The following is a 57,671-nucleotide window of genomic DNA, read 5'->3' on the forward strand; positions in this document are numbered from 1 at the left end:
GAATAATTTCCTTGGAGCAACATCATCCGATAAGCTGGATAAAGCCGTTGAAAAAATAATGAATGGCGATAAGTCATTAGCCACGGCGAATGAGCTTATTAAGCTGGAAAACGCCGACAAGCGCAGTGATGCACTGGTTTCTAAGTTTATTAAAGATCCTGCGCAACTGACCCGCAGTGAACGGGCTGAACTGGCGGGGTATTTGCGTATTTATGCGTCTGAAATGGAGAAGGAGTACGGCCCGGCAGTTTCTCAGGAATTAGTGAACGGTCTGCTCTCGGGACAGGATTACATGAAACGTAACCCAGACTCTGAGGCCATGGCTAAAGCTCAGAGTATTATGAATACCTGGGGCTACCATAAATCAAATGCCAGCATAGGCGATGCACCGCTGATGTTTGGGAGCAGCGTGCTGGGCACTACCATAAAAGAAGGTATGGCGCTTAATGCGGCAATCGGTGTGGTCGTAAATACGGGCGTACAATTTGGCGGGGATGATCCTTTCAGTTACGTTGATGCCATTATGGCTGGAGTAACAGCGGCAGCCACAACAGGTAAAGGCTGGCAGGCATCAGCAGCTATCAATATGGGAGGTGCTGCGATTAGTAGTGCGATTAAAGGGGAGGATCTAACTAATGCTGCAATTGGTGCTGGTGTAGGCTCTGTTTCTGGTGGTATTGGTGGAACAGTTATAAAAGGAGCGGTGTCGACAGTTGCTAAAGATAGTTTGTCTGATTTAATTGGCGCAACTAGTGGAGCCTATCTAAATGAAAAGGCAGGAGATTTTGTAAAGGATACACTTAATGAAAAAGATAAGAAAAATGTTAGAAAATAGTTTTTATCGGCTTCTGTATCTTATAGTTTCTTGTATAATTTTATTTTTATTTCTTGATATTATTGCGATGCTTGTTGCATCATTAATAGTTTTCTTTAAAACTGGTGCTTTTATATTTAGGTGGGAGGGTGTTTTTGCATCATTTCTCAGTTCTGGATATGTAGGAGGGATTATTTTAGGTGTGGGGTTATGGGTAAAAATTTGGTTGCAAGAGAGAAGAAATAAGTGAGACTTTTATAAAGTTAGCTGGGATTGTTGTTGAGAATAATGCGCTCAGCTTGCCATAAGGAATGATGAGTTATGGTCAACTGGTTGCTTCCTGGAATCAGTATGCTGATGCCAAGAATCTCACTCCGGAACAGAAGCTCCGCACTGTAAGGCGCTGTTCGTGGCGCTGGATGGTGTGGAGGGAGTGGGGCCAAACGGCATCACCAGTACGGTCAGCCACTGGATGAAAGCCTCCGGGGTGGTTGCACACGGGAGTTGCCACCTGTTCCGCCATGCGATGGCGACCCAGATGCTGGAGAACGGAGCCGACCTGCGGTGGATACAGGCGATGCTGGGGCACCGTAGCATGGAGAGCACGCAGATATATACTCAGGTGTCGGTGCGGGCGTTGCAGGCGGTTCATGCCACGACCCACCCGGCAGAGCGTGAAGTACACATCCGGGATGACAATACAGAGGATGAGCATCATAATGACAACACAAATGACACCACGTGAGGTTATGACAATGAGCAGTACTATCCACTTCCGTATCGACGAAGAAACCAAACGGCTGGCAATGCAGGCGGCAAAGCGCCAGCAGATGAGCCTGACGGAGCTGATGCGCCAGCGTGCCGAAGAACTGGCAGCCGAAGAGCGCCGGCATCAGAACAGCGAGCATGAAGGCTGGCTGGAAGCGCAGATAGCGCAGGCGTTCAGCCGTTATGAAGCTGGCGAAGGTGAGTACATCAGCAACGACGAAATGGAAAACCGGATGAAGGCGCTGAAACAACGGGCCGCGCGAGGTACACTGTGAAGGTCAGTGTTGAATGGGAAAAACGCGCACAGCATGACAGGGAGAATATCTTCCTGTACCTGAATCGGGAAGCCAGCGCACTGGTCGCCATCGCAGCCGATGAGCGGCTGGCAGGCATGGCGGCCATCCTTGCAGAAAACCCGCTTGCCGGAGTAAAAGCCGGACGTACAGAGCGTCAGCGCAAGCTTGTGGTGCCTCACTTCCCGTTCATCATCGTCTATGCTACCGAAAATAATAACGTGCGCATCCTGCGCGTGCTTCACACCGCCCGCAAGATAGCCAGCCGCTACAGCCAGAGCTGAGCCTGAACAGCATATTATCCCGCTGACTCCCGCATAATCCCTTAATAACCTGAACAGCCACTTACAGACGCCGCTGAAGTGTGTGTCGTGGCATCACGTCTTCATACTGATATGATGGTGGGGTAGCAGACCTAGTGTTACCGGCCGGGCGGTAGCGTCTGCGGGGCCAAAAACGCTTAACAGCGCAAAAAGTTGCCGCGCCGGAAGTACAGCAGGGAAAACGGTTGTAACTCACGGAAAGCACAGGGAAAAACTGGTTTTATCACAGCAACCTGCGTTGGAAAGAGTTGTTGTGGAGAATAATCCGCTCAGCCTGCCATAAGGAATGATGAGTTATGGTCAGCTGGTTGCTTCCTGGAATCAGTCTGCTGATGCCAAGAATCTCACTCCGGAATAGAAGCAGGCGGGGCTGGATAAGCTGGCAAAAGGTGAGTTACCTGAAAGATTTAATATAAGCAAAGTGATCGTTGATGGTTATAAGGAAGTCACCTGGAGCAACACCCAGGTCAGCGCCGGTGAGCACCTGGCCCTAGCGTCCGGCGACGACACCCACCCGTAGCGGCATCAGTGGGGGCGTCATCGAAATCCGCGACCCCACCGCTCAACAAGCCTCGACGGGTAAGCGCGTGGACGAAACCGTTGCCAGCCTCAACCGCGACGTGTTCACCGGTCGGGCGGGCGCCAACGCGCTCAAGCCCATCTTCAATGAGCAGGAAATCAAGGCGGGCTTCGAGATTGTCGGTGCCCTACAGCGGGAAACGGGCACTTTCCTCAACAACCGTGCCAGGGAGGCCACGGCCGCCAGGCTGGCGCTGGAACAGGAACTCGCCAGGCCCGAAGGTGAACGCGACCCGGCGCGTCTTGCCGCACTTCAGAGATATTCTCCTTAGAAGCGCTATACCAATGATTGCGCAAATTTGTACCACGCCAGAATGATATATTCCCCATTCTTCTGGTTAAAAACGAGAGCGAGGTTGGGGAGAGAATACACCCATTTTTCGATCAGTTACTCACTACATAGGCTGTGAGTGTTAAGCTGTATTCTCCCGGTCGCATGGGAGCGTTGTCCGCCTTCACTAGATCGTATGTTTTCGTACCGTTACCAGGTAATATGGTAGGCTCTATAAAACCATTACATCCATTGACGTCCAATACAGCGATATTTCCACTCGTCGAGCGTGGGAAGACAAGCAATTCTGAGCTATCAGATTTGAACGTCGCAGCCCAGTAGCCAACCCTATTGTATGCCTTGCTTGGAGCACATACTTTATACTGAAACCCCGCAGTATTCATCGATGTAACAGTGAAAGATGTTAATTTTGTACCTACACTTGCAGTTGCTGTAGTGAGATTAGTTGCTGCTGGCCCAGCGGTTATTTGTATTGATGCCACATCTTTTACCGTCCAAGTGGCTTCGGCCTGGCTTTCCAGCGCAGCGATGCAGTTTGTGCCCATACTTATTAGTATAGCCAGACCGATTACCATTTTTTTTATTAGCATGGTTAGTTTTGCCATTTTATGTTTTATCCGATAAAACTGGAGTGAGATAGTCCCGAGCGCTAACCTCACAATGCGAACGGGACCGGTGGATAGTTTACTTTTTAATTAGCTAGTGATCACAGTAGCGTTGAGGGTGATCCTATGAGTCTTGAAAAGAATTGGGTTAGTTAAGGACGTCAAAGGAGTAGCCATTACAATCTCTAGAGTATCGCTCGAATTGGGGAGCATTTCAGTATTTCTTGTATATCCTTTGTGTCCTGCAATGGTAGTCATCGTTGTAGGAAATGAAGAGTTGGCTTTTAGATCAAAGATTAAACCAGCCGTATAGTGATCTAAATTAGAATCATCTAGAAACCATTGATTACCACTGCCTGAAGATTTATTAGCCCATAAATGGTACTTCAGATTTGAACCACTAGTATTTCTTACGGTAAATGTTGCGACTGTCGTCCCTGCTTTTACGACACTCGCAGGCATCGTCTTCGCAGGTCCCGCGGTCATGGTGATACCCACATCGTTAGTGAGCGTGAACTCTGCCGTTGCGCTCGCGGTATCTGCTGCATAGCTGCTGGCCATTGGCAGTGCTGCCAGTAATCCCAATCCGATCAGCCCGTTCTTTGTCAACATAATTAACCTCATTGCTCTTTGTTTTCTCGGACAAGATAAAATTCGCTTGGTGGAATTTTATTTATGCCGTGACCTTGTTTGTCTTATACATATAAATCACCAGGTCAGGTAGACCCGCACCGTCAATATAGGCTTGTTATACTGAGCCCTATTGACCAGTTTATTGAGTAAGTGCAGACCCCGTTTCCGATGATGCCTTAATATACCCGGAACCACCGCGGCGGCCCCGTGTTCATTCGCAGCGGTGCCCCGTCGCGCCTGGCAACATGTTCCTTTTTCGATAAAGCGAACATCCGGATATTGGTTAAGACTCCGTCACTCGCAATAGTCATTAAACCTGTCCAGGGGCTGTGTTGGTGCGAACAATATATGGGCATCCATATGGCGTGCATAATACCTCTCCGTTACTGTATTAAGATAAGTCGTTTCTTTGGCTATAGCGCATTGGCACTAAAAATAAATTCAGCGCATAGAGCCGTAGGATGTCTGTCGGGGACGCGTTGGTTTTACCAGGCTTCTCCAGACAATAATTATAAATAGTGTCTTGCCAGGTCGCTTATTCTGGCGTTAATCAGGCAAAGCCCATATTTAATGCGACAGGTGGCGAATGCCATTACGGCTCAAGATAGCGGCCCTGCACCGTAACGGTATAGGTATCGATTGGCGCGTATTGACCGCCATTCACCACAATATCAAATCGCGCTTGCCTATCACGGGTTAGTTTTATTATGCCCAATCCGCCCTGGCTGTCTGGCTGCCAGCCCGCCTGACCGATAATGACAAATAACTTATGTTGTCGATTGTTTTTCCCCATCAGGATATAGCGATTCGGCGCCTCGCTGCTCCTTGGTGCCTCCAGCCAGACCTGAAACCCGCGGTGCGCCTGCTGGGTTTGAATCTGCCCCTGGCCAATACGTTGACCATCGCGAAGTTGCGGGCTTAAATTCGCCACACTGTTTAAGGTGATGTCGACATTATCGTCGGCATGAGCCTGCATGCTCGCCAGAATCATGCATACGGCGAAGAGACTTTTTATTTTACGTCGCGTCATTTTAGTTCGCTCCCGTTCACTGGCTGACATAATGCGTGCAGGTTGGATACCCCGGCGATGTCATGACCTGCCAACCACTGGAAATCCGCGCGGCAGCGTTGCCGTTGTCCTTTACCCCATTGCACTTGCAGCCGCCCCGCTTCGGGTAAACCGGTCATATAGACCTCCCCGCTATCCCCGACAATCCCTACGCCGCTCTGTTGTTCACCCTGTCCCATGAGATTGGCGATGGCGCCAAAGGGCACCGGTTGACCATTCGCTTGCGTCAGCCTAATCAGCGCGCGTCCGCCAACCCGCGTGGTAAACACCGCCGGAATAATCGCCCCTTCAGTCGGCACCACCTTGGTGTCAGTCTGCGCTATCGCCACATTTGCCGGCAGGGTTACCGGGTTTACGCTCACGCTGTTCTCTTGATACGGCGCCAAGTTACCTAACAGGGTATAGCCACGAAAGTCTGTTCTTACCCCGGGCGCATTCATCACCGCGACACCGCTGGCGTCGGGCGCTTCAATCAGGGCGGCGGTATTCCCCAACCGTTGCCCAAACGTCACCCCCCGCCGGTGGATAACCATCGCGCCCTGAACGCCGGCGTTCATCTGGTTGCCGTTTTTACGGTAACCGTACCCGCCGCTGATTTCGCCGTAGGTGCCGCTCCAGCGTAAGTTCAGGTCGCTGCTATGCCGGTTGCCGCCCGTAGCGCCCTGGGCTATCTGCTCATTCACATTCCAGAACAAGCGCTGGTCAAAGGCCGCGCCATTGACGCCCACGCTATGTAACGCGCCCTGGTCTGTTCGGTTTTGCATCTGGTAGGAGATAGTGCTATTTCCCCCCAGCCAGCGATTGAGCGGCACGCTAATCCACAGGTTAAGCGCGCGCTCGCTCTGATTGTGGCTAGCGCCAGGATAGCCGGCCCAATCCCATTGGCGCTGCGTCCAGTCCAACGACCAGGAGATACCGGCTAGCGTCGGGCCCGAGTAACGCAACGAGAGGTCGTTTTGGCTCTGTGAGCGATTCCAGTAGTTTTCCCGGCTCCCGCTCAAATACAGGGCGCCCCATGCGCCCAGCGGTTGACTCAGGGTGACGCTGGTGCGTGATTTCCGTTTATCGGCAAAATTATTGTCATACCAGGAGCCCGGATAACCCGGCCCGAGATACCAGGCATCCCTCGCATCCTCCCCCTCACCTGAACGATAACTATCGAGCACCTCTGACAGCGAGTTATAGCCTGACGAGGCATACTGGTAACTGGCCAAGGTAAACCCGGTCTGGGTACGTTCAAATGACTTACTGTAGCGCACGCGCCAGGTCTGCCCCGTTTGTGTCGCCTGATGCCGCTTCTGTCCCCGGGATAAGGTACTATCTAGCGATACCGCCCCCCAATCTCCCAGCGACATCCCCAGCCCCACGGCACCGGCCTGATAGTGCTCCGCCCATTGTCCCCCACCGTAAACGGTTAAGTTCCAAGGTAAACCGTACATGAGGGTGGCCTGTCCCACGGGCGCCTTGACGACCGCCGAATCGGCCGCACGGTATTGCCCCAGCATGAGGTTGTATTTCAGGTAGCCCTGGCGTAGCGCAATCGCCGGGGTGGTATAGGGCACACTAAACTGCTGGCGGCTACCGTCCGCCTCAAACACCGTCACCTGTAAATCCCCACCCCCGCCAACGGCCGGAAGGCTGGTCAAGGCAAAGGGGCCCGGGGCTACCGTGGTGTTATAAATGACATAGCCATTCTGTTTCACCTCAATACGCGCCTGTGTCTGGGCAATCCCTTGCACGACGGGGGCAAACGCGCGTTGGCTATAGGGCACCATGGCATCATCGGAGCCCACCATCCCGCCGCGAAACGGCACACTGTCGAACACATCGGAGGGGGTGAACCGCTCCCCCAGGGTTAAACGGCTCTTTATCGCGTACAGTCCCCGCTCAGCATAGGTGTATGCGGTCTGCCACTCGCCCTTCTGGGCCCCCTGTTTCTGCCAGGTGGTTAGGTTACGCACCCGCCAGGCTCCCCAATTCACCCCGGGCTCTAATTGAGCATCCATACTGTTGCTACGGGATGTGATGCCGTTAGCGCGATATGCGGAGCGAAACGTGCTCGCCTGGTAATTCACTAAAAACGCCGGAATGCCCTCATTCCACAACGCCTGCGGCGCGATACCCGAATAATGGGGGCGCAGCGCAATCTGCGGGATACTCAACTGCAATTGTTGGCGGTTGAACAGAAAGGTCGCCTGAGCGTGGGGGATAGCCGCTAGCTGCGCACAACGCGCGGCCTGAGGTGCCCCCGGGTTATTATTCCCCTTGCGGGCCGGAAACAGTCCCGGATAATCGTCCACCTTAATGCCATAACGAACGAGCTGCGCCCGCGTTAAACAGGTTTGTAAAAAAGGCTGCCCCTCGGCGTCCTTTTCAAGGTGGAAGACCATCTCACGAGAGTCAACGCGCTCGCCATTGAGCATCACATCGACTGGATAAGTGCCGGGCAACTGGACGCCTTGCTCAAGCAAGGAAATATCGACGTTATCACCGCCATCCAACTGAGCCGCGTCGAAGGTGTAATAACGGGCTTGCGCCCCCGCGCTGTACAGTCCATTGAACAATACCAGGCTAATCGCCAGGGCGACTGGGCGATATTTCCCGTGACCTCCCGCGTGTTTTTTTAGGAGGGGCTTTTTCATCAAACGACCTGCCATTTTATTTTTCCATCCTAATGTCGCCCTGGCTATTTCGCCGCTCAGACTATGCAGCCGAGCGGGCGCAATACACGGCGATGCCTGCATGGCTTTCGGCAATGCAATGACGTGGACTGATTAAACTCACCGCTTCGTGCGCGTTTATTTTTAGTGTTAATTTCGGTATTGGTTTTTAGTGTTTATTTCTACCGTTAATTTTTAGCGCCGGGGCTTTTTCCTGATTGGTTATTGCGTGGTTCTTACGATTTTATTTTACTGTCGAGATGATGATTTAATCTCGGCCTGATACACCGGGCTCACACCACCGTAATCGGTGACCACGCTCCAGGTAACCTTCCCGGAGGCCCCGTTGGGGAAAGGAAAGGTGGACGATGAAAACGGCGGCACATAGTGCAAATCAGCAACCGCGGCACTGCCGACCTTCAACGACGCCAAATTCATATAGAACGGCGTGTCATTGACCGCCTGTAACTGCTTGCCCTGGCGCGACCAGGTCAGCGATGACGCCACATCCTCAGGATGTCCCTTTAGGCTGTCGGGGCGCACAAATAGCTTGATGCAACTATTGATAGACAGCTGGAGGTTCAAGGAAATGTTTTTGTTTACCGCCGACCGTCCCGTTTTATCTTTAGCCCACAGGTCATCCGCCTTAGGGGGAATGCCTTTTACGCATAACCATTGGAGCGACTCGCGGTCGTTGGCGAACGTCCCGCCAGTACGGACGATGCGCAGATTACTCTGTTGCAACCCATCCAGACGAAACAAGGGCGGCGTCACCACAAAGGGTGCCTTGCTTTGCATATCCTCGGCATATACCCGCGATTGAACCAGCATCGGGTAGTTTTGCGGGTTGCTGACGGACAGGGTTTGTCCCATGGAATCTGGCGCATAGATAACCCGCGTCGCGCCCAATTTAACCCCAAACTCTTGCGTGTTTTGTTCAATCTTGGGCTCTGGCGCGGCAGGGCTCACCAGCGGCACGCCGCTTAAAGTCAAGCATGCCGCCAGAAGCCAGTGGTTTTTTCTGGTATGTTGGCGATGCAATACAGAATCTAACATAGCGCTCTCATTGGTTGTTGATGGTTCTAGGCGACATGCCATCGCCACAATGACTGTGGCTGGCGCAATGTGCGCGAGCGATAACGTCGCCCCGTCCCCTGCCGACGCTATTCATCAGGAAACAGTATGGGCAGAGAAATTATCTTCCTCTAACAAATCGAGAATATTCTAGCCAAGTGTTTAATCTGAAAAAAGCGATATATGCGATCTTTTATGTCGAAGCTATGGCGATAATTTGGTTTATGATACTGCGCATGTTGAATATTTTGGACATAAGCTCTGACTTTGATTGTTGGCATAGATCAAAAGATCGTCTATATAGCCTTTTGCCAAACATTCGTTTATTTTTCTCATTAAAAAATAGTGCTTTTAGATCAACGCTAAAAAAAGAAAATAATAAAAATCAAAATAACAGAAATACTCTAAATAAATTACCACAAAATATAAAGCCAGCTTCCGTTAATTAGCACTGGAGATTAGTGATAACGGAAAAACTAATAATCACGGAAATTAAATAATAAAAAAAGATAGAGGTCGTTGAGATAAAGAAAAGCGATTAACTGACCCCGCCTCGTATCGCGTGTAGGGTATGGTTTGACGTTAATGGCGTCGTAATCGCGTTATGCTCGCCAGCAATGGGATACCGTGGAGCGGGACGGGGAGTCACTGAGCGCGTGGAGCAAAATAGCGGACTATATAACGGTGAATCGCCTGTTTTTTGATAAAAAATCAAAATGATTGGGGAGGATTTCTCCATTATATTTTCAGCTCAATCGGCTTAATGCCAGAGGATGATGCATCGTTAGCGGGATAAGCCCAGTAGGGGAAAGGCGGTGAATATAGTCGCGCGGCGGCAAGATCTGCGAAAAAATCACCCCCGTCAGGGGGGTTTTTGGTGTCAGGAGAAAAATGCCACTGCAAGCGAAGAATCCCCAGCGCGGCAAATTTCCTCGTCAGCTTGCCGGCATCCCCTGTTTCGGTGGCGTTGGCCGGTGTGGGTGGCGGTTTTTGCTTGGTTCTGTGCAAACGTAATTCGTGTTTCGGTATTGTGGGGCTTTGCCATGGCGCGTATACCGCCGGACAATGTGGGAAAAGAGTGGGTAGGCCAGTTGAGCCAGACGCTGTTTTCAGCGAGAAGCGTGGGGAAATCACGTTGTGGACAGCGCGATCGCGAGGTAAAAAAGAACAGGCCGAGGCCTGTCCTAAGTTATCGAGCGTGGATCAGTTAAACCATCCGCTGGCCTTATCGGCTGCTGCCTTACCAGCATTCTCGATACCGCTCCCCATTCGCTCTTTGAGGTGTTTATCGCCCTCGCTTTCGTTGCGGATGGCGTCGCCGACGGCGGACTTGTTGCTGATTTCAGCACGGCGCTCCGCCGCATCCAGTTGCATCTGGTTCTTCTGCTCCTCATCCGCCAGCTTGCTACGGGCGTGGTTGCGTGCTTTAGAGAGTTCGAGCTCGGAACGGCGGGCATCCATCTCCATCTTCATGTTCTCCAGCTCCATCTGGCGCAGTTGATCCTGGTAGGCTTGCTCACGCTGCTTATCGGCCATCCGTTCCTCATGGGCTTCGCGTTGCGCGGCCAATTGTTGCTGCTCGCGTTTGACGCGTGCCTGTTCAGCGGTACGCTGGCGTTGTGCCGCGACGGCTTGCTCGTGACGCAGGCGCGCCTGGTGGGCGGCGTTGGCCTGGGCCTGTCGCTGGGCTTCCTCTTGCGCTCCTTGCTGTTCTGCGGCGGCGACCGCGCTCAGTTGGGATGAGAGCGGAGTGGCGCCGGCGAGCGCCGGTACGGCTAACAGCAGGGCGAGTAATGGCTTGCGCATGGTAGGCTCCGCTTAGGCTTTTTTAGGGCAGGTCGCGTTTGGCTGGATGCGAGTCTCTCCCTTTTCCGTGGCGATCACCAGCGCAATGCCCGGTTGGAACTGACAGGTTTCCCCAACTTGGGTAGAGGTATAAATCTTGCTGCCCTCCTTGTATGTTAAGGAGACGCCATGTACCAGCACCTTGTCTTTTACCAGTGAGCCCGCCGCGGCGCCTGTCGCGGCACCGGCGGCCCCACCGGCCACGGCGCCGGCCCGTGAACCATGTCCCAGGTTGTAGCCGCCGGCTGCCCCGGCGACACTACCCAGGATGGCGCCGACGGTCTGCGCCATCTCTTTATTTTCTTTATTATCGACGGCGACTTTGGCGGGGAGTATGGAAATAAGATTAACGGTCTTACTTTCCTGCTTTTGATTCAGCTGAGTAGGGTTATAGACATCGGCAGCATATTGATCAGCATTATTCATACAACCAGACAGCAATAAAGAGGAGAAAGTCAGTAGTGCACAGGAAGTTTTCAATTTCATTTAAGATACCATTTTCTGTCAAAAAACGCATGGCGGCATAATATGCCGCGGCGGAACATCATCACCCAATAATTAGAACAGCGTATGTGTGGGTAGCGCGTGAAGCGCTCTAGTGCCATTGGATTCGTAGCGCGGATTTATTTTAAGGCTGATTGGCTTGCTTATATATTAGATGGAAATCGCATCATAACTCGCTAAAAAACAGTATGTTGCATTTAACGACCTAGACGGTTTTATTTTCTGGCGGCGATTCTATGCTTGATGCCTAATGCTGTAAACCAGGTGTCGGCTTTATTTGAATGTATAAATAACTTAACATTTGACTTAGTGCGTCATTAACTGCTGCTAGTTGGTGTTGGTTTGCCTACTTAATTCGCTGATAGGCTGATAGATAAAATCAATTAATGTATTTATCGTGTTTTCACCTTGTCGCATAAAACGTTAAGTTATTTGATGGTAATCAAGATGAGGCTGTATTTTGCCGAAAATAAGCACAGAGATTGTGGTGATTTTATTGTTTTATTAGTTCAGTGTTATGGCGCTATTCCAATTGTATTACTTATGGTTGTTTACTGTTGAGTAAGATAAGGCATTCACGGGAAGTGCGGCGGAGGAGAGTGGATGGGGGAAATGAGGCGACTGGCCGTGGCAGATTTGTCGAGGCTGAGGAGAGAGAAGGGCAGCACGGTGATGTGGAGAGCATGACCGTGCTGTGCAGTTACGTTAGCGGGTATAGAGCGATGGCATGCCCGCCGGACGCGTTTTGAAGCGGCGGTGTAGCCACAGGTATTGTTCCGGGGCGCGCAGGATCTCGCGTTCGACGATACGGTTCATGAAGGTGGCGGCCTGTACCATATCGTGTGCTGGATAGCCATCCAGTTCCGGCTCGATGATCAACTGATAGCCTTGGGCTCCGGGTTTACGGATCAGCACGGTGGTCAGCATGACGGCGTTGGACAAGCGTGCCAGTGTGGCGGTGCCGTTGGTAGTGGCGGCGCTGCTGACGGCAAAGAACGGTGCGAAGGAGCTGCCGCGCGGGCCATAATCCTGATCGGGCGCGAACCAGACCGCTTCCCCGCTTTTCAGGGCGCCGACGATGCCTTTCAGATTCTTACGATCCAGCATCTGCTTATTGCCTCGCGAGCGTCCCCGGGTTTGGAGATACTCTAACACCGGGTTATTGTGCGGGCGGTAGACGGCCATCATGGGGTTACACAGTCCCATTACGCGTCCACCGAGGTCGAGCGACATGAAGTGAACACCGACGACTAACACCCCTTTCCCTTTTTGCCGTGCCGCCTGCATGTGCGTCAGGCCGGAGACCTCGAACCAACGCCGGATGCGGCGATCCGACCAGAACCAGGCGATGCCGAGCTCGAATAGGGCGATCCCTAAGGATTTGAAGTTTTCCCGCACGATCTGGGCTATCTGTTCCGGGCTTTTCTCCGGGAAGCACAGCGTGAGATTCTGGCGAGCGATGGAGGCACGCCGCGCCATCAGGCGCATGGCGCATAGACCGAGCAGGCTACCTAGCGCACAGATCCAGCGGTAGGGCATCTGTACCAACAGATAGAGTAAACCGATACCTAACCACAGCATAAAATAACGAGGGTGTAAAAATGCCCGGCGGAAGTGAAAGGTTTTTTTCATTGTTTCCTGATAGTCATGCATAAATTATGTTATCGCGGCCTTCGCGCTTGTCGCGGTAACGACGGTCATGAGGCTTTGACATTATTTTTTAATATAAATAAGACGTCCTGGCGAAGGCACTGTGAGCCCTAACATTCCGCTCGCCGGCGTGTGTGCGCTCGCCCTGCGCAGAGACTCGCGAGTGAACTCGGATGCTTGCGGGCGAGTGCGTACGTACGTATGGAGCCCTGGCACGCCTGGATCGTGCGTCAATGCTCGCTTGTTCGGCAGTGTCCTATTTTCATTCGGAGAACAGCGGCCCGGCAAGTGGAGGCCGATCACGGAAGGCGGAAGATGCTGAACAGGTGAATGGCTGCGTTAGGGTTGCCTTATTGGTCAAACCAGTGATGGCATTAACTCATGGGGCCGGACTTTTCGCAAGCGCTATTTGGACGGGGGCGCACGATTAAGAGCATTCCCCATAACGACAATATTCTTGTTCAGGTTATTTATTAAATCTATTTAAGCGCTGGGCGTTATTTGATTGCGTCGCTAACCGTTCTCGCTACGCAGAACGGCCCCAGACGGGGCCGTTGCGATGCTTAACGGCGTGTTAGCGTGAGCGCGAGTGGCTGGGCCGCCACCGTCGTCACGCGTAGCCGTGTATTGCCGTCCTGGTGGCTCAGGCTGACGGCGGCATTCGGCTGCGCCAGTTGCCACTGCCCTTTTAAGGTCAGTTGAGCCTGCTGCGGCGTCGACGCGTTGCTACGCCAAGGGCGGGAATAGATGCTGACCTCGCGCTGTTTGCCGTCGGCACCGATCTGGTCGGGATCTTGCCCCGTGTATAACGCCAAATCCGGGTTGACGACGCTGAGGCGTAACGTATCCCCGTGCGCAGCGAGTAGCGCCATCACCGGGGTATCGCTGGCCAGTAGCAGGCCGTCACCGTGATGCTGCGTGGCTTGGAAGAAGGCGTATCCCTCTTGACCGCTGAGCTGATCGCGCACGGCGTGCAGGCGGTTGTCTTTCTGCAATACGCGGTAATCCGGCGCTTGGGCCTGGGGCGCATCGATGGCGATGGCATATTCATACCCCTGTTGCTGTGGTGCGTTACCATGCAGCAGGCTGGCGACGGCGAAGACCCCTTCAGTCGGTGCATCGTTGCGGTCATCGACCGAGTGTTGCCGCTGGTAGCTGACGCGGAGTTGTTGGCCCGCCGGTAGCCAGTAACTGTTACCCGCCGGGTCGACGAGATGGCTGGCGCCTTGCAACACCTGCTGACTACCGATTTGGTTGAGGCTTTTCCCGTTGACCTGAATGGCTTGTTGCTGCGGGACGGCGAATTGGAACAGCGTCGTCTCTGTCGGGTGGCGGCGATCATCATTGCTGATCCCCGAGCCGAGGGCGATCACCCGGTTGTCAAACAGGAAGTAGGACTTGTTGGCGCGCAGGCTCTCTTGACCATACTTACTGTGACCGTGCAGTTTCATGGCAAACATACTGTTGCCATCCAGGGCGTTGGCACCGACGTAGCGTTCCGTCGACAGCAGCATCTCCTCGATCCCGGCTCCCGGCAACTGGTTAAGCTGCGCCTTGAGCAGGGGATAGGGCAGGATCACACTGGTGGTACCCGGATAACGGTTCCAGTCCCAGCCCGCATGGCTGAAGCCTTGGCGTTTAGCATCGGCCGGAATGATCTCTAACTGCCCATACTGAAGATAGCGCCCATAACGGTTGTTCTTCTGGTAGCTCTCGTTACCCACCAGATAACGGCTGAAGCCGCGGGCGATGGCCAGCCAAGAGCGTCCCGCTTCCTGTTGCCCGGCGCGACGTTGGATCGCCATCGCCGCGTAGTTCATCGCCCATGCGCCGCTAGGCTCAGCCTCGGCGGGAACATCGGCAAAGCGAGTCTCGCCGGCGAGTCGAGCGTAAGCGGCGGCCAGCTCGGGGTCGACGGCTTGGCTGCCGTCCGGCGAACCGGCTAGCGCCATCCATTTAAACGGGGCGATGGTGATGGCGTGTAGCCCGGTAGGGTGGCGGCCGCTGAGCGTTAGTGGGATCTGGGTTTCCTTGGTATAGATGCGCATCTTCAGCAGCACCTCTTTCAGGCGTTGATGGGCCGCCGTCGGGAGACGGAACGGTGAGGCGCTTAAGGCGTAGACCGTCGGTGCCAGTCCGCCGAAGGCGTCCTTGGCATAGGCCGGGTAGTGTTGCGAGTGATGGAAGATAGCGCCATCGGGCTTGAAACCGCCGCCGACACCCTGGGAGCGCAGGACCGTCTTCGCCAGCCATTGGCTGGTTTGGTTGAGCAACGCGTCGCGTTGGGCCGGATCGGGCAGCATCAGGATGCTCTTCACCATCCATTGCAGTTGGGTGTTGAGGATATCCACGTTGGCATCGACGATCTGATCGTCGGGCTCGAAGATGCGTCCGGTGGCGTTGTACCACATCATTGCCTGTTGGGTCGGCGCCAGTAAGTGGTGTTGCGCCAACAGGTTGCGCTGGATAAACCAGGCATCGAACAGCTCGCGTGTCTGGTAGCCGACGTGGGTGATGATCTGGTAACCGCTACCGCCTGCAAATCCCTGGTCGAGGACATAGCGGGTGGTGTCGAGGAATTGGCGTTGCAGCGCTTCGCGCTGTTGGGCGGTCAGGGTGTCGCTCCGTAGATAACGGGCAGTTTGCAACAGGATCTTACCGACATTCCGGATCGGGTTGGCGTCGGTTAAGGCGGCAAGCGTCTGCGGGCTAAACACCCCATTGACTTTCATGAAGTGCTGACGGTTGGGGTGGTCGAGCGGGCGTCCGCCGATGGTGCCGTCAGCCAGCGGATGGATGGCTAATTGACGATAGGCCGCCAGGTTCTGCGCTACCTGCTCGGCGCTGACCGGACTGTCGCTCCGAATGCCATGATAGTCGTCGAAGCGACGATAGATCGGGGCACTGGGGCCACTACGATCGTCGAAGGGGACGGCGAAGTTGAGCGTGGGGACGTGTTGGCTCAACATTGCGTCATACATCAACAACGCACTCCAGTTTTTGCTCACCATCTGGTTGACGGCGGTATTGGCGAACGGCGTGGTGTAGTCAGGCAGAGGCCAACGGTTATCGACCGGTACCCCTAACATGATCTGATCGAGATAGAGCGTGCCAGCTTGGGCCGGCGCGGTGATGGTCAGGCGATCCATCTGGGCGGCGGGCTTGCCCTGCATGTCACGGTAAGGTACGGCAATGCCGCGCCAACCGCTGAAGTCCAGCTTGGCCTGAAAATGGGCCGTCGTGCGCTCACCTTGGGCGAAACGGAAGGTCAGCACATCGTTCACGGGGCGCTCGTTGTAGATCCAAGCCATAAAGGTGAGGGGCGTGGCGCTATCGGGTGTGTCGCGGTAGATGATCGGTGACTGGATGGTCAGGGTGGCGGCCGGTTCATAACGCCACTTCAGGGCGTGAGTCCCATCTTTGGCGCGCAGATCGCTGATGCTGATGACCCCTTTGTGGCTGCTTAGCGAATCCGGTAGCGTTTGTTCGAATAGATAGACCGCATTACCGCTCGGCTCCATACTGACCGAGGGAAGGGCGGCGGCCAAGGGGGCCGACAGGCAGGCCAGCACGCCGAGGGTAATGAGATTGATACCGTGATGGTTTTGCATGGGCGGGTATTCCATAGTCAAACGTGAACAAGGCGGGCGGGGGAACCCCCGCCCGCACAGCGTTTAGGGCATTTTCTTCAGGGCAATCTGCTGGGGAATGCCGAAGTCGATGTGGAAACGCAGCCGTGTCTCGTCGCCGCTGGTTGCGCAGTCGATGCCTTGCTCCGGCGTTGCCGGTTGCCAACGCCCGCGCAGGGTGACGTCGATGGTGACTGGCTTCGCCGCCTTTTGGCGAGTCATGTTGAGATCCGGCGTCACCGCGCTGAGTACCAGGCCGCCGTCCTGCGGGCGGGTCATCACGATGGCAGGGCGGTTCACGCCGATCACCGGCCCTTCGCTGAGGCGTTGAGTCCGGTAGAAGACATACCCCGTCACCTGACTGAGATTGTCGCGGATGACGTGAACCCCGTCGTTACTGCGCAGGACGGTGAATGGGGCTTTACCCTGCTTCAGCTGTTGAGCCAGTTGGTTCATGCGTTGCGGCGTAGCGTCGAGCACCACCAGATATTGGTAGGCGCCATTTTTGACCGCCTTGCCATGATCGAGCCAAGCGACGCTGAACTCTCCCTCCGTCGGCGCCATGCTCTTATTGTCAGCAGAGTGTTGTCGCTGGCGGCGAACTTCCGCCGTCGGCCCCTGTACCAGCAGATAACCGTTGCCGTTGGCGTCGATCAGCCAGTCACCGTTGTGCAGGCTGCCCTGCCAACTGGCGGCATCGATGCGCTGCCCGTTGACCCAGATGGCGCTCTCCTTCCCTGGCTGGTTAGCCAGTTGGAACAAGGTGGTCTCCAAGGCATGTTTGCTGTCGCTGCTATGGAGATCGCTGCCGACCATGATCAGACGATCATCGACGGCCAGGACGCTTTTCAGCGCGCGTAGCGCCTGATCGAAACTGGGCTGCTCACGCGCAGGCCGCAGATCGAAGGCGAGCATGCCATAGCGGCCCTCCAACGATGAGGCGCCGCTGAAGGGGTGCTCGCCACGTAGCATCAGGGTGTGGCGATTGGGGCTATTGAGTGCTGCTAACGGCAGATGCAGGGTGGTGGCGCCGGGCATGCGGTTCCAGTCCCAGCCCGCCTGTTGATAGCCCTGATCCTCCTGGGCACCGTGAGCGACGATCTGGACCACACCATGGCTCTGATAGCGGCCATAACGGTTATCTTTCAAGTAGATCTCCGAGGACCAGACGTTGCTGTTAAAGGCCTTCAACGTCACCATCTTATCGTGCCAACGGTGGATGCCGAAGGCACCGCCATTAAAGGCGTAGAAGCCCTGCGGTAAGTCCGCCGGCGGGATGGCGCTACCGAACAGCGCCTTGGCATCGGCCTCGCTCTTCCCCGCCAGGCGGAGGTAGATGGCCGCCAGGGTCGGATCGGGCTGCTTGCCGTAGGCCATCGCCAGCCAGTAATAGGCGTTGGTCAGGCTGGCGAGCGACGGCGAGTTAAACGGATGGCGTCCGGCCAGCGAGATCCCGGTCTGCGGATTACTGTAGATCCAGGCGGCGACCATTGCCTGCTTAAGCTTATCCAGCCCTGCGCGCTGTAGGGCGAAGGGGGTGTCACGCAGCAGGTAGGCCAACTGGGCGGCGTTCTTGAAGGCCGGGAAGGAGTAGCCCGGATAGTTCCCTTCATGACGCCAGGCGGTGCCGTCAGGACGTAAGCCGTCGTTACTGCCCGGCGGTGTCTGCGCCAAGGCATCGCTGATGTAATGGCTGAAAGTATTCAGCAGATCGATACGCTGTTGCGGGTTGGGCTCCAGCAGCAGCAGGGCGAGATGCTGGCGCGACAGGGTATTGAAGTAGTCCAGGTTGCTGCTCTGCGGACCGACTTTCATGTCGAAGCTGGCTTTAAATTCGCGCGAATACCACAGCAGTGCATCATAGACTTGTTGCGTCAGTTTGGCCTGATCCAACACCGGATTCATCAACAGCGCCGAGATGTACCACCAGCGGGCACTGTACCCCCAGTGGTGGGTGGTGACCAGACCACTGCCTTTAGTGAAGCCCTGATCGAGCAGGTGGCGGGTCATCAGCAGATACATGTCGGCCAATTCTTTGCGCACCGCCGCGTCGTGACTCTGGCGGTAGGCGTGACTGATGTTGTACATCAGCGTGGTGTAATCCCCCAGGATGACGTAGTGATCAAACTTCGCCTTGTCTTGTGCGCTCAAGAATTCCGGTTGATAGAGTACTTTCTGTTTGTCGGTGATCAGGTGGCGACCGCTGAGGGTGCCATCGGCCGCGACGCGGATCTGTAATGCCTGGAAGGCGGTGCGCAGCTTGCTCAGGTCGGCTTCGGCCTTCAGGTTGCTATCTTGTGGGCCGTTGACGAACTCCTCGATCAACCGTTGGCGGATCTGTTCGACGCCGGCTTGGTTAGCCGCGGTGAGCGCCAGCGTGGGCTTGGCGTGGTGAAAGCTGATCTCCGGCTCGTTGTAGCGTGTTTTGACGTGGTAATCCGACCATTGATAACGGGCATCATCGACCGAGATCATCACGCGATCGATGAACAGACGGCCAGACTTCTCGCTGGAGGGGGCGCGGAAGCGGATGGTATCGATATGCCCGCCGAGCGGGCGGCTAACGCTGGGCTCGCCCGCATCTTCGTCGCTGCGTACACCGACGCCGCTCATCTCTCGATTGACCAGGTCGTTATTCAACGAGACGCCGACGGCGCGCCAACCCTGGAAGTTCAGTTTGACCTGGGTGCCGGCGTCGGCCTCATTGTTGCCGTTAAGGCCATTGCCGAGATCGACGGTCAGTACATCGTCGATCGGTTTCTCGTTGTAGATCCAGAAAGAGAGCACCGGCGTGGCGGCACGTCCCCAGGCTTTAGAGACCTGGGCATCTGTCGGAATGTCCATGGCGTGGCGCAGTAACAGGCTGGCGCCGCGCTGCCAGTCCCAGACCAGTGCGCGTTCGCCCATGATGGCGCGTTTATCGCTTAGGGCGACGCGTGAGCCCGCCGTCGTCGTAATGTCGGCGAGATCGCCGGGTTGATCGAAACTGTAGATCTGTGCGCGCATGAGCGCGGCACGCTGGGCGGCGGCGTCGTTCGGCGCCGCAGAGAGTGGGGCGTTGAGCAGCAGGGCGGCAATCGAGGCCGCCAGCAGGGTGCGATGCATGGATGACATGATAAATTCCCTTTCTCCGTAGCCCGATTAGAAACGGTTGCCCAGGGTCAGGCCGATAACGCCTTCACCGTAGCGATCGTCACGGTTGTAGCCTACGCCGATGCCCAGATTGAGTGAGTCGCTGATGTCCAAGCGTGCATTGGCATCGACACGAACTTGATTACCGCCGACTCGAGCGCCGATGGTTTCGAACGTTGAACCGGCGTTATTGATCGAGACCAGGGCATGGCGTTGGCGGATACGGCGCTCGCCATCGAGATCATGCAGGTAGCTGGCTTGCAGTGAGGGCGTTAGCGTGCCCCAGCCGGTAGCCAGTTGGGTCCAGGCGCTTACGCCGCCACCCAGGTGGTTCAGGCTATACTTCTGGCTGCTGCTGCTCAGCGCCAGCACCGAACCGCTTTCGTGCCAGGAGTTTAGGTTGACCCACTGATATTGGTAGGTCAGCATCGGGCGCAGGTGTAGGCCGGCTAACTCCAGGTTCAGACCGGCGTTGAGCTGATAGCCCGCCTGCATCCCGGTGTAATCGCCATTGGCCTGGCTCTCGCCCTGCCAGCCGTTGCCGCCGTCGATCTTGCGTTCGCTCTTAACGCGCAAGTAACCGATGTTGAGGTTACCCTCGGCGAACAGCATACCGCTGCGCCAACCGAGGTAGGGCATCAACTCGACGGTATCGATGCGTTTGCTTTGATCGACGCCGCGGCTGTCGGCCTGGTTGTGGCTGTAGCCCAGGGCAAAGCCGAGCATCGCGCTATCATCGATCTCCTGATCGGCGCCGAGGCTGATGCCATAGCGGTTCATATTAAACCCATTGGCATAGTCGTTGCCGCTCTGCGAACCGTGGCCGTACAGGGTATTGACCCACAGGTTCCAGCCGCTGTCGCGTTCTTGCGCGGGCAGTTGCCCCAGGTAGCCGAGCTGGCGCTGTGCGATATGGTTGCGCATGTCGCCGACCAGTTGATTGGCGGCGCGTAGTTCGCTGCCGTCGCTGTTCGGCGTCATCTGATTGGCCAGGTTGGCGATGGCGCTCGCATTGTTGCCGGCGGAAATCAGCAGCGCCAAGGCTTGATCGGAGGCGGCGCTGCGACTCTGATTAAAGTCATTGAGTACTTTAGGAACGATAAATTTTGTGGCGAGCAGGGCATTTGCTGAGGCACCGCCTTGTTCAGCCAAAGCAGAGAAATTGCTAGCACCACCATATCCTATGCCATAATTAACAATAACTTTATGTCCACCAGTAGCGCTACCGTCGAGCGCAGGTGTTTCTTCGACCCATGAGTTGGTTTGAGTTAATAATGGTGAGTAATCACTGAATTTTGTATTGTTTGGGTCTTCATGAAGATGATAGTTAATATTTTTGATATCATCTTTTGATAACGCAGTGCCTGATTCAATGAGCACAATATCTCGATCTATAATGTTAGATATGTTAGTGCCTACATAGTGTAGCTTGATTGTGTTGTTTCCTTTAAATGAAATGCTATCAGCCTTTAATATGGAGTTATCTAAATTAACATCATCGCCAATCTTAAATATTAAAGTGCTGTTTGTTTTGTTGGTCACTAGAGTGTTGAAAATGATTGTTCGATCTTTTCCAACGATCGTTAATGTCCCATCATTAAATATTTCTTTGAAGTCAAGGATTCTATAGCCATCAAAATATGCACTGCTTCCATTTAATGCGAAATTTATTTTGCTAGAGTTATTGGTTTTACCTTGGCCAATAATATCACCATAAATATAACTGTTTTCGACATCAAGTCGTATTGCAGAATCGGCTTGACTGAAGTCCATGGCAATACCATTTCCTCGTACGGTGGCGTTATTCTTGAGGACAAGGTAGCCATTGCTAAATCCACCATCTATCTTAATAGCTGTGCCTTGATTGTTTATTATTTTTTTTCCATTTATATTTATGCTTCCTGTTAATGAGGTGCCATCCTTAACATGAATGGCAGCAGCATCCGCTTGGCTGATTATGATGTTTTTGCCAATGTTTTTGTTGCTATTTGTTACTTCAAGCGAAGTGCAAATGTCATTAGTTGGATCGCAAACTTCTGCTGCCCAGGCAGTATTATAGAGGGCAGAGACAATGGCGGTATAAAGGAAAAGGTGCTGGTATTTATTCACGTGATAACCTCGGCGTTGGCAATTTTTATTGATACGTTAGAAACTCGCGCGGACAGAAACCTTGAAGTAGTCGTAGGCGGTTTTCTTATCGCTATCTTTGGTTTTGATTTTTTCGTGATAATATTCAGTCATAAGACGCCACTGATTATTAATCGGATAAGCCAGTTGCAGGGTGTAACGTGACATATCTTTCTTGATGATCTCACCCTGGGCATTACGTTCGGTAATTTCGCCAAATACCGATTGACGGGTAGACGGTGAGATGACAAGACCAATAGGGGTGTTCCAGTTCAGATATAAACGTACCTGCTGGTTGCGTTGAAGTTCACGGTTATCAAACGCATCTTGTTTATTGGCGTGTTTACCGCTTTGGAAGTAGGCCAGGGTGGTGTTGATATTGGGTGTAATAAAGTAACGGATGCCTGGTTCAAATTCCCATGAGAGATAGTCGGTGTTGGTCGTCAGGCCTTTTTTTTGATTCAGGTCTTCTTTCTTTTCGATACTAAACATACCGCTACCGGCCAGCGCCCAGCTATTGGAGAGGTTGTAGTAATAGGAGGTCTTGGTACTATAGAAATCGACGGTGAGGCGGTTGCCATTCTCATAGGTGGTAATATCTTGACGGACCTTGAAGCTGGGTTGGATCCAGCCATTATTGATCTTGTAGCGGTAGCCGGCTTGGAGATCCAGACGTTGATAGCGGCTATTATTATCGGCCTCACGCTGACGCAGACCGGCGTCGAAGTACCAGTTAGACTTTGTCGGGTTAATGTTGATGTCGAGACGATAGCCGGAATAGTTGGCCGGTGTATCGTAATCGGCGGTTTCCCAGGAGAAAACGGTATTGATATTGGCAGCTTGCACACTCAATGAGGTCAATGAGAGCGCGAGCAGAGAGCCCAGAAATAGCTGGTTATTCTTGTTCATAGCATTCCTTACGATAATAATCGTGATGCATTAATGCTGTTATTTATTTTGTTATGGTTATGATTTGCACGCAGGCCGAACGGCATCCTTACTAGCGCCGAAGACGTTAGTAAGGAGCGGTAGGGTCATGACGTACGGAGTGTGGCGGTTAGCTCGCTTGGGCGCACTCGGCCACTTTCTTATTTAGTTTATTGGTGGTCGCCGTAGTGAATTCAACCGGACGCCAGGAGTCGCCGGTTTTTTCCAACCAGGGGATCAGTTCTTCATCCGTGAGTTTTTTAATTAGGGCATCGTTACCCGCAGCAATATTCTTCATCTGGTAGGGATCGTTAATATTGTCGTATAGGGTATATTTCAGCGGTTGGCCATCTTGGCGATCGATGACCAGGGTATGGCTGGCGGTGCGTACACCGCGGCGGCCGAAGGAGGGTTCGCCGTAGGGAACGAACAAGTACAGTTGTGAACTGGCGGTTTCCCCCTTACCGCTGGTGATCCGCTCGGCCAAGTTACTGCCCTCGACGGTTCCCGGGATCCACTGTTCCAACCCCATCAGACCGAGGATGGTCGGATAGATGTCCGGTGCCGACATCAACGCGTCGTCGCTGCCCGGCGTGATCTTACCCGGCAAACGGAACATCATCGGAATTCGCATCGCCTCTTCATAGGCGACGTTCTTGGTCGGCTGGCCGTTGGCACCCAGGCAGCAGCCATGGTCGGAGAAGAACACCACCAGGGTGTTATCCGCCAGCCCTTGTTTATCCAATTCAGCCAGAATACGGCCAAACTGTTCATCGACGCCATTGACCATCGCCATATACTCTTTGAAGTATTGCGGGCCGTAGCCTTCTTGGTAATTGGCCTGCCAATCGACATTGGGGCGTGTATTCAGATCGCGCGATGTTTTACCGGCGTAGCGGTCCAGATATTTTTGCGGCACCTGGTCGTAAGGCGAGTGGGGCGGATTCATGGACACCACTAATGCAAACGGCTTGTCGGCGGCGCGGAAATTACCATCGTCGTTACGCAGGAATTTGATGGCCATATCGGCCTCATGCTCGGCGCTCCACTGATCGACGAACATCGGCTTTTCACGCGGGGTAGTGTTACCCCAGTACATCGGGCGCATATGCAGATCATAGGTGCCGTAGGAGTACCAGAAGTCAAAGCCGTGGCGGCGATCCGGTGCGGTCCATTCGTTCCAGTAACGGCCTTCCATCGGGTTGTTGTAACTCTCGATGAAGGGGGCGTGTGGGGCATCCAGATGCCACTTACCGATGTAGCCGGTGCTGTAATCCAGTTTCTTCAGTACGTCGGACCAACACTGGGCATAGCGCGACAGCTCAATACCGACCTTGCCGCCGAAGTCGTGCGCGTTACCGGTGATGCCGTTACGGATCGGGTATTGCCCGGTCATCAGCATACCGCGAAATGGCGTACACAACGGGTAGTTAGAGACGGCCTGGCGCATCACCCGAGATTGTTTGGCGAAGGCGTTCAAGTTTGGGGTCAAGGAGGGATCCTGCCCCATAAACTGCAATGCCTGTGCGCGGAACTCATCGGGAAAGACGATCAGCAGGTTCGGTGCATCCTTGGGCCGGTTTTGGTTATCTTGGCACTGTGTGTTCCCTAGTGTGGCGGCGAGGGTCGCTGGCGCCGAGATGGCGGCGCCTCCGGCTGCCAACCCTTTCAGAAAGCTTCTGCGAGTAACGGACATTTACCCCCCTTCTTATTCTTTGCGTTTTCTTTCGAATGGTTTTTACACATCTTATTTATACTTTTTGTGCAGCTCAAATCATAAATCAACGAAAATTTTGGAAATAGAAGCGGGATCACACTAAATCGGCTCTGTCCTTGGCTAGCGAGGGAGATGAGAGAGGGAAAACTGTGAGGGAGTTAACAGGGGGGATGATTTGTCGTCCTATTATTCATAGGGTTATAGCCGATGGTGAGTTCGGTAATGGCGGCGCATTCACAATAGCATTTCCGTGTTATGGCGGCGCGGGGGGATGGGGATGGGGAGACGGATGGTGCGCGCGCCACCGCGTTCGAAAGGTGGGTGATTAATAGACAAGTAATTATAAATTATGTGATTAGCGAGTTTTTGTTTTAACAAATTTAAAACGAAAGCGCTATCGTCCGGCTGTTGTGTATAAAAAATCGGCCATTAGGTTTCATTGTCTTTCGTGTTGGCGCTGTTTAAGCGTTGTGTGAGCGCGGCGACTTCGCTGCGCAGCGCTTTGATAAAGGCATCGACCGGCGCTGAGCCGGGGCGATGTTGGGGGCGAATGAGGCTTAAGGTAAAGGGAACGGCGATGCTGAAGGGGCGCCAAGCCACTCCTTGTTCGGCAAAGTCGAGCGCGGTGAGCGGGTTGACGATAGATAGGCCCACGCCTTGGCGTACCAAGGCACAGACGGCGGCGGCGCTATGGGTTTCGGCGATCATGCGGCGCTGCACACCGGCTTGGAGAAATAGCGCATCCAATGTGTGGCGATAGCTGTCGTCCGCCGCCAAACTGATATAGGGCTGGTCAGCGAAATGCGCAGGTGTCAGACAGCTGTGGCGTAGCAGGGGATGCCCGGCGGGCAGTACGCAGAGCTCATTCATGATCGCCAGCGTATGGCGTTGGCAGCCCGGCGGGGTGCGGCTTTCTTCCGTCAGTCCGAGATCGTAACGTTGTGCCGCGAGCCACTCCTCCAACAGCGGGGACTCCTGTGGCGTGATAGTCAGACTGACATCGGGGTATTGGTTGAGAAAGCGGCGGCAGACTAAGGGCAGCAGGGACTGGGCGAAAGCGGGTAGACAAGCGATACTGAGACTTGCCCGGCGAAACTGGCGGATCTGGCTGGCGGCATCCACGATGCGTTCCAAACCATGATAAGCGCGTTGAACCTCCTCGAACAGCTGGCGACCTTGCACCGTGGGACGTAAGCGGCCTCGCACACGATCGAAGAGCTTCAGCGCCAACACGCGTTCCAATTGGGCGAGCTCGCGGCTGACGGTGGGTTGTGAGGTCTGTAAGAGTGCCGCCGCCTCAGTCAGGCTACCGCTGGTCATGACGGCGTGAAATATCTCTATCTGACGTAGGGAAACGCGGCGCATGGCGGCCTCCGTTGGCACGAGTCATCGCGGCAAGGTATAGAATCCATATCATAAATGAATAGACTGGCAACAAATAGATATTTTTGTCCTCTTCCCGAGGCTGTTACATATAACGCAACGGTAGATTTTTTCAGGAGCCTTGCGTTATGCCTTATCCCCTCAATCAGGCCGGTTACGCCTTAAATGACACCCTGCTCGGTGCCCTGCCAGCACAGTTCGGCACGCCGCTATGGATCTACGATGCCGCGTTGATCGCGCGACAGATCGAAACCCTGCGTCAGTTTGACACCATTCGCTTCGCCCAGAAGGCCTGCTCCAATCTGCATATTCTGCGCCTGATGCATCAGGCGGGCGTCAGGGTAGACGCGGTTTCGCTGGGAGAGATCGAGCGCGCGCTGTTGGCGGGGTTTCAGCCGGGAGGCGAGGACGATGAGATCGTTTTTACCGCCGATGTGATCGATGAGGCGACCTTGGATCGGGTGTGTGCCCTCGCGATCCCAGTCAATGCCGGTTCATGTGACATGTTGCGTCAGTTGGGCGAGCGCGCTCCCGGTCATCCGGTCTGGCTGCGCATCAATCCCGGCTTCGGCCATGGCCATAGCCAGAAGACCAATACCGGCGGCGAGAACAGCAAGCATGGCATTTGGTATCAGGATCTGGATCAGGCGCTGGCGTTGATCGATGCCTATGCGTTGCGTCTCGTGGGCTTACACATGCATATCGGCTCGGGGGTGGATTACGATCACCTGGCGCGTGTGTGCGACACGCTGGCGAACCAGGCGATCGCCCTGGGGCGTGATATCCGGGCGATTTCGGCCGGCGGCGGTTTGAGTATTCCCTACCGTGCCGACGAGCAAGCGGTCGATGTCGCCCACTATTTTGGCCTGTGGGACGCCGCACGGCAGCGTATCGCCGCGCATTTGGGGCATCCGGTGCGTCTGGAGATTGAGCCTGGACGCTACCTGGTGGCGCAGGCCGGGATGCTGTTGGCGCAGGTTCGCGCGGTGAAAGCGATGGGACAACGCCATTTCGTCCTGGCAGATGCCGGTTTCAACGATTTAATGCGTCCGGCGATGTATGGCAGCCATCACCACATCTCGCTGTTGCCGCGGGATGGACGTGAGCTGAGCGCACCGCTCATCGAGACGGTGGTCGGTGGGCCACTGTGCGAGTCGGGCGATGTGTTTACCCAACATGAGGGGGGAACGGTCACCTCATGTGCCCTGCCGGCGGCACAGGTCGGCGATTGGTTACTTTTTCATGATACTGGCGCCTATGGGGCGTCGATGTCATCGAATTACAACAGCCGGCCACTGTTGCCGGAGGTGTTGGTGACGGCGCAAGGGGTACAATTAATCCGCCGCCGTCAGCGTATGGATGAATTATTCGCCTTAGAGCAGCTATAATGGTGAGCACACCTTGTTAGGTGGATCGGGTCATAATTAGTCAAATTAAATTGTTGCCTTATGTTTCTCAGGCCAACAATAACCTTATTTAACTAATTAGATCATATTTAGCCAGACCCGGATCGCCTAGACTCAGCAGCCTGACTTCTTACCGCGTAATTGGTTTGGTTATGAATAGTAAAGCAACCTGTTCCTTGTCGCGTATGGAGCCGGTCTGGCGAGATGTGCTGCATCAGGCGACGCGTAGTCTACTGGCCCAGCGTAGCTTGCCAGGGCTGATGCGGGCCTTGCACCAGCTCTCCTTCTCGGTGATCCGCTTCGATCGCGTCAATATTCTGCGGCTGGATCCGCTGCATAATCGCCTTACCCTGTATCGCTATGATCCGCAAAGGGATTGCGTCGCGCAGGACAACGATGTGCTGCTGGCCGATGGTCCCGGCGGGCGCGTCTGGGCCGAGCAATGCCCGTTTTATTGCTCGGGGGAGCGCTTTCGCCACGATTTCGCCGCCTTGGCTGCATTACCGCATTACGCCGCCATCGGCGCGTATTGTCAGATGCCGTTGACCACGGAACAACAACGCCTGGGCGGTCTCGAACTGATTAAAGAACAGGCTGATGCCTTCAGCGAGAGCGAAGTGGCGCTGGCGACTTCGCTGGCCGAGGTGGTGGCGCAGATCTTTGAACGGTTGCTCGAACGGGAGCAGTTTCAGCAGCAAGAGGAGCAACTGCGGCGCGAGCGCGATCACTTTCGCATTCTGGTCGATGTGACGAACGCGGTGACCTCCAAACTGGAGCTGGACGCGCTGGCGGCGGAAGTGTCGAAAGAGATCCATCGCTTCTTTGGCATCGACTATATCGGTCTATCGCTGCTGGAACAGTATGACGATCGCTTACGCTCCTATATCACCGGTTATCAAGACGGAAAGTCGGTGCTGCGTGAGCAGAAGCTGTTGCCGCTGGCCGGCTCCCTGGCCCAGCAAGTGATCCGCGACAAGAGCATGTTACTGATGGATCTCTCGGATTCGGCACGGCTGGCGCCACAAGATCGTCAATTGGCTCAGATGCTCAGCTTCGGCCATCGCACCATCTGCCAGTTGCCACTGATCTTCGGCAGCAAGGTGCTGGGGGTCTTGAAATTGGCACAATGCCAGCCAGGGATCTTCACGCCGCGTAACCTCAAGCTCTTGCGCCAGATCGCCGCGCGTATCGCCATCGCCGTCGACAATGCGTTAGCCTACGGCGAGATCTCGCGCCTGAAGGACAGCCTGGTGCATGAGAACCGCTATCTGACCGAGTGTATTCGCCAGGAGGGCGATTTCGGCGAGATCGTCGGCCAGAGCGAGGCGATGCGCAGCGTACTGGAGCAGGTGGAGATGGTGGCCGCCAGCGACTGTAGCGTATTGATCCTGGGGGAAACGGGCACCGGTAAGGAGTTGATCGCCCAGGCTATCCACAATCTTAGCCTGCGCAACCAGAAACGCATGGTGAAGATGAACTGCGCCGCTATTCCCAGCGGGCTGCTCGAAAGCGATCTGTTCGGCCATGAGAAGGGGGCTTTTACCGGTGCCAGCGCCCAACGTATGGGGCGTTTCGAACTGGCTAATCATGGCACCCTGTTTTTGGATGAGGTCGGCGATATCCCACTGGAGTTGCAGCCAAAGTTGCTGCGCGTCTTGCAGGAGCGGGAGATCGAACGAGTGGGTGGCAACAAGGTGATCCCAGTCGATGTGCGCCTGATCGCCGCCACCAATCGCGATCTCAAGCAGATGGTGCAGGATCGTCAATACCGCAGCGACCTTTACTACCGCCTGAATGTCTTTCCCATCGTGATCCCGCCGTTACGGGAACGGCCGCAAGACATTCCGCTGTTGATCAAGTTCTTCACCCGCAAGATCGCCAAGCGGATGAATCGTACCATCGACAGCATTCCGACGGAGACCATTCGCATGTTGAGCCAGTTACCCTGGCCGGGCAACGTGCGCGAGTTAGAGAATATTATCGAGCGCGCGGTGATCCTTAGCCGTGGCCCGGTACTCACCCTACCGATGAACGAATTGCAGTATCACCTCTCGCCGCCGCTGGCCAACCGTGCGCCGACGGGGTTGGAGCCGTTGCCGGCCATGCCCGCTGCCGCTCCGGCGGAGACGGCGTTGAACGAACGCGAACGTATCCTACAAGTATTACGCGAGTGCAATGGCATCGTCGCCGGCCCACGAGGGGCGGCGACGCGTCTGGGATTGAAGCGTACCACCTTGATCTCGCGCATGCAGCGCCTAGGCATTTCCGCCCACGATCTCACTGCGTGATGTCAACCTTGTCTGACGGCGTCGACAGTAATGTCGACGCCACTCGCCGCGTTGAGCATTCACGCCGTGCTTCGGCGAGAAAGTCGCCATCCTCGCTGAAATTAATTATTAAAGTTACTAATTTCCTGTAAAACATCATACAAATAATTAATAATTAAAGCTGGCACGTATCCTGCTTGTTTATTACCACAGCGGCAGCGATACATGTCTCCGTCTGGTGTGCGGCGCATCACATCGCGATGCGTACAATCTTTAGGAGTATGGTGGAGTAATTACTATGAAGGTCAGCGAACTAACCGAGAAGTCGCTATTTATCCATAATAAAAATGAAAAACTGATGGCGCAGTGGGCGACCTATAAGAGCAGCCTAATTAAGGCGACCACCTCTTCCCGGCTGAAGATTTTCCATGAGTTCAGCTGCGGTGATGGCGATAGCGTCAACTTCACGGTCTTCGACCACTTTATGGTGGAGATCCGTCTGGCGGGCGAGTTTTACAGTAAGACTATCCAGTATGGCCTGCGTCTGGATACGGGTGACGAGTCGCGTTTCGTCGAGTTGGGACGCGCCAGCTTCGATGAGGACGGGATGTTGGATGGGCGGGTTAATAATCGCGATCGGGAAGGGGTATTGGAGCATTATCTGGAGAAAATCCAGTCGCTGTATGACACCCTGTACCATGCGATGCAGGATACCCGTCCGCTGAATGAGGTGCTGTTAGCGCGTTGGGGCGCGATGACCACCGCTTGAGTGTCCTCGCTTACGTGCGTCGGCACCGCATGCCGGCCTGATGGTGTCGTCAGGCGTGACGGGGCGGGGAAAATCGACCGGGCGCCGTTGCGCCCGGCCAAGGTGTGTGCGCGGTTAGCAGATGCGTGGCAGCGGTTCGCTGTGCGGTAGATCGAGCAGGCGCGCGGCGCCAAACAGGCCGACCAGGCGTACCTGGCGCAGATCGGTGGCGACCCCGATGGTCGCCGCATCGGCACCTAGCGGGTGTGCGTGCAGACAATCCAACACCGCTTGCTCCGCTTCCGGCGCGACGGCCAGCACCAGCTTGCCTTCGTTGGCGAAGTTGAGCGGCTCCAGACCAAGCAGTTCACAGATCCCACGAACCGCATCCTTCACCGGTAGCTGCTTCTCGTTGACATCCATACCACAGCCGCTGGCTTGGGCAAATTCATGCAGGATGGCGGTGACCCCACCGCGCGTGGCGTCGCGCAGGGCGCGTACCCCAGGGATATTACGCAACGGCGCGATCAACGGTGCCAGCACGGCACAGTCGCTGGTGAGTTGCGCTTCTAGGCCCAGTTTTTCCCGCAGATTGAGGATGGTTGCGCCGTGATCCCCCAGCGTACCACTCACGATCAGGCGATCGCCCGGTTGGATCTCGCTGGCCGCCCAACGAATATCCGCCGGAATAGCGCCGATGCCGGCGGTGTTGATAAAGAGCTTATCCGCCGCGCCGCGTTGTACTACCTTGGTATCACCGGTAACGATCTGGATACCGGCTTCGCGCGCGGTTTGCGCCATACTCTGCACGATCTGCTCCAGATCGCGCAGGGGCAGCCCCTCTTCCAGGATGAAGCCGCAGGAGAGGTATTTGGGATGGGCGCCGCTGACCGCTAGGTCATTGGCGGTGCCACAGACCGCCAGTTTACCGATGTTACCGCCGGGGAAGAAGAGCGGATCGATCACATAGCTGTCGGTGGTAAAGGCCAGGCGGTCGCCTTGCTGGTTAAAGGTACTCAGCGCTAGACGAGCTTGGTCTTCGCGCGCATTGAGCGCCGGATTATCAAACAACGGCAGAAACAGACTCTCCAGCAATTGTTGCATTGCCAGGCCGCCACTGCCGTGCGCCATGGTAATCACATCGTCTTCAGACCATTTACTACTCACGGTTATTGCTCCATTCCTCGACGATATTGGTAGAACGCCGCACAGGCCCCTTCCGAAGAGACCATCAGTGCGCCGAACGCATTCTGTGGGTTACAGCGAGTGCCAAACAGTGGGCAGTCCGCCGGTTTACACCGCCCGGTCAGCACGTCGCCGCAACGTGCTTGAGGGTCATCGGCAACGTGTTGGCTTTGCGGTTGGAAACGCCGTTCGGCGTCGAACTCGGCATAGGCCGGACTCAGGGCGACCCCGGAGTGCTCGATCTCACCCAGGCCGCGCCATTCGCTGCGCTCACGGGTGACGAAGACCTCGTCTAACGCGTGTTGTGCCAAGGTATTGCCCTGATCTGGCACGATGCGGCGATATTGGTTTTCCACCTCGCAGCGCCCCTGGCACAGTTGCGCCAGCAACATGTCCAGCGACTGGAGAATATCCAGCGGCTCGAAGCCGGTGATCACCAATGGTTTGTGGAACTCATCACAGATGAAGGTGTAGGGATGAGCGCCGATCACCATGCTGACGTGTCCCGGCGCGATAAAGCCATCGATGCGCACATCGGGCTGTTGCAGCAGGCTACGCAGGGTCGGCGTGATGGTGATGTGCTGGCAGAACACGCTAAAGTTGCGCACGTCCTGGCGACGCGCCTGTTGCAGGGTGACCGCGGTGCTGGGCATGGTGGTTTCGAAGCCGAGGCCGAAGAACACCACTTCGCGATCGGGCAACTGTTGCGCCAGATTCAGCGCATCGAGCGGCGAGTAGACGATGCGGACATCTGCGCCCTGGCGTTTGGCGTCCAGCAACGAGCCATTGCGTCCGGGGACGCGCATGGCATCGCCGAAGGTACAGAACACCACACCCGGACGGCGAGCGATCTCGACGCATTGATCGATGCGCCCCATCGGCAAGACACAGACTGGACAGCCCGGACCGTGGACGAACTCGATCTCCGGCGGTAGCAGTTGGTCGAGACCGAACTTGAAGATGGCGTGGGTGTGGCCTCCGCACACTTCCATGATTTGCAAAGGCAAGCGGCAATCGGCCGGCAGATCGGCGACCCGCTGGCGGATACGCGTTAACAGCGCCTCGGCCAGTTGGGGATCGCGGAACTCATCAACAAACTGCATCGATCACTCCCCGCTGCGCGCCGCGGCGGCACCGCCGCGCATGAAATGCGCTACGTCGGCCTCGACCGCTTCCATCGCCTGTAAGGCCTCCAGGGTATCCTGGGCCTCTTGCTCGTCCAGTATGCTCATGGCGAAGCCGACATGCACCAGCACCCACTGGCCCAGCAGGTCGCTCGGTGCGCCTTCACACACCAGTGCGATGTTGACCTCGCGCTTGACGCCGCAGACATCGACCTGCGCCAGTTGGTGGATATCGTCGCCTACGGCGACCACTTTTCCCGGTATTCCCAGACACATTATTGATTCTCTCCCAGCGTGGTTTCCAGCCAAGCCAACCAAGCCTCCATCCCATCGCCACGGCTGGCGGACAGTTGGATCACCTGGATCTGCGGATTGATGCGGCGCGCGTTGGCGATGCAGGCCTCGACATCGAATTGCAGATAGGGCAGCAGATCGATCTTATTGATGATCATCAGGCTAGAGGCGGCAAACATATGTGGATATTTTAGCGGCTTGTCTTCACCTTCGGTGACGGACAGCACCGCGACTTTGTGACGCTCACCGAGATCGAAGCTGGCCGGGCACACCAGATTGCCGACGTTTTCGATAAACAGCAGGCTGTGATCCGGCAAGGCTAGACGATGCATGGCGTCATGTACCATTTGCGCATCCAGGTGGCACCCTTTGCCGGTGTTGACCTGGATGGCGCTGACGCCAGTGGCGCGGATACGTTCGGCATCGTTGGTGGTCTGTTGATCCCCCTCGATCACCGCACAAGGAATGCGATCGGCGATGCGCTTGAGGGTCTCGGTCAATAGGGTGGTCTTACCGGAGCCGGGGCTGGAGACCAGGTTGAGTGCCGCGATGTGCTGCTGGGTGAAGTGCTCACGGTTATGCTCGGCCAGTGTGTTGTTCTTGCTCAGTACATCTTGCTCGATCTGCACCATACGGCGTTGGCTGATGCCTGGCGCGTGAGCGCCTGCCTCGCCGTGGCCGTAGTGCAGATCGTCGTGGTGTTGATGCGGAACGAACGCGCTATCGTGCTCGTGCTCGTGCTCGTGAGCATGGCTATGGGTGTGGGCATGGTCGTGCGGGTGAGCGTGTTCATGGGCATGTTGGTGCGCCTGCTCCGGCGTAGTGAACACATAGTGGTAATGATGATGGACGTCGCCATTGTGGTGGTAATGATGATGGACGTTGACGACGCGCGCGGACGCTTGCCCTTCATGGTCGTGATGATGCTCATGATCATGATGATGACCATGGTGGTGACCATGGCGATGCGCGTGCCCGTCGTGAGCGTGGGCGTGATGGTGTTCATCGCCTTCAATATGCAGTTCGCCGGCTGCACAGCCGCAGGTGGTACACATAAGGGCTCTCCTGAGCGTTAAGGTTACTCAATCTCAATCTGTTTGATTTGCATGCTATCGCCATCATCGACACGCAGATTATGGCTCTGGCAATGTGGACAACCGGCGTCATGGCTACTCACCGTGATGGGCCGGCTGCAACTCCAACACCAGGCTTGTGCCGGGAGGGTGTTGATATGCAGCGCGCAGCCTTCGGCCAACGTACCGCGGCAGACGATGTCAAAACAGAAAGTTAAGGCGCTCTCTTCGATGCAAGAGAGCGCGCCGATGTCCAGCCAGACCGCGGTGACGCGCTGGGCGCCGCTGGCGCGCGCCTGGCGTTCGATGATGTCAAATGCGCTTTGGCAAAGGGATAATTCATGCATGATCGTTCTTCTTTTGTTGTGCCGGCCTATCCTCGGGGAAAGCGGGCGGCTGAACTTTGATGCGCGTCATCAGTTCACCGATTCCTCGCCGCCGGATGGGGCGCTAGCGGCGGAGATCGCATCATTTTGGCGATAAGCGGCGATGATCGCCTGGCCGAGCGCCAACGCGCCGTCGCCGGCGGGTAGACGTTGCGGCAGCAACAGGCGGAAGTCCGCCAGGCGCGCCTGCAACAACTGGCGCAGTAATCGATTGTGCAGCACCCCGCCCGACAATACCAGCGTTTGGCAGCCTTCCCGCGTGGCATGGTGGCGTAGCAAGGCCGCCAGTCCGTCGGCCAGCGCGCGGTGGAAAGCCAAGGCCCGCAGCGGTACTGGCGCCTGCCAACTGAGCCAGTCGTGCCAGAAAGCGCCCATCGCCAACTCCCCCTGCTCGTCGAGCGTCAAGGTGATAGGCGTCGCTTGCGGCCAGGCCTGCCAGGCTTGCGCCTCCAGACGGCAAGCCGCCTCGCCTTCGAAGCTGATCGCCTCGTGGCAGATGCCTAATGCCGCCGCTGCCGCGTCGAACAGGCGGCCGCAGGAGGAGGCGCGCGGACAGTTGAGGCCACGTGCGATCGCCTGAGCCAGTAACGGCCAGTTCTTCTGCTGTATCCCGTGCGTCTCCGGGTAGCGTTGCCAGTCGGGGAGGAAGCGTAACAGCTGTGCCAACAGGTTACGCCAGGGCTGGCGGGCGGCCAGATCCCCGCCAGGCAGTGCCACCGCCGGCAGACCGCCTAGCCGAGTATAACCACGGTAGTCGACGCGCAGGCATTCGCCCCCCCAGAACTCGCCCGCCTCACCGTAGCCGATGCCGTCCAACGCCAGGCCGATCAGCGGAGTCTGTTGCGGGAGAATGCCATGCTCGGCCATGCAGGCGACCAGGTGGGCGTGGTGGTGTTGCACCGAGATCAACGGTAGCGCCTGCTGCTCGGCCAACTGCTGTGCCAGGCGGCGACTGTGATAGCCAGGGTGGCGGTCACAGGCGATGGCCTGGGGCGTGAACTGGTAGATCTGTTGCAGCAGTTGCCAGGTTTGTTGCATCTGCTGCTGGATACGCGCCTCCCCCAAATCACCGAGGTGTTGGCTGAGTAGGGCGCGCCCCTTGTGTAGCAGGCAGAAGGTATTTTTCAGATCGCCGCCGACGGCGGCCACATCGGGCAACCGCTGAAAGGCCTCGGGGAGATCGAGCGTATCCGGCACGTAGCCGCGCGCTCGGCGTAGCATTTCGCTGCCGTCGGGATGGTAGCGCAGCAACGAATCGTCGGCGCGTTGCACGATGTCGCGGTTATGCAGTAGCCACAGATCGGCGATGCCGTCCAGATCGTGCAATGCCTGCTCATTGCTCAATGCCGGTGGTTGACCGCTGGCATTACCCGAGGTCATTACCAGCGGACGGTCGAGACGCGCCAGCAGCAGATGGTGTAGCGGGGTGCTGGGCAGCATCACACCGACTTCGTCCAGGCCGGGCGCCACACCTGCGGGCAGCGCACTAGAGGCAGGGATCAGGACGATGGGGGCCGCGGGGCTGCGCAATAGGGCGAGCAGTCCCGCGTCTGGCGCGTTACGAGCATAACGCGTCAGCCACGTCGTATCGGGCAGCATCAGGGCCAGGGGCTTCGTCGGACGTCGTTTACGGGCGCGCAGACGGGCGATGGCGTCGGCATTGCTGGCGTCACAGGCGAGGTGAAAGCCGCCTAATCCCTTGATGGCGACGATACCTCCATGCTCTAGTACCTGGGTGACGGCCTGCCAGGCTGCCTCGCCGTCGAGCCGAGCTTGTCCGCCGGCCTCACAACTCCACAGCGTCGGGCCGCATAGGGCGCAGGCGGTCGGCTGGGCGTGAAAGCGGCGATCGGCAGGATCGGCGTATTCGCGCGCGCAGGCCGGGCACAGCGGGAAATCGGCCATGGCGGTATAAGGACGGTCGTAGGGCATGCGGCGGATGATGGTGAAGCGTGGGCCGCAATGCGTGCAGTTGATAAAGGGGTAGCCGTAACGCCGATTGTGCGGATCGCGCATCTCCGCCAGACAATGCGGGCAGGTGGCAGCGTCGGGCACGATCTGCGTATCCATGGCGCCCTGTCGGCTTTCGACGATGCGAAAACCGTCGGCGGGACACGTCGGCCAGGGCTGTGGCTCAATGCTATCGATGCGCGCCAGCGGTGGGCAATCGGCATGCAATCGTTGGCAGAGCGCCGCGAGATCCACGGGGAGGCGTACCACTAACCAGACGCCGCCGGCATCGTTGCTGACTTCGCCATGCAGCCCCATCTGGTGGGCTATCTGCCAGACATAGGGGCGAAAGCCGACCCCCTGAACCTTTCCTTTTATCCGTAGTGCGATGGCGTTGTGTTCCAAAAAATAACTCCGTGCCAGCGCGCCGTGGGGCTGGCGAGGTTGCGAGGTGAGCGGGAAGCGCGGCGCGGTGTCCTGCCGCTGAGGACGACCGTCTAGCGATGGCGGCGGTCTGCCCGCGTGCTAGCAGGCAGCCTACACGCAAATCGCGCCATGTTAAATAAAGCGAACGGTGAATAAATTGTCGCAAATGGGCCGGGGAAGATGCAATGCGGTATGTCATATCTGCGGGATGGCTCGCGCTTTAGCCTGGGGCGAGGAACCCACGCCGCCGCGCAACGCGTCGCGCGGCGGGGAAGGCGGCAATTACAGCAGATCGCCGAGATTGTCGAAGGCCGCTCGTTGGCGGCGCTCTTGGATCAGCGCCTGCATGGCATTGCGGTCGATCAGGCGTAGCGCCTCGGTGGGGCAGGCCTCCACGCAGGCGGGGCCATTGGCGCGCTGGTGGCACAGATCGCACTTATTGGCCTCGGCCTTGCTGCCGCTGAGGCAACCCTGACTGCCATAACGTTGCGTCACCGCCGTGGTGACCACCTCCATGGTGCCGTAGGGGCAGGCGACCACGCAGGTCTTACAACCGATACATTTCTCCTGGTCAACGCAGATAAAGTCCTGTTGACGACTGATGGCGCCATTGGGGCAGACGTTGGCACAGGGGGCATCTTCGCACTGGCGGCAGAGAATGGCCGTGCTGATGTTGTCTCCCTTGATGACGTGAATGCGCGGGGTGAAGTTGTCGCGGCTGAGGTTATGCAGCTCGCTCTCGTCCCGGTGGGCCATGACGCAGGCGATTTCGCAGGTACGGCAGCCGATGCATTTCTTGGGATCCGCAATGACAAACCGATTCATTCAAGTACTCCCGATATCGTTATAGTGTCGCGCCGTGTCGCCCGACGGGCGGGACATAGACCGTTCCCGCCGGGCGGCGATTATCAAAAGTGATACGCGGCGTGTTAGTTTGATACGGTGCCGCATACCCCGTTGATAAGTCATTTAAAGGCGCGTTATTGTTTTGAGAGCCATCGGCCCGTCAACCCTCTGCGCTTTCGCGTAGATGACGCTTGATGTTGTCGTACTCACGGACCACATAGGCCTCCGCCGCCGACTGATCGGCGATGGCTTCCAGCGTGACGGCGCAGTACTTGTATTCCGGCGTCTTGGTGATCGGGCTCAGGTTCTCGGCGACCAGTTCGTTACAGGCGCCGATCCACCATTGGTAGGTCATGTAGACCGCCCCGCGGTTGGCGCGTTCGCTGACGGACGCCCGGCTGATGACCTTACCTTGGCGTGAGCGGATCCACACCAGATCTTGATCGCGGATGCCAAAGGTCTTGGCGTCCTCGCGGTTGATCTGGACGTAACCCGGCTCGTCGGCGAGCGCGGCCAACGCCTTACAGTTACCGGTCATGGAGCGGCAGGAGTAATGACCGACTTCACGTACCGTCGCCAGTACCAGCGGATAGTCGTCGCTGACGCGATCGATCGGCGGACGCCATTCGCAGGTGAAGAACTGGCCTTTGCCGTTCGGCGTATCGAACTTGCCGCCCTGATACAGATATTGCGTACCGGGGCTGTCCAGGGTCGGGCACGGCCACTGAACATAGGCCAGATCCGCCATCTTCTCGTAGGTGGCGCCGTAGTAGATCGGGCACAGCTCGCGCAACTCATCCCAAATTTCCTGGGTGTTGTTGTAATGCATCGGGTAACCCATCGCCGTCGACATCAGGCTGATGATCTCCCAGTCGCGTTTCACGTCCCCTACGGGCTCCACCGCCTTATAGAAGCGCTGGAAGCCGCGATCCGCCGAGGTATAGACCCCTTCATGCTCGCCCCAGCTGGTGGCCGGGAAGATCACGTCGGCGATGGCCGCCGTCTTGGTCATGAAGATATCTTGCACGATCAACAGTTCGAGCTGCTCGAAAGTGCGGCGAATGGTGGCCAGATCCGGTTCGGTTTGCAGCGGATCTTCGCCCATCACGTAGTGCGCCTTCAGCAGACCATGTTCGATGTTGTGCGGCACCTCGCTCAAGGCGTAGCCGATCTTATCGTTCAGTTTTTCGACGCCCCAGGCCTGGGCGAACTTCTCCAACACGCCCGGCTGGTTGACGTACTGATAACCGGGGAAGGTGTTGGGCAGCGCGCCCATATCGCAGGCCCCCTGCACGTTGTTCTGGCCGCGCACCGGGCCGACGCCGACATAGGGTTTGCCCAGATTACCGGTCAGCAACGCGATGCTGGTCAGGGTGCGGACGGTCTCCACCCCTTGGTAGAACTGAGTGACCCCCATGCCCCACAAGATAGTGGCGGTCGGCGCCTTGGCATACATACGCGCCGTCTCGCGGATCATCTGCGCGCTGATACCGGTGATCTCTTCCACCGATTCAGGGGTGTAGGCGGCGACCAGATCGCGGAAGGTTTCGAACGCTTCCGTATGCTGTTCAATGAACGCGCGGTCGTGCAGGTTTTCGGCGATGATCACCTGGGCCATGGCGTTCAGGAACGCGATGTTAGAGCCGTTTTTCAGCGCTACGTGAATATCGGCGATGCGCGCGGTTTCGATGCGCCGTGGATCGCAGACAATGATTTTTGCCCCTTTCGCTTTCGCCTTGATGATGCGGCGCGCGACGATGGGGTGAGAGTCCGCGGCGTTGTAGCCGAAGACAAAAATACAGTCGGTATCTTCAATTTCGACGATGGAGTTGCTCATGGCGCCGTTGCCGACCGATCGCTGCAGACCTGCAACCGAAGGGCCGTGTCAGACGCGTGCGCAACAGTCGATATTATTGGTACCGATCGTCGCACGGGCAAACTTTTGCATCACGTAGTTGGCTTCGTTGCCGGGACCGCGCGATGAACCGGTGGTCATGATGGCATCGGGGCCGTACTTCGCTTTGATCGCCAATAGCCGGGAGCTGGCGAACTCGATCGCTTCGTCCCAGGAAACCGCTTCCAGTTTGCCGCCGCGTTCGCGACGGATCATCGGTGACTTCAGGCGAGGCGTCAGGATCTTGGTGTCGTGGATAAAATCCCAGCCGTAATACCCTTTCAGGCACAGCTCACCCTGGTTCGTCACGCCATTCGCTCCTTCGGCGCGAATGATCCTGCCGTTATCCACCACCAGGTTGATTTTGCAACCTGAGGCGCAATAAGGGCAGACCGTGATGACTTTTTTCATCAACATTGCTCCTATTATTATGACCACCGGTGGGCTGTGGCCCATCCGATGTAACGATGCTACAGAGAGCCGGGGCGCATCGCGTAGCCTCCCCGCCAGTGATGAGCGGCGTTGTGACCTTTCCGCCGCGCTCTTCCGTTTATACATGCATGATGCGTGCCAGGTTTTCCCATCAAGCCAAGTGGCTTAATTGCCTGAACTATAAAGGCAGGCGGGGGAAGCGCGTGATGATCCGCATCAAAGTGCCGACGGACTCGACAAAAGTGTCGACCCCGTCGGCGGTTGACTCAGCGGATGACCTGGTCATCCGGTACTGCCAGGCGAGCGATGCCGCCATCCTCCCCCCAGTGGTGCAGACGCTGATACAAGGCTTCGACCGCCTCTTTCACCGGCTGCATCATCGGGGCATAGAAGGCGACGATGGCCGGTTGGATGCCGATGAAGGTGATGTCGGCGACATCCTCGCGCAACTGGGCTATCAGGTAGCTGAGTGGCAGATTATGGGTGGTGACGATAAACAACTCGGCGATGTCGCGCTCGTCGATGATGCGCATTTCGCCCGGCTCCAGTCCCATCTCCGTCGCATCGACGATCAGCAGTTTGTCGGGCCGCAGTTCACGGATCTGGTGAGCGTAACTCTCCGGGCTACTGCCGCCATCGATGACTCGCCAACCGGGGATCGGGTGCCCGCACAGTTTCTCGGCTAGCAGCGGCCCGGCGCCGTCGTCGCCCATCATGCTGTTACCTACACACAGGATAAGATTGTCAGCCATTGTGTCGTTTCACCATCAGATAGATTGTCGGTTCATTCTCAATCAGTCGTAGAGTCTCGATCAGACTGTGACTCCACGCCTGTTGCTGAGCGCTCATTGCCGGCAGCGCGCGATCCAGTGCGCAGGCCAACAGGTGGGTGTGACTGCTGTCGATGGTGATCTCGCCGAAACGCAGCAGCCCCGTCAGTTTGCGCCGCGCCGCGCCATCCGCCAGTTGGCCTATCCAGGCGCGGTAGTCGCTCAGCGACAGCGAAAGGCAGGGCTTCAGGCAGTCGATCACCCCCAGGTGGTGGCCGATGGCCAGGCTGTAGTAGATCACCTCGCGCGCCGCTGGTGGCGTCGCCGCCTCCTCGTCGGCCTGTTGAACAAACTTGGCGTTGAGGATGTGGAACACCACCGTCGGATCGGGGAAGTAGGCGGCGGCACGATCGGTCATTGTCCGCCTCCGTTTTGGCCCGCTTGGTTGCAGACCTGTAGCAGGCGGCCCATCACTTCACTCAGGCGGGGATCGTTTTCGTCGGCCAGGAAACGCGCCAAGCGCTCCTCCACGCTCAGCGCATCGCGCCTGGCCAACAGGGTCATGAATTTGTCGGCTAACTGGCGGCCATAGCGGTAGCCGGACATGCGTCGGGCCTCGCGGTCGATCAACACCCGGAGCGGCTGCGGGATCGCCGGATGCAGGATGGCGGCCTGTTCGTCCTCTCCTTGTCGATGGTGCTCCGCCTTGAGCTTTTGATCCAGCAGGCCGAGGGCGACGGCGAAGCCATACAGCGTCGCCGCCGGTGTCGGCGGGCAACCGGGGATGTAGACATCCACCGGGACGATCTTGTCGGTGCCACCCCAGACGCAGTAAAGATCGTGGAAGATGCCACCGCTACAGCCACAGGCACCATATGAAATCACGATCTTGGGATCGGGCGTCGATTGGTAGGCGCGTAGCGCCGGGACGCGCATCGCGCGGGTGACCGCGCCGGTAAACAGCAAGATGTCGGCGTGGCGAGGCGAGGCCACCACCTTGATGCCGAAGCGTTCGGCATCGAATAGCGGCGAGATGGCGGCGAAGATCTCGATTTCGCAGCCGTTGCAGCCGCCGCAGTCGACGCGATAGACATAGGCGGAGCGGCGGATGTCCTTGAGCAGGGTCTGCTTCAGGCGTGCGGCCTGCTCATCCAGGGTGAGCGGGATAGGCTGACCGTTGGTGTCGCGTGGGCCGATCAGGTTGTCTTGGGCGGACGGGGTCGGGATGATGTGGCTCATTGTGACGCCTCCGGCATCAGGTGACGGCTCAGGGTAATGCGGGTCGTCGGGATGGTGTTGTTTTTCTGCTTACACGCCGGGCAGGTTTCGAACTGGGCGCGGCGCGCCTCGGCCTGTTCGGCGCTGAGTTGGCCGGCCTGCACCAGCAGGGCCATGGCGTAGTCGATCTCTTTTTGGGCGGCGTAGGGGGCTCCGCACTCGACACAGCGGCAGATGGCGAAGTCGGCGGACTGTTGCAGATCCGCCTTGTGCCACACCGCCAGCTCAAACTCCGGCGACAGCACGATGGCGGCGGTGGGGCAGACCTCCTCGCAGCGAGCGCAGAAGATGCAGCGCCCCAAGTTAAGCGACCAGCGGCGAACGCCGTTGGCGACGTCGTTCTCCATGGTCAGCGCGTTGGCCGGACAGGCGGCGGTGCAGGCACCGCAGGCGATACACTGGCTGGCGTCATACTGTGGTTTGCCGCGAAAGTTGGGGTCGACCGCCAGCGGCCGCGTCGGGTAGGCGACGGTGGCATGGCGATGCCGTAGCGCGGTTTTGAGTAGTTTCAACATGATTTCAGGTCTCCGGCGATCACTTCAGCGGTGAATCCTTGCGCTCCAGTCCGTAGCGCTCGATCTCCTTGTAGGGCACCGTCACCGATTTGCGGCGATTGACGTCCACCAGGGTGACGCGGTCGGTACAGGAGTAGCAGGGGTCGAGGCTGCCGATGATCAGCGGAGCATCGGACACGGTGTTGCCGCGCAGCATGTAGCGTAGCGTCGGCCAGTTGGCGTAGGTCGCCGCCCGGCAGCGCCAGCGGTACAGCTTCTGGTTGTCACCGGTCATCGACCAGTGGATGTCGTCGCCGCGCGGGGCCTCGGTGAAGCCCAGGGCGAAGCGCTGCGGCACATAGGTGAAGCCTTCGACGGCCAGCGGGCCACCCGGCAGGTTGTCCAGGCCGAACTCGATCATGTTGAGGGCGGTGAATACCTCGTTGATGCGCACCTTGACGCGAGAGATGACGTCGCATCCCTGTTCGCTGTGTACCTCCATCGGCAGGAGATCGTAGCCGGCAAACGGATGATCGGCCCGAGTGTCGCGCGCATGGCCGCTGGCGCGCACCATCGGGCCGACATTACTGAAGTCGCGTGCGATCTGCGGGTCGAGACGGCCAATACCGACGGTACGCTGCTCGATGTTGGGGGTGCTGAACAGGATGTCGACTAACGTTTTTACCTCGGCGCGCATTTCGGCAGCCAGTTGGCGTGTGGCGATCATATCCGCTTTCAGCATGTCGCGGCGGATGCCGCCTATCAGGTTCAGACCGTAGGTCTTACGCGCGCCGGTGAGAATTTCGGCCATCTTCATTGATTTTTCACGCACCCGGAAGAATTGCATAAATCCGGAATCAAAACCGACAAAGTGACAGGAGAGCCCCAGATTGAGCAGGTGGCTGTGCAGACGCTCAATCTCCAGCAGAATGGCGCGGATGGCCTTGGCGCGCAGCGGTACCTCGATACCCAACGCGTTTTCCACCGAACTGGTATAGGCGGTGCTGTGGGCGAAGCCGCAGATGCCACAGACGCGATCGGAGAGGAAGGTGACTTCGTTATATCCCATGCGGGTCTCCGCCAGCTTCTCCATGCCGCGATGGACATAGAACAGGCGGTAATCGGCATCGACGATATCTTCGCCGTCGACGAACAGGCGGAAGTGGCCCGGCTCGTCGGAGGTGATGTGCAGCGGGCCGATGGGAACGATCTTACCGCTGCCGCTCTCGTTAACGAAGGGGTAGGTTTCCCGATCGGTGGTCGGTGCCGGACGCTGGCGATAGTCCATGGCGTCTTTCCGCAGCGGATAGAGATCGTCCGGCCAGTCATCCGGTAGCACCAGGCGGCGTTCGTCTGGCAAGCCGACGGCGATCAGACCATACATGTCGCGTACCTCGCGTTCGCCCCACACGGCGGCGGGGACACGCGGCGTAACCGAGGGATATTCACGGGTGTTGGCGTCGACCAGAGCCTTGACGGTGATCCAGCACTTGGTACCGCGCTCCATCGACAGGACATAGTAGACCGCGTAGCTACCGCACAGCGGGCGCTCGTCGTTGCCAAATAGGACCGAGAGCCAGCCGCCTTGTTGGTAGTACAGGTACTCGACCACCTCCGGCAACATGCCGGTCTTTACCGTGATGGTCGCCTGGGTTGCGGTCTGCCAGCTCTCGTCGACGAGGGCGTGGGGGAACTGCTGGCGTAGCGCCGCAATGTAGTGTTGTCCGATGTGTTGAGTCATTTTACTTTGCGGCCTTCTGAGTGAGGACGATGAAAAGAGAAACGGGTCGCCGGAAGAATAGGGTGTGTCATGGGGCACCTCACGCGATCAGCCAAGAGAAGAAGGCCAGCAGAGCCAGGCCAAAACCGGCCCAGGTGGTGTAACCGGTCTTCAGGAAGCGCAGGCGCGCCATGCTGTTTTCCAGCAGAGCGACGATGACAATGCCGACGAGCAGCTTCGCCAACGCGATCACTGTCGCCAGCAGCAGGGCGCCAGCACTCAGGGTGGCGCTCTGCCCCCAGGGCAAGAACACGGCGATAAACAGTTGCAGGACCACTAATTGTTTCAAGCCGATGCCCAGCTTGAGGATAGCCAGTCCCGGGCCGGCGTATTCGGTCAGCGGCCCCTCCTGGAGCTCCTGTTCGGCCTCGGCCAGGTCGAAGGGCAGCTTACCCATCTCGATAAAGGTGGCAAAGGCACAGGCCAGCAACGCCAGAGCCAGGGCCAACGAGGCGTGCTGCGGCCAGGCGCGGACATACTCGCCCATCAGCCCCAGGTTGCTGGAGCCGGCCAACAACGCGGTGACCCACAACGCCAGCATCAGGATCGGCTCGACCAAGATCCCCAGCAGGGATTCACGGCTGGCACCGATGGCTGTGAATGGGCTACCGGTATCCAGTCCTGCCAAGATGAAGAAGAAGCGGGCGACGGCGAACAGATAGACCAGGGTGACGACATCGCCCAACGCTGGCAGCGGGGTGCTGCGGGTGATCAGCGGCAGGGCGCTGGCGATGGTCAGCATGGTGCCGACCATGACGTAGGGCATCATCTGAAACAGCGCCCCGCTACACTGTGGCGCCATGTTCTGGCGACGCAGTAGCTTGGCGATATCGCGGTATTCTTGCAGAATGCCGGGGCCGCGCCGACTATGCATCCGCGCGCGCAAGACCCGCGAGATGCCACAGGCCAGCGGTGCCAGCGCCAGCAGAAGCAGCGCCTGGATCAGTGCCAGCAGTAGAATAGAAAGTGAACTCATCATCATCTCCTCAGGAGAACACGGCGACCAGCAGCAGCGCCATTTCGCACAGCGCCAGCACCGGGTAGACACGCAAGGCACCCTCGCTTAGCAGTCCGCCGCACAGCGGGGCCGGATTGCAGACGCGACGCAGGGCGAACAGCGGGGCAAACAGGACGCGCAGCGGCTGGGCGAAGCCGCCGGCGGTGACCACCATGCCCGCCTCGTGACCATAGCCGCAGGTCCAGGCATCGCCTTGACGGCGCGCCGGCAGGCGGCTGTTGCGATACAGGGCGCTCAGCAGCAGCGGCAACAGCGGGAAGGCCAGCAGCAGTAGGGCGATCAGCGGCGGTGACAGCAGGGTCATATTGCTGCTACCCGGCGACATGATGGCGCCCATGGTCAGCGCATCGTTACCGATCACCAGTTGCAGCGTATGGGCGCTGAGCCGTAGCAGGGCAGGCAGGAGCCACGGCGCACCGACCCCGAACAGGACACAGGCCAGGCTGAGTAGCAGCGTGGGCAACTGCATGCTCCAGGGGGTACTGCCTGGATTACCGGCCGCCTCGCTACGCGGCGCGCCCAGGAAGGTCATGGCGAAGATTTTCGCCACGCACATTACCGCTAACGCGCCGGTGATCGCCAGGGCGACCATGGCCAAGGGGGCCACGAGGCGCAGCGCACCAGGGCTTTGTTGGCTCAGGCTAAACAGTGACTGGTAGGTGTACCACTCGCTGACGAAGCCGTTGAGCGGTGGTAGTGCGGCCATTGCCATCAGCGCCAGCAGCATCAGGAGACCGGTCAGCGGCATGCGACGCAGTAGGCCGCCCATCTTGTCGATGTCGTGCAGACCCGTGGCCTGCATCACAGTGCCGGCAGCGAAGAATAACCCGCCCTTGAACAGCGTGTGGTTGATCAGGTGGAACAGCCCGGCCAGTAGGCCCATGACCGCCAGTAACGGACTCCCCAGGCTGAGGCCGATGACGCAGGCCGCCAGACCGAGCAGAATGATGCCGCTGTTTTCGATGGTGTGATAAGCCAGTAGACGACGCAGATCGTGCTCGGCCAGGGCATACAGGCCACCGATGAAAGCGGTAACGGCGCCGCAGATCAGTAGTAGCAGCCCCCACCACAGCGGCGGGACGCCGAGCCAGTCGATGCTGAGCTTAAGCAGACCGAACAGACCGATCTTGAGCATCACGCTGGCGAACAGGGTTGCCGTCGGCGCCGGCGCGTTGGCGTGCAGTTCGGGGACCCAGCCGTGCAGTGGTACCAGACCGGTGACAATGCCGAAGCCGAGCAGACCGAGCAGCAGGATCACGGCTTGCTGACCGTGACTGAGTAGAGCCAGATGGAACTCGCTCAACAACAGGGTGCCGCTGGCGCGCCATAGGAGCCAGAAACAGAGCAGCAGCGCCAGGGACCCGAGGCGAGACATCAGCCAATACAGCCCGGCGGCGCGGCGCGCCTTGGCGTTGCCCCCCAGCCAGACCAGCAATGCGGCGCTCAGACTCATCAACTCCAGCATCACCATAAAGGTTGGTGCGTCGTTACACACCACCAGTAGGCTGATGGCGGCGCTTAACAGGTTCATCAGGCCGCCATAGCAGGCCGCCTTGCCGGCGGCGTGCGGTGCCGTACCGAAGGCGTACAACGCACTCAGCAGGCTCAGTAGCGAGGTAAGTAGCAGCATCAGGCTATTCAGCGGGCTGAACAGTAGCGGTACCGTATCGAGCAACAGCGCGCTGGGGGAGAGTGGCGGTGCCTGGCGTAGCAGTGCGGCGGCCGCGATACAGCCACATAGGCCGGCCAAGATCCCACCGATGGCGGCGAGGCGTGCGATGCAACGGCCGAGGCCGCCGAGCGCCAACGCGATGACGGCGCTGATCAGGTACAGCGCCAGCATCAGATTAAACAGGTGCAGAATACTCATTGGGCGTCATTTCCCCCGGATAGGCTGGCCAGCGCCAGCAGATCGGCGCGTTGGGCATCGAGAACATTCAGACGTTTGGCGGCGCTGGAGGCCTCGAGGCGCCGTTCATCCACCAACATGATGGCCTGGGTCGGACAGGCGCGCACACAGGCGGGGCCGGCCTCGCTAAACTGGCACAGGTCGCACTTCACCGCGATGCTACGGATACCGGGATACCAATCTAAGAAAGGGCCGACGCGGAGGGGAGCCGGTGGCGCTGGTGGGGCCAACGGCGTATTGCTGTTAGCCGGAATGTGCAAGGGTTTGCTGCCATCCAGGGTGATGGCGCCGAAAGGGCAGGCGATGCCGCACAGCTTACAGCCGACGCACAGGCTTTCATTGAGCTGAACGGCGCCATCCTGATGGCGAATGGCGTTGACCGGGCAAACCAAGGCGCAGGGGGCATCTTCGCAGTGGTGGCACATCTGGGGCGCCGATTCATGGCTGGTCTTGACCAGCGTCAGGCGCGGCTGTGCTTGGAGGCCCTGCGCCTGGTGCGCTTGCGCGCAGGCGGCCATACAGGTATTGCACCCGATGCACAGGCGGGGATCCGCAATCACAAAGCGGTTCATGTTATGTCCTCAGAGACAGACTACAAAAAAGATCTGTCCGACCAAAGCACAAAGCATGCCAATTATATTATTGTGATTTATTTCATTAAAAACAGTGTGTTGTGAGGCGCCATTACGGATGATGAAGTGACGGTGTCGACATCGGCTAGGGGATGTAGACACTTTTGTCGACGGGTTACTCCGCCGTGATGAGGTCGGCGACGGACTCTCGTAGACGCATCTCGCCGCTAAAGGGCGCGAGGGCCTCGACCGTTTCGCCCCGACTGAGGCGTAGCGCCTGTTGAATCGCGGCAGTGATCATGGCGTCGATAGGGAGGTAAACGGTGGAGAGCGCCGGGGTGAGGTAGGCGGCGCTGGGCTCATCGTCGAAACCGAACAGAGAGATCTGCTGCGGTACGCGCAGTCCGGCCTGATTGAGCGCGCGTAGCGCCCCGATGGCCATGTCGTCGTTGCAGCAAAAGAGGGCGCTGAAGGCGGGGGCACCGTCGGCCAACAGGCGTTGGCAGGCTTGGTAGCCACCGGCGATGCTGTTGTCGCCATGGGCGATGTCGCGCGGCGAGAGGTTCACGCCTTGGGCCAGCAGCGCATCGCGGTAACCTTGCAGGCGGGCTTGGCCGGTAGGGGTATCGATGGTCAGGGTAATGCAACCGATACGGCGGTGGCCACGGCTGATGAGGTATTCGACCGCCTGGCGCGCGGCGGCGCGCTGTTCAAAGTAGACGCAGCGCTCGGGGGCCTGGGGTAAGGCACGGTTGATCACCATCAGCGAGGGATGCTGGCGCACCAGGCTCATCAGGTCGCTTTCAGACATGAAACGGGTGTACAACACGATGGCGTCGCAGCGCCGATCGCTCAGCATTTGCACCGCCTGGTGTTCGCCTTCGGGTGTGTCGTGGCCGTCGGTGACGATCAGCTGTTTGCCGCTGGCCTCCAACTGACTCGCCGCCTGGCGTAGCAACCGACCAAAGTAAGGGCCGTCAAAGTGAGAGATCACCAGTCCCAGGGTATTGGAGGTCTGGTTAGCCAACGCCTGCGCCAGCAAGTTCGGGCGATAGCCCAACTCCTCCATGGCGTGGAATACGGCGTTACGGGTGCTCTGCTTGACTTGCCCGGTAGCGTTGAGCACGCGCGATACCGTGGCTTTAGACACGCCGGCACGGCGTGCGACGTCAAGCATGGTGATCATAGTCCTTCCTCTATTACAGCGTGTGGCGGTGATGGCGCACAGTGTATCACACCGCCTTGCGCGAAGAGACGGAGTGGCGGCAGACCAGGGTCGGATTAAACATGTTCGTGATTTGCGGCAGCGTGCGTCCGGCTGCTAGCGCCAAGGCCAATTCGGCGGCTTGGGTCGCCATGGCGGTGACGGGGTAGCGGATGGTGGTGAGACGTGGACGCAGATAGCGCGCAATGAGCACGTCGTCGAACCCGATCAGCGAGACGGCCCCCGGCACATCGATAGCGTTATCGTTGAGTACCGATAATGCACCGGCGGCCATCGGATCGTTATAACAGGTGACGGCGCTGAAATCGCTGCCGTGACCTAGCAGCTCGGTCATGGCCTGCTCCCCACCGATCTCATCGGGGGAGGCATAGGCGATCAGACGTTCGTCGATCGGTAGATGATACTGGTGCATGGCTTCCAGATAGCCTTGCAGCCGATCGTGGGCATCGGAGATAGCGTGATTGGAGCAGATGCAGGCGATGCGGCGGTGTCCCTGCTGAATGAGATGGCGCGTCGCCAGCCAACCGCCGTGGCGATCGTCCAGGGCCACACAGCGCTGCTCATATCCGGGCAGCGTGCGGTTGATCAGCACCATGCCGGGGATCTGCTGCATCAGGGCGGCCAGCTCGTCGTCGGGGATCATCTTGGCGTGAACCACCAGCGCGGCGCAACGGTGGCGGATCAGTTGCTCAATGGCCTGGCGCTCTTTTTGTGGCTCATGGTAGCCGTTACCGATCAGCAGGAAGTTACCGGTCTGGTAGGCCACCTGCTCGACCGCCTTGACCATGGCGCCGAAGAAGGGATCGGAGACGTCGCAGACTATCAGTCCCAGGGTTTCCGTGGCCTGCTGCGCCAATGCGCGGGCATTCGCGTTGGGGTGGTAACACAGTTGCGCCATGGCGGCGTGTACCGCCTCGCGCGAGCTGTCGCTAGCCTTGGGTGAGTTATTGATGACGCGGGAGACGGTGGCGACCGATACGCCGGCAAGTCTGGCAACATCTTTGATCGTAGCCATGATCGGGAGTATCCAACTGCAAGTGGTAAACGTTTACACCAGTGTTGCGGAAAAGCGTCCAGCCTGCAAGCGGAGGCGCGCGTTTGAGCGTCTAATATTTGCGTAAATCAACAAAGTTCACTGCTAGTTACATTTTGCCGCCGAATGTTGCTATTCGGGGCTTCATGGATGAGCGTAAAGCCTCGTATGCTGAATGTCCCAGAGGTATTGATTGGTGAGAGTTCAGTTTTCAGTTGCTGAAGCCAACAAAATTACACCGACCTACGCGGATGCGTAGGTTTTTTTTTGCCGGTTTTGCGCCGCCGATCGGTAAGCGGTTACGCTGTGCCAACCTCGCTTACATTCTGTTTCATTGTTTACCGTTAGCGGGGGAATTATTCATGGTGAGTATGGCTGATATTTCCCTACACTGTCTATCCCAGAGGTATTGATTGGTGATGTGAGGATCTTCCCGCCGGAAGATCGACCAACAATTACACCGACCTACGCAGATGCGTAGGTTTTTTTTTGCCTACCGTTGTCCACTGTGTGTCGGTGCAGATATTCCCTACCATGCGGTTTGCGCGTTTGCGGCCATGGGGTAGTATGCTTGCGCCCCCCATTTCTGCCGCACACAGGGAGATGTCCATGCTGTACCGAGTTATCGGCGCATTGCTGAAACGGCTGTTTCGTCTGCGTCTGAGTGGTTTCGATCAGCGTTTTGATTATGCCAAGCTGTTGATCGTTCCCAATCATGTCTCATTTCTTGATGGCGTCCTGCTGGCGCTGTATCTGCCGGTGCGTCCCGTATTCGCCGTCTACAGTTCCATTGCCGACAGCTGGCTGATGCGTCTCGTTGGGCGTTTCGTCGATATCGTGGCACTCGATCCGCGTAAGCCGATGGCGGTGAAGCGCTTGATCCGTCTGGTTGAGCAGGGGCGCCCAGTGGTGATCTTCCCTGAGGGGCGTATCACCGTGACCGGATCGCTGATGAAGGTCTACGAGGGCGCCGCCTTTGTGGCGGCGCGATCCGGCGCAACCCTGATGCCGGTACGCATCGAGGGGGCTGAGTTTAGCCATTTTGGCCGATTGAAGGGGCTATTCCCGTTGCGTTGGTTTCCCCCGTTGGCGATCCACCTGCTGCCGGTGACCCAACTGGCGATGCCGCAAGCCGCGCGGGCGCGTGAACGCCGCCAGTTGGCCGGGGAGCGTCTGCACGACATCATGATGCGCGCACGTTTGGATGCGCAGCCGGTGACCACACTGTTTGCCGCTTACCTGGCGGCGATGCGGCGTTATGGTGCCAGCAGCAAGATCATCGAGGATATCACCCTAAGCGAAGACAGTTATCGGGGGTTGTTGAAGAAGAGTCTCGCCGTGAGCCGTATTCTACAAGGTTTCACCCGTGAAGAAGAGCACGTCGGCCTATTGCTGCCCAATGCCACCATCACGGCGGCGACCATCTTGGGGGCGACACTACGTAATCGCGTACCGGCGATGCTGAACTATACCGCCGGCGCCAGCGGGTTACGCAACGCGCTATTGGCGGGCAACATCGCGACCATCGTGACGTCGCGCCAGTTTCTGCTCAAGGCACGGTTAGACGCGTTGCCGGGCCAATTGCCGCAGGCGCGTTGGATCTATCTGGAGGATCTGCGCACACAGCTGAGCTGGCGCGATAAGATCTGGATCCTGTGGCACCTGTTGCGTCCGGCTCAGGCAATGCTGGCGCGTGATCCCGATCAGGCCGCCTTGATCCTGTTTACCTCCGGCTCGGAGGGAACTCCCAAGGGGGTGGTGCATTCGCACCGTAGCCTATTGGCCAACGTGGAGCAGATCCGGTGCGTGGCGGACTTTACCCCCCGCGATCGTTTCATGTCGGCGCTGCCGTTGTTCCATGCCTTCGGCCTGACGGTCGGCCTGTTGACGCCGCTGTTGTGCGGCAGTCGGGTGTTCCTCTACCCTAGCCCGTTGCACTATCGTCTGGTGCCGGAGATGGTCTACGACCGTAACTGTAGCGTGCTGTTCGGCACCTCGACCTTCTTGGGACACTATGCGCGCTTCGCGCATCCCTATGATTTCGCTCGCCTGCGTTATGTGGTGGCCGGTGCGGAGAAGCTGGCACCGGACACCGCACGGATCTGGTTCGAGAAGTTCGGCATTCGCATCCTAGAGGGATATGGCGTCACCGAGTGCGCGCCGGTGGTGGCGATCAACGTACCGATGGCTGCCAGGGTGGGCAGTGTGGGGCGTATCCTCCCGGGCATGACGGCGCGCTTGATCCCGGTGGCGGGCATCGCCCAGGGCGGTTGTTTGCAACTGCGCGGGCCCAACATCATGCGCGGTTACCTGCGCGCCGAGGCACCCGGGGTGCTGGTGCCGCCTCAGGCGGCGAATGTCGACGGGGTGATGGAGTCTGGCTGGTACGATACCGGCGATATCGTGACGTTAGACGACCAGGGTTATTGCACCCTTCAGGGGCGCCTGAAGCGCTTCGCCAAACTGGCTGGCGAGATGGTGTCGCTAGAGCTGGTGGAACAACTGGCGCGGGCGGCGAGCCCCGCAGGGGAACATGCTGCCAGTGCGCGTGGTGATCGGCAGAAGGGCGAGGCCTTGGTTCTGTTTACTACCGACGCCACGCTGAGACGTGAGCACTTATTGGCGGCGGCCCGCGCGGGGGGCTTCCCCGAGTTGGCGGTGGCGCGCGACATTCGTTATCTGAAGGTGCTACCGCTGTTAGGCAGTGGCAAAGTTGATTTCGTCACCTTGCGCCGGATGGCGGAGGTTGCGGATGCGTGAGATGACGACCGGCGATGACGGCATCACAGGACGTGGCATGAAGGCGGTGATCGTCGCCCAGTTTTGTTCGGCCTTTGGCGATAACGCCTTACTCTTCGCCACCCTGGCGTTGTTGAAGACATTGCATTTTCCCCTATGGAGTCAGCCGGCGTTGCAGATAGCGTTCGTCGCGGCCTACATCGTCTGCGCGCCGTTTGTCGGTCGACTGGCCGACGGCTTCGCCAAGGGGCGCGTGATGATGCTGGCTAACGGCCTCAAGCTGTTGGGGGCGCTGCTGATTTGTCTCGGTGTTAATCCGTTTATCGGTTACACCCTGGTCGGTATTGGCGCGGCGGCCTATTCCCCAGCCAAATACGGCATTCTTGGTGAGCTGACCGGCGGCGCTCACTTGGTGAAGGCTAATGGATTGATGGAGGCATCGACCATCGCGGCGATCCTTCTCGGCTCAGTCGCCGGCGGCATGCTGGCCGACTGGCATCTGACGGCGGCGCTGGCGGTATGTGCGTTGATCTACGCCGCTGCGTTGATCGCGAACATCGCCATTCCCCGTCTCGCGCCGGCTCGCGGCATCGCTGGCTGGCGGCCCGGGGAGATGCTGGCGGAATTTAGCGCCGCCTGCCGTACCCTGTGGCATAACACGGAGGCCCGTTTCTCGCTGGTGGGCACCAGTCTGTTTTGGGGCGCCGGGGTGACGTTGCGCTTCCTGTTGGTGCTCTGGGTACCGACGGTGTTAGGGCTGACGGATAACACCACGCCGACATTACTTAACGCAATGGTGGCGGTAGGGATTGTGGTCGGTGCCGCCGCCGCGGGACGATGGGTGACGTTGAGCTCGGTGGGGCGTTGTATGCCGGCGGGGATTCTGATCGGCCTGCTGGTATTATCGTTTTCTCTCCAACACAGTCTGACGCTTTCCTATGGCTTATTGCTGCTGGTCGGTGCCTGTGGCGGTTTCTTTGTGGTGCCGCTAAACGCCCTGTTACAGCAGCGTGGGCGGGAGAGCGTCGGCGCTGGCCACGCCATCGCGGTGCAAAACCTTGGAGAGAATATGGCGATGTTGCTGATGTTAGCCGGCTACTCGCTCGCCATTCGTGGTGGAGCCGCGGTGGTGTGGGTGGGTACAGGCTTCGGCCTGTTATTCGCCCTGGCTATCGCCGCCGTGTGGCGCTGGGGACGACGCTGAGGCTTGGCGGTGCGGCCCGCGACGCGTTGTCATTGCGCGGTCATCGGGCTGTCACCGCATAGACATCTTCTCTACTTATACTCCGGGTCAATATATTCAATAACTGATTATGTTTTCTTCGACACGGAGTTCTGTCATGAGCGGTGATACACGTTGTTCTCTTTCTCTATTGATGTTGTCATTGACGTTGGCTCTGCCGCTCCAGGCGGCGCCGTCATCCCCGTCCAGCGCCGATGCGCAGCGTATCCTCCGCGATCGCACCGCGCAAGGCGATATCACCCGCCAGGGAGGCGCCCGTCGGCTGTTGGGCGATCAAACCGAGGCATTGCGCGCTTCGTTAAGCAATCGTCCGGCGAAGAATGTGATCCTGTTGATCGGGGATGGCATGGGGGATGCGGAGATTACCGCGGCGCGTAACTATGCGGCGGGTGCCGGCGGCATGCTACCCGGCATCGATGCCTTGCCGCTGACGGGACAATACACCCATTACGCCTTAGATCGAAAAACCCATAAGCCCAACTATGTGACCGACTCGGCGGCGTCGGCCACCGCGTGGAGCAGCGGCGTGAAGACCTACAATGGCGCGCTGGGCATCGATGTGACGGGGAAGGCTTATCCGACGCTGTTGGAGATGGCACGCGCCGCCGGCAAGGCGACCGGCAACGTCTCTACCGCCGAATTACAAGATGCCACACCAGCGGCGATGTTCGCGCATATCAGTGGGCGTAAATGCTACGGTCCGCAAGAGACGCGCGAGAAGTGCCCGGAGAGTGCGTTGGAACAGGGCGGTGCCGGATCGATTACCGAGCAGATGCTACAGACGCGCGCCGATGTGACGCTGGGGGGCGGAGCAAAGAGCTTCGCTCAGACGGTGGGCGCGGGTGAGTTTAAGGGGAAGACGCTGTTGCAACAGGCTCAAGCCCAGGGTTACCACATCGTCACTGATCTGGCCGGGATGGAGGCCGTCACGGCGGCAGATCAGCGACGCCCACTGTTGGGGCTGTTCGCCGCCGGCAACATGCCGGTACGCTGGCTGGGGCCCAAGGCTACGCTTCATGGCAATCAGCAGGCGCCGGTGACCTGCCAACCTAACCCGCAGCGTAACGCCGATCAGCCGACGTTGGCGCAGATGACGCATAAGGCGATCGCCCTGTTGAGTAAGAATCCAAATGGTTTCTTCTTACAGGTCGAGGGCGCCTCGATCGATAAGCAAGATCACGCGGCTAACCCGTGCGGCCAGTTCGGCGAGACGGTTGATCTGGATGAGGCGGTACAGGCGGCGTTGGATTTCGCCCGGCGCGATGGGAATACGCTGGTGGTGGTGACGGCCGATCATGCCCATACCAGCCAGATCATTCCCAATGATGCGAAGGCGCCGGGACTAACGCAGACCTTGCTGACCCATGACGGCGCGCCGATGACCATCAGCTACGGCACAGCGGAGGACAGCGACAGTCAGGAACATACCGGTGCTCAACTGCGTATCGCCGCCTATGGTCCCCATGCGGGTAATGTCGTGGGGCTGACCGATCAGACCGATCTGTTCTTTACTCTGCGCGACGCCTTAGGGCTTGGGGCTGCCAACGCAGAATAACGCGATAAGACGTTAAGTACAGTCAGGGCAAAAACGGCACGGCATGGTCTGTGCCGTTGCCATTTTGATGAATAATAAAACTATCTGTGACCTACTTATTATTCTTGTGGTATGTTTTATGTGCATTTATTCAATATATTAATCAAATATGCTCATAAAACATCCCATTTCGCTCGGTGCCGATGATGACCCCAGCGCGGAATCCGATGATCATCTGCGTTTTTATCAGTTGTGTGGGGTAATGGCGGCGGCGAGCTGTGTGCTGCTGACGCTGTTGATGCTAGTCCTCTTCCCCGAGGATTTTTCGGTGCGTCCTTTTAACGTGGCCGGTGGTTATCTGGGGCCGGTCACGCTGTTGTTATTGCTGGCGAAGCTGCGTTTCCCGCGCAGCGCGAGTTGGGCGTTGCTGCTGGGGTTTAATACCTTACTGCTGTACCTGTTTTATCAGGGGAGTGCCTTCAACCTGGCGATCAGCTTCCTGTTCGTGCTGTTTTTCCTGTTGGGGGTCGTGGCGGCGACGCAGCGCGCGTGTCGGCGGACGCTATGGTTGGCGCGGCGTGACTGGCGGCCGATCTCGCTGTTGGTATTGTTGGCCTTGTTGATCAGCAGCGTGAGTAGTGGCTTTGCGTTGCGCGGATTGGCGAAGCAGCAGGGAAATCCCTTGCTTTGGGTCGAGTATCGCCGCCAGATGTTGGATCATTACCAGCATCTGGTCGGGCGCGAGACGCCCCAGGTGGCGGGGATCCGCTTGCGGCGCGTCCGACTGGAGGGGCGTACCCTGGTGCTGGTCTATCGGGTGCGGTTAACGGGAGAGGAGGCCAGCGAGGCGCGCTTGCATCGTCACGCGTTGAATCACTTTATGCAACATTGCCATGAACGGGGAATTAATCAGTTCGGGATGAAGGTGATGTATGTGTACCACGTCCAGGAAGAGGAGCGCATTCAGGTGTTGAACCGTAAGGATTGTCCAGATCGCGCTGCGCAGGCGCACGAGTGAGCGGTAGGGGAAAAGTTAACCGAGAGGGGGGCGAGAGCCCCCCTCTGCATTGTTGAGCCGGGCCGAACAGAGGTTATTCGTCGTCGTTGCTCTTCTTGTTGCGGATCAGATTGAGGCTTTCGACCGCCATAGAGAAGAACATGGCGAAATAGATATAGCCCTTCGGAACATGGATGGCAAAGCTTTCCAGGATCAGGGTAAAACCGACCAGGATCAGGAACGCCAACGCCAACATCTTGACGGAGGGATGCCGGGCGACGAACTCCCCGATTGGGCGGGCGGCGAACATCATGACGCCGACAGCGATGACTACGGCTGCCATCATGATGAATAAATGATCGGACAGGCCGATGGCGGTGATCACCGAGTCGAGACTGAAGATGATGTCCAGCATCATGATCTGCACGATAGCCCCCATAAAAGAGTGCACATGGGTGGCGAGGTTATCGTTATTTCCCTCGATCGTTTCATGGACCTCTTTACTGGCCTTATAGATCAGGAATAGTCCGCCGAGCAGTAGGATCAGGTCGCGGGCTGAGACCGGATGGTCGAGGATCGTGAACAGCGGGTGTACCAGATGAGCCACCCAGGCGATAGAGGCCAACAGACACAGACGCATTCCCATCGCCGCCAACAGGCCGATGCGGCGCGCTTTGTTTTGTTGTTTCTTGGGGAGCTTGGCTACCACCAGAGAGAGGAAGATGATGTTATCAATGCCCAGTACGATTTCCAGAATCGTCAGCGTACCCAGTGCGAGCCAGGCATTCGGATCGACAATCCACGCAAACATAGAGATAAATACCTAAACGAATCATAAACGAACAGTATACACCGATAGCTCCGCCGCGCGCAGCGTACGGCGGGAGAAATCGGTGTTTACACCAGGAAATGGCGCGCCAGGAGCGCTGCGGTAAAATGTTTTTTCAGATAAAAACCGCGCGGCAGCGTCATGATCGGTTGTCCTTGAGGGCCGATCCCTTCGGTCAACGCTCGGCTGTTGGCC

General features: G+C 57.7%; 46 protein-coding genes and 2 pseudogenes (1 of these 48 running past the window's edge). 13 read left to right on the forward strand and 35 right to left on the reverse strand.

Annotated elements, in window-relative coordinates; all coding sequences use genetic code 11:
- The 6 genes and pseudogenes from EHO01S_RS19040 to EHO01S_RS13390 all read left to right on the forward strand — a co-directional run.
- A pseudogene (locus EHO01S_RS19040) lies at nucleotides 1-835 on the forward strand (filamentous hemagglutinin N-terminal domain-containing protein); the annotation flags it as partial.
- A complete protein-coding gene (locus tag EHO01S_RS18430) occupies nucleotides 804-1,064 on the forward strand; it encodes a hypothetical protein (RefSeq protein WP_232238241.1) in 261 nt (86 codons plus the stop codon). The pseudogene EHO01S_RS19040 and the gene EHO01S_RS18430, both read left to right, overlap by 32 nt.
- A 138-nt stretch (nucleotides 1,065-1,202) precedes the next feature.
- Nucleotides 1,203-1,559: pseudogene (locus EHO01S_RS13375) on the forward strand (tyrosine-type recombinase/integrase); the annotation flags it as partial.
- A 10-nt stretch (nucleotides 1,560-1,569) separates the two neighbouring features.
- Nucleotides 1,570-1,857 carry a damage-inducible protein J gene (locus EHO01S_RS13380; protein ID WP_024524428.1) on the forward strand — a complete coding sequence of 96 codons (288 nt, stop codon included), beginning with the start codon at nucleotides 1,570-1,572 and terminating at the stop codon, nucleotides 1,855-1,857.
- The gene (locus EHO01S_RS13385; protein WP_024524429.1) at nucleotides 1,854-2,159 is read left to right on the forward strand and encodes a type II toxin-antitoxin system RelE/ParE family toxin; all 306 of its coding nucleotides are present in this window, start codon (nucleotides 1,854-1,856) and stop codon (nucleotides 2,157-2,159) included. Before EHO01S_RS13380 ends, EHO01S_RS13385 begins: the two co-directional genes overlap by 4 nt.
- A gap of 626 nt (nucleotides 2,160-2,785) precedes the next feature.
- Nucleotides 2,786-3,049: a hypothetical protein gene (locus tag EHO01S_RS13390; RefSeq protein ID WP_024524430.1), complete on the forward strand. Its 264-nt coding sequence runs from the start codon at nucleotides 2,786-2,788 to the stop codon at nucleotides 3,047-3,049.
- 112 nt (nucleotides 3,050-3,161) lie between these two features.
- Here EHO01S_RS13390 and EHO01S_RS18920 read toward each other — a convergent pair whose 3' ends face one another.
- The 15 genes from EHO01S_RS18920 to EHO01S_RS13460 form a co-directional block, all read right to left on the reverse strand.
- Nucleotides 3,162-3,674 carry a hypothetical protein gene (locus EHO01S_RS18920; RefSeq protein WP_148707544.1) on the reverse strand — a complete coding sequence of 171 codons (513 nt, stop codon included), beginning with the start codon at nucleotides 3,672-3,674 and terminating at the stop codon, nucleotides 3,162-3,164.
- A 90-nt stretch (nucleotides 3,675-3,764) separates the two neighbouring features.
- The gene (locus EHO01S_RS13395) at nucleotides 3,765-4,286 is read right to left on the reverse strand and encodes a hypothetical protein (protein WP_024524431.1); all 522 of its coding nucleotides are present in this window, start codon (nucleotides 4,284-4,286) and stop codon (nucleotides 3,765-3,767) included.
- A gap of 613 nt (nucleotides 4,287-4,899) precedes the next feature.
- The gene (gene afaD / locus EHO01S_RS13400) at nucleotides 4,900-5,337 is read right to left on the reverse strand and encodes an AfaD family invasin (protein WP_024524432.1); all 438 of its coding nucleotides are present in this window, start codon (nucleotides 5,335-5,337) and stop codon (nucleotides 4,900-4,902) included.
- On the reverse strand, nucleotides 5,334-8,018 hold the full coding sequence (locus EHO01S_RS17645; RefSeq protein ID WP_051355223.1) for a fimbria/pilus outer membrane usher protein: 2,685 nt from the start codon (nucleotides 8,016-8,018) through the stop codon (nucleotides 5,334-5,336). The genes afaD and EHO01S_RS17645 overlap by 4 nt, the downstream gene beginning before the upstream one ends.
- 267 nt (nucleotides 8,019-8,285) lie before the next feature.
- Nucleotides 8,286-9,092: a fimbria/pilus periplasmic chaperone gene (locus EHO01S_RS13410; RefSeq protein ID WP_024524434.1), complete on the reverse strand. Its 807-nt coding sequence runs from the start codon at nucleotides 9,090-9,092 to the stop codon at nucleotides 8,286-8,288.
- Nucleotides 9,093-9,848: 756 nt separating this feature from the next.
- On the reverse strand, nucleotides 9,849-10,118 hold the full coding sequence (locus EHO01S_RS18925; RefSeq protein ID WP_148707545.1) for a hypothetical protein: 270 nt from the start codon (nucleotides 10,116-10,118) through the stop codon (nucleotides 9,849-9,851).
- Between the two features lie 195 nt (nucleotides 10,119-10,313).
- Nucleotides 10,314-10,916 (reverse strand): hypothetical protein, encoded by a 603-nt coding sequence (locus EHO01S_RS13415; protein ID WP_024524435.1) that lies wholly within the window; start codon nucleotides 10,914-10,916, stop codon nucleotides 10,314-10,316.
- A 12-nt stretch (nucleotides 10,917-10,928) separates the two neighbouring features.
- On the reverse strand, nucleotides 10,929-11,441 hold the full coding sequence (locus tag EHO01S_RS13420) for a YMGG-like glycine zipper-containing protein (protein WP_024524436.1): 513 nt from the start codon (nucleotides 11,439-11,441) through the stop codon (nucleotides 10,929-10,931).
- A 723-nt stretch (nucleotides 11,442-12,164) separates the two neighbouring features.
- Nucleotides 12,165-13,091: an LpxL/LpxP family Kdo(2)-lipid IV(A) lauroyl/palmitoleoyl acyltransferase gene (lpxL, locus tag EHO01S_RS13425; protein WP_024524437.1), complete on the reverse strand. Its 927-nt coding sequence runs from the start codon at nucleotides 13,089-13,091 to the stop codon at nucleotides 12,165-12,167.
- Between the two features lie 581 nt (nucleotides 13,092-13,672).
- Nucleotides 13,673-16,720 carry a chondroitinase family polysaccharide lyase gene (locus EHO01S_RS13430; RefSeq protein ID WP_024524438.1) on the reverse strand — a complete coding sequence of 1,016 codons (3,048 nt, stop codon included), beginning with the start codon at nucleotides 16,718-16,720 and terminating at the stop codon, nucleotides 13,673-13,675.
- A gap of 63 nt (nucleotides 16,721-16,783) precedes the next feature.
- Nucleotides 16,784-19,852 (reverse strand): chondroitinase family polysaccharide lyase, encoded by a 3,069-nt coding sequence (locus tag EHO01S_RS13435; protein WP_035370625.1) that lies wholly within the window; start codon nucleotides 19,850-19,852, stop codon nucleotides 16,784-16,786.
- 27 nt (nucleotides 19,853-19,879) lie between these two features.
- Nucleotides 19,880-21,979: an autotransporter family protein gene (locus tag EHO01S_RS13440; RefSeq protein WP_024524440.1), complete on the reverse strand. Its 2,100-nt coding sequence runs from the start codon at nucleotides 21,977-21,979 to the stop codon at nucleotides 19,880-19,882.
- Between the two features lie 36 nt (nucleotides 21,980-22,015).
- On the reverse strand, nucleotides 22,016-22,906 hold the full coding sequence (locus EHO01S_RS13445) for an OmpG porin family protein (protein WP_024524441.1): 891 nt from the start codon (nucleotides 22,904-22,906) through the stop codon (nucleotides 22,016-22,018).
- A gap of 148 nt (nucleotides 22,907-23,054) precedes the next feature.
- Nucleotides 23,055-24,620 carry a sulfatase-like hydrolase/transferase gene (locus EHO01S_RS13450; protein WP_024524442.1) on the reverse strand — a complete coding sequence of 522 codons (1,566 nt, stop codon included), beginning with the start codon at nucleotides 24,618-24,620 and terminating at the stop codon, nucleotides 23,055-23,057.
- Between the two features lie 450 nt (nucleotides 24,621-25,070).
- Nucleotides 25,071-26,006 (reverse strand): LysR family transcriptional regulator, encoded by a 936-nt coding sequence (locus EHO01S_RS13460; RefSeq protein ID WP_024524443.1) that lies wholly within the window; start codon nucleotides 26,004-26,006, stop codon nucleotides 25,071-25,073.
- Nucleotides 26,007-26,152: 146 nt separating this feature from the next.
- Between EHO01S_RS13460 and lysA the strand changes: the two genes are divergently transcribed.
- The 3 genes from lysA (at nucleotide 26,153) to hycA (ending at nucleotide 30,466) form a co-directional block, all read left to right on the forward strand.
- A complete protein-coding gene (lysA, locus tag EHO01S_RS13465; protein WP_024524444.1) occupies nucleotides 26,153-27,412 on the forward strand; it encodes a diaminopimelate decarboxylase in 1,260 nt (419 codons plus the stop codon).
- A gap of 170 nt (nucleotides 27,413-27,582) precedes the next feature.
- Nucleotides 27,583-29,718: a formate hydrogenlyase transcriptional activator FlhA gene (gene flhA, locus EHO01S_RS13470; protein ID WP_081702263.1), complete on the forward strand. Its 2,136-nt coding sequence runs from the start codon at nucleotides 27,583-27,585 to the stop codon at nucleotides 29,716-29,718.
- Between the two features lie 277 nt (nucleotides 29,719-29,995).
- Nucleotides 29,996-30,466: a formate hydrogenlyase regulator HycA gene (gene hycA, locus EHO01S_RS13475; RefSeq protein ID WP_024524446.1), complete on the forward strand. Its 471-nt coding sequence runs from the start codon at nucleotides 29,996-29,998 to the stop codon at nucleotides 30,464-30,466.
- Nucleotides 30,467-30,580: 114 nt separating this feature from the next.
- Here hycA and hypE read toward each other — a convergent pair whose 3' ends face one another.
- The 18 genes from hypE to galR all read right to left on the reverse strand — a co-directional run bounded on the left by hypE (nucleotide 30,581) and on the right by galR (nucleotide 50,116).
- On the reverse strand, nucleotides 30,581-31,576 hold the full coding sequence (hypE, locus tag EHO01S_RS13480; protein ID WP_035370635.1) for a hydrogenase expression/formation protein HypE: 996 nt from the start codon (nucleotides 31,574-31,576) through the stop codon (nucleotides 30,581-30,583).
- Nucleotides 31,577-31,614: 38 nt separating this feature from the next.
- Nucleotides 31,615-32,733, reverse strand: coding sequence for a hydrogenase formation protein HypD (gene hypD, locus EHO01S_RS13485; protein WP_024524448.1), 1,119 nt, complete (start codon nucleotides 32,731-32,733; stop codon nucleotides 31,615-31,617).
- 3 nt (nucleotides 32,734-32,736) lie between these two features.
- On the reverse strand, nucleotides 32,737-33,030 hold the full coding sequence (gene hybG / locus EHO01S_RS13490) for a hydrogenase maturation factor HybG (protein WP_024524449.1): 294 nt from the start codon (nucleotides 33,028-33,030) through the stop codon (nucleotides 32,737-32,739).
- Nucleotides 33,030-34,103, reverse strand: coding sequence for a hydrogenase nickel incorporation protein HypB (hypB, locus tag EHO01S_RS13495; protein WP_024524450.1), 1,074 nt, complete (start codon nucleotides 34,101-34,103; stop codon nucleotides 33,030-33,032). Before hypB ends, hybG begins: the two co-directional genes overlap by 1 nt.
- 23 nt (nucleotides 34,104-34,126) lie before the next feature.
- Entirely contained in the window at nucleotides 34,127-34,468 is a 342-nt protein-coding gene (hypA, locus tag EHO01S_RS13500) for a hydrogenase maturation nickel metallochaperone HypA (protein ID WP_024524451.1), read from the reverse strand.
- A 69-nt stretch (nucleotides 34,469-34,537) separates the two neighbouring features.
- Complete coding sequence (gene hypF, locus EHO01S_RS13505; protein ID WP_024524452.1) at nucleotides 34,538-36,862, reverse strand: carbamoyltransferase HypF; 2,325 nt, start codon at nucleotides 36,860-36,862, stop codon at nucleotides 34,538-34,540.
- A 303-nt stretch (nucleotides 36,863-37,165) separates the two neighbouring features.
- Nucleotides 37,166-37,708: an electron transport protein HydN gene (gene hydN / locus EHO01S_RS13510; RefSeq protein ID WP_024524453.1), complete on the reverse strand. Its 543-nt coding sequence runs from the start codon at nucleotides 37,706-37,708 to the stop codon at nucleotides 37,166-37,168.
- A gap of 181 nt (nucleotides 37,709-37,889) precedes the next feature.
- Nucleotides 37,890-40,034: a formate dehydrogenase subunit alpha gene (gene fdhF / locus EHO01S_RS13515; RefSeq protein ID WP_081702264.1), complete on the reverse strand. Its 2,145-nt coding sequence runs from the start codon at nucleotides 40,032-40,034 to the stop codon at nucleotides 37,890-37,892.
- 287 nt (nucleotides 40,035-40,321) lie between these two features.
- Nucleotides 40,322-40,807 carry a hydrogenase maturation peptidase HycI gene (gene hycI / locus EHO01S_RS13525; RefSeq protein ID WP_024524456.1) on the reverse strand — a complete coding sequence of 162 codons (486 nt, stop codon included), beginning with the start codon at nucleotides 40,805-40,807 and terminating at the stop codon, nucleotides 40,322-40,324.
- On the reverse strand, nucleotides 40,800-41,243 hold the full coding sequence (locus EHO01S_RS13530; RefSeq protein WP_024524457.1) for a formate hydrogenlyase maturation HycH family protein: 444 nt from the start codon (nucleotides 41,241-41,243) through the stop codon (nucleotides 40,800-40,802). Before EHO01S_RS13530 ends, hycI begins: the two co-directional genes overlap by 8 nt.
- On the reverse strand, nucleotides 41,240-42,064 hold the full coding sequence (locus EHO01S_RS13535) for an NADH-quinone oxidoreductase subunit B family protein (protein ID WP_024524458.1): 825 nt from the start codon (nucleotides 42,062-42,064) through the stop codon (nucleotides 41,240-41,242). The genes EHO01S_RS13530 and EHO01S_RS13535 overlap by 4 nt, the downstream gene beginning before the upstream one ends.
- Entirely contained in the window at nucleotides 42,061-42,618 is a 558-nt protein-coding gene (locus tag EHO01S_RS13540; RefSeq protein ID WP_024524459.1) for a formate hydrogenlyase complex iron-sulfur subunit, read from the reverse strand. Before EHO01S_RS13540 ends, EHO01S_RS13535 begins: the two co-directional genes overlap by 4 nt.
- A gap of 19 nt (nucleotides 42,619-42,637) precedes the next feature.
- A complete protein-coding gene (locus EHO01S_RS13545) occupies nucleotides 42,638-44,338 on the reverse strand; it encodes a hydrogenase large subunit (RefSeq protein ID WP_024524460.1) in 1,701 nt (566 codons plus the stop codon).
- 79 nt (nucleotides 44,339-44,417) lie between these two features.
- A complete protein-coding gene (locus EHO01S_RS13550; protein ID WP_081702265.1) occupies nucleotides 44,418-45,356 on the reverse strand; it encodes a respiratory chain complex I subunit 1 family protein in 939 nt (312 codons plus the stop codon).
- 7 nt (nucleotides 45,357-45,363) lie between these two features.
- On the reverse strand, nucleotides 45,364-47,265 hold the full coding sequence (locus EHO01S_RS13555; protein ID WP_024524462.1) for a proton-conducting transporter transmembrane domain-containing protein: 1,902 nt from the start codon (nucleotides 47,263-47,265) through the stop codon (nucleotides 45,364-45,366).
- A complete protein-coding gene (locus tag EHO01S_RS13560) occupies nucleotides 47,262-47,876 on the reverse strand; it encodes a 4Fe-4S dicluster domain-containing protein (RefSeq protein ID WP_024524463.1) in 615 nt (204 codons plus the stop codon). Before EHO01S_RS13560 ends, EHO01S_RS13555 begins: the two co-directional genes overlap by 4 nt.
- Before the next feature lie 175 nt (nucleotides 47,877-48,051).
- Nucleotides 48,052-49,062 carry a LacI family DNA-binding transcriptional regulator gene (locus EHO01S_RS13565; protein WP_024524464.1) on the reverse strand — a complete coding sequence of 337 codons (1,011 nt, stop codon included), beginning with the start codon at nucleotides 49,060-49,062 and terminating at the stop codon, nucleotides 48,052-48,054.
- A gap of 46 nt (nucleotides 49,063-49,108) precedes the next feature.
- The gene (gene galR, locus EHO01S_RS13570; RefSeq protein WP_024524465.1) at nucleotides 49,109-50,116 is read right to left on the reverse strand and encodes an HTH-type transcriptional regulator GalR; all 1,008 of its coding nucleotides are present in this window, start codon (nucleotides 50,114-50,116) and stop codon (nucleotides 49,109-49,111) included.
- Nucleotides 50,117-50,743: 627 nt separating this feature from the next.
- On the opposite strand from galR, the gene aas reads away from it, so the two are divergent.
- From aas to EHO01S_RS13590, 4 genes are all read left to right on the forward strand, one after another.
- A complete protein-coding gene (aas, locus tag EHO01S_RS13575; protein ID WP_024524466.1) occupies nucleotides 50,744-52,894 on the forward strand; it encodes a bifunctional acyl-ACP--phospholipid O-acyltransferase/long-chain-fatty-acid--ACP ligase in 2,151 nt (716 codons plus the stop codon).
- The gene (gene lplT, locus EHO01S_RS13580; RefSeq protein ID WP_024524467.1) at nucleotides 52,887-54,077 is read left to right on the forward strand and encodes a lysophospholipid transporter LplT; all 1,191 of its coding nucleotides are present in this window, start codon (nucleotides 52,887-52,889) and stop codon (nucleotides 54,075-54,077) included. Before aas ends, lplT begins: the two co-directional genes overlap by 8 nt.
- Before the next feature lie 136 nt (nucleotides 54,078-54,213).
- Nucleotides 54,214-55,671 (forward strand): alkaline phosphatase, encoded by a 1,458-nt coding sequence (phoA, locus tag EHO01S_RS13585; RefSeq protein WP_024524468.1) that lies wholly within the window; start codon nucleotides 54,214-54,216, stop codon nucleotides 55,669-55,671.
- A gap of 148 nt (nucleotides 55,672-55,819) precedes the next feature.
- Entirely contained in the window at nucleotides 55,820-56,668 is an 849-nt protein-coding gene (locus tag EHO01S_RS13590) for a hypothetical protein (RefSeq protein WP_024524469.1), read from the forward strand.
- A 73-nt stretch (nucleotides 56,669-56,741) separates the two neighbouring features.
- On the opposite strand, the gene EHO01S_RS13595 is transcribed toward EHO01S_RS13590, so the two are convergent.
- Both EHO01S_RS13595 and mutH read right to left on the reverse strand, forming a co-directional pair.
- Complete coding sequence (locus EHO01S_RS13595; RefSeq protein WP_024524470.1) at nucleotides 56,742-57,458, reverse strand: TerC family protein; 717 nt, start codon at nucleotides 57,456-57,458, stop codon at nucleotides 56,742-56,744.
- A gap of 86 nt (nucleotides 57,459-57,544) precedes the next feature.
- Nucleotides 57,545-57,671 carry the end of a DNA mismatch repair endonuclease MutH gene (gene mutH / locus EHO01S_RS13600; RefSeq protein WP_035370629.1) on the reverse strand. 563 nt of this gene lie beyond the right edge of the window, so only the last 127 of its 690 coding nucleotides appear in the window; its start codon lies beyond the right edge, outside the window; the stop codon is at nucleotides 57,545-57,547.

This window comes from Edwardsiella hoshinae NBRC 105699 = ATCC 33379, from assembly GCF_000474215.1.
Classification (GTDB): Bacteria; Pseudomonadota; Gammaproteobacteria; order Enterobacterales; family Enterobacteriaceae; genus Edwardsiella; species Edwardsiella hoshinae.

Excerpts from the sequence above, each read along its gene's own strand:
- EHO01S_RS18430 (WP_232238241.1), top strand. The coding sequence starts at position 804 with ATGAAAAAGATAAGAAAAATGTTAGAAAATAGTTTTTATCGGCTTCTG.
- EHO01S_RS13380 (WP_024524428.1), top strand. The coding sequence starts at position 1,570 with ATGAGCAGTACTATCCACTTCCGTATCGACGAAGAAACCAAACGGCTG.
- EHO01S_RS18920 (WP_148707544.1), bottom strand. The coding sequence starts at position 3,674 with ATGGCAAAACTAACCATGCTAATAAAAAAAATGGTAATCGGTCTGGCT.
- EHO01S_RS13395 (WP_024524431.1), bottom strand. The coding sequence starts at position 4,286 with ATGTTGACAAAGAACGGGCTGATCGGATTGGGATTACTGGCAGCACTG.
- afaD (WP_024524432.1), bottom strand. The coding sequence starts at position 5,337 with ATGACGCGACGTAAAATAAAAAGTCTCTTCGCCGTATGCATGATTCTG.
- EHO01S_RS17645 (WP_051355223.1), bottom strand. The coding sequence starts at position 8,018 with ATGAAAAAGCCCCTCCTAAAAAAACACGCGGGAGGTCACGGGAAATAT.
- EHO01S_RS13410 (WP_024524434.1), bottom strand. The coding sequence starts at position 9,092 with ATGTTAGATTCTGTATTGCATCGCCAACATACCAGAAAAAACCACTGG.
- EHO01S_RS13415 (WP_024524435.1), bottom strand. The coding sequence starts at position 10,916 with ATGCGCAAGCCATTACTCGCCCTGCTGTTAGCCGTACCGGCGCTCGCC.
- EHO01S_RS13420 (WP_024524436.1), bottom strand. The coding sequence starts at position 11,441 with ATGAAATTGAAAACTTCCTGTGCACTACTGACTTTCTCCTCTTTATTG.
- lpxL (WP_024524437.1), bottom strand. The coding sequence starts at position 13,091 with ATGAAAAAAACCTTTCACTTCCGCCGGGCATTTTTACACCCTCGTTAT.
- EHO01S_RS13430 (WP_024524438.1), bottom strand. The coding sequence starts at position 16,720 with ATGCAAAACCATCACGGTATCAATCTCATTACCCTCGGCGTGCTGGCC.
- EHO01S_RS13435 (WP_035370625.1), bottom strand. The coding sequence starts at position 19,852 with ATGTCATCCATGCATCGCACCCTGCTGGCGGCCTCGATTGCCGCCCTG.
- EHO01S_RS13445 (WP_024524441.1), bottom strand. The coding sequence starts at position 22,906 with ATGAACAAGAATAACCAGCTATTTCTGGGCTCTCTGCTCGCGCTCTCA.
- EHO01S_RS13450 (WP_024524442.1), bottom strand. The coding sequence starts at position 24,620 with ATGTCCGTTACTCGCAGAAGCTTTCTGAAAGGGTTGGCAGCCGGAGGC.
- EHO01S_RS13460 (WP_024524443.1), bottom strand. The coding sequence starts at position 26,006 with ATGCGCCGCGTTTCCCTACGTCAGATAGAGATATTTCACGCCGTCATG.
- lysA (WP_024524444.1), top strand. The coding sequence starts at position 26,153 with ATGCCTTATCCCCTCAATCAGGCCGGTTACGCCTTAAATGACACCCTG.
- flhA (WP_081702263.1), top strand. The coding sequence starts at position 27,583 with ATGAATAGTAAAGCAACCTGTTCCTTGTCGCGTATGGAGCCGGTCTGG.
- hycA (WP_024524446.1), top strand. The coding sequence starts at position 29,996 with ATGAAGGTCAGCGAACTAACCGAGAAGTCGCTATTTATCCATAATAAA.
- hypE (WP_035370635.1), bottom strand. The coding sequence starts at position 31,576 with ATGGCGCACGGCAGTGGCGGCCTGGCAATGCAACAATTGCTGGAGAGT.
- hypD (WP_024524448.1), bottom strand. The coding sequence starts at position 32,733 with ATGCAGTTTGTTGATGAGTTCCGCGATCCCCAACTGGCCGAGGCGCTG.
- hybG (WP_024524449.1), bottom strand. The coding sequence starts at position 33,030 with ATGTGTCTGGGAATACCGGGAAAAGTGGTCGCCGTAGGCGACGATATC.
- hypB (WP_024524450.1), bottom strand. The coding sequence starts at position 34,103 with ATGTGTACCACCTGCGGCTGTGCAGCCGGCGAACTGCATATTGAAGGC.
- hypA (WP_024524451.1), bottom strand. The coding sequence starts at position 34,468 with ATGCATGAATTATCCCTTTGCCAAAGCGCATTTGACATCATCGAACGC.
- hydN (WP_024524453.1), bottom strand. The coding sequence starts at position 37,708 with ATGAATCGGTTTGTCATTGCGGATCCCAAGAAATGCATCGGCTGCCGT.
- hycI (WP_024524456.1), bottom strand. The coding sequence starts at position 40,807 with ATGGCTGACAATCTTATCCTGTGTGTAGGTAACAGCATGATGGGCGAC.
- EHO01S_RS13530 (WP_024524457.1), bottom strand. The coding sequence starts at position 41,243 with ATGACCGATCGTGCCGCCGCCTACTTCCCCGATCCGACGGTGGTGTTC.
- EHO01S_RS13535 (WP_024524458.1), bottom strand. The coding sequence starts at position 42,064 with ATGAGCCACATCATCCCGACCCCGTCCGCCCAAGACAACCTGATCGGC.
- EHO01S_RS13540 (WP_024524459.1), bottom strand. The coding sequence starts at position 42,618 with ATGTTGAAACTACTCAAAACCGCGCTACGGCATCGCCATGCCACCGTC.
- EHO01S_RS13545 (WP_024524460.1), bottom strand. The coding sequence starts at position 44,338 with ATGACTCAACACATCGGACAACACTACATTGCGGCGCTACGCCAGCAG.
- EHO01S_RS13550 (WP_081702265.1), bottom strand. The coding sequence starts at position 45,356 with ATGATGAGTTCACTTTCTATTCTACTGCTGGCACTGATCCAGGCGCTG.
- EHO01S_RS13555 (WP_024524462.1), bottom strand. The coding sequence starts at position 47,265 with ATGAGTATTCTGCACCTGTTTAATCTGATGCTGGCGCTGTACCTGATC.
- EHO01S_RS13560 (WP_024524463.1), bottom strand. The coding sequence starts at position 47,876 with ATGAACCGCTTTGTGATTGCGGATCCCCGCCTGTGCATCGGGTGCAAT.
- EHO01S_RS13565 (WP_024524464.1), bottom strand. The coding sequence starts at position 49,062 with ATGATCACCATGCTTGACGTCGCACGCCGTGCCGGCGTGTCTAAAGCC.
- galR (WP_024524465.1), bottom strand. The coding sequence starts at position 50,116 with ATGGCTACGATCAAAGATGTTGCCAGACTTGCCGGCGTATCGGTCGCC.
- aas (WP_024524466.1), top strand. The coding sequence starts at position 50,744 with ATGCTGTACCGAGTTATCGGCGCATTGCTGAAACGGCTGTTTCGTCTG.
- lplT (WP_024524467.1), top strand. The coding sequence starts at position 52,887 with ATGCGTGAGATGACGACCGGCGATGACGGCATCACAGGACGTGGCATG.
- phoA (WP_024524468.1), top strand. The coding sequence starts at position 54,214 with ATGAGCGGTGATACACGTTGTTCTCTTTCTCTATTGATGTTGTCATTG.
- EHO01S_RS13590 (WP_024524469.1), top strand. The coding sequence starts at position 55,820 with ATGCTCATAAAACATCCCATTTCGCTCGGTGCCGATGATGACCCCAGC.
- EHO01S_RS13595 (WP_024524470.1), bottom strand. The coding sequence starts at position 57,458 with ATGTTTGCGTGGATTGTCGATCCGAATGCCTGGCTCGCACTGGGTACG.